Source organism: Bordetella petrii (genome assembly GCF_000067205.1).
Classification (GTDB): domain Bacteria; phylum Pseudomonadota; class Gammaproteobacteria; order Burkholderiales; family Burkholderiaceae_B; genus Bordetella_A; species Bordetella_A petrii.
The window spans coordinates 2,928,170-2,983,034 of record NC_010170.1; the positions used below are offsets into that span (position 1 = coordinate 2,928,170).

Consider the following 54,865-nt stretch of genomic DNA (forward strand, 5'->3'; position numbering starts at 1 on the left):
GGTCAGCTCCGGCGCCATCGACATGGGCATCGTGGAACTCGGCGTCTACACGGGCACCATTCCGGCCGCCGGCGCGTTCTCGGTACCGTTCCTGTTTCCGAGCGAAGCCGCCATCGCGAAAGCCACCGCGCCCGACAGCGCCGTGCGCCAGGCCATCGACGGCGCCATTCTGAAGACCGGCGCGCGTGTCATGTGGTGGCAGGCGTACGGCCTGGTACAGATGCTCAGCAAGAAAGCGCCGGTCAGGCTGCCCACCGATCTCAAGGGCAAGAAAGTGCGCGTCATCAGCAAACCCATAGGCGAGTTCGTGGCCGACCAGGGCGGCGCGCCAATCGTCATCGACGGCGCCGAACAGCTTATTGCCTACCAGCGCGGCACGGTCGATATCGGCATGTCGGGTACCACCGCCACCCAATCGCGCCACATATACGATGTAATGGACTACATCACCATGACCAATCACTCGGACGTGGAGTTCCTGGTGCTGATCAACGACCGGCGATTCCAGAAGCTCAAGCCTGAACAGCAAGCCCTGCTGCAGGAAGCCGCCCGCACGGTCGAAGCCGATTTGCGCAAGAAGACCGAGAAACTCAACGCCGAAGCCAAGGAGTTCCTGCGCACCAAGACCAAGATGAAGGTGGTGGACCTCACGCCCGCCGAGGCCAAGGCGTGGCACGACGCCGCGCAGCCCACCATCAAGAACTTCGCGCAGCAGAACGGGCCGCTGGCCAAGCAGGTGGTGGACGCCGCCCTCAAGGCCCAGTAAGGCCCTCACCTCATACCGCCCGGCCTGCCGGACACGCCGGGCGACACCCGCCTTACCGAGGAACGCATCATGCCTCTGCTTTCCCTGCTCGACCGGGTCTCGGATCTCGTAGGCCAATTGGCCGGCTGGATATTCTTCGCCATCGGCCTGGCGCTTACCTACGATGTGGCCGCCAGGTTCCTGTTCTTGTCGCCCACGTCCTGGGCTGGCGACGTATCGACCATTCTCCAGGTCTGGGCGGTCTACCTTGCCATGGCCCATGTGCTGCGCACGCGCAGCCTGATACGCATCACCGCTTTCGTACGCCTGGGCTCGCCCGCCATGCGCAAAGCCGCAGACGCATTTTCCGTGCTGTTCATCGGCGTATTTGCCGGCCTGATGGCCTGGTACAGCATGCACATAGTGGCCGAATCGATTGAACAGGGCCGGCGCGCCGCCACGATGATCGAGACGCCCACCTGGATACCCGAGATCGCGATCCCCATTGGTTTCATCCTGCTGCTGCTGCAATGCCTGGCCGAACTGGCGCGCGTGGCCGCGCGCCCCGCCCCCGTATTCGACGAAGAAGAGGTATAGCCAGTGGCCACCCTGACCATCATTGCGCTTTTGCTGGCCCTGCTGTTCGTCGGCGTGCCGGTCGCATTCGCCCTGGGCGGCCTGGGGCTGGGAATGCTGTGGCTCAAGGGGTTTCCCTTGACCATCGCGGCCCAGAACCTGACCAGCGGGCTCGACAACTTCATCCTGCTGTCCATTCCGCTGTTCCTGCTGATGTCGAACATCCTGCTCAGGGGCGGCGTCGGACGCGACCTGTTCGGCGCGTTCCAGGCCTGGGTCGGCCACTGGCCCGGCGGGCTGGCCACGGCCACGCTGATGTCCTGCGGCATGTTCTCGACCATCAATGGAAGCTCGGTGGCCACGGCGGCCACCATTGGCACGGTTGCCATTCCCGAGATGACGCAGCGCGGCTACAACCGCCCGTTCACTTATGGGCTGGTGGCGGCGGGCGGCACGCTGGGCATCCTGATCCCGCCTTCCATACCCCTGATCGTGTACGGCGTCATTACCGAGCAGTCGCTGGTGGCGCTGTTTCTGGCGGGCGTGGGTCCCGGCCTGCTGCTGCTGGCCGCCTTTACCATTTACTCGTCGCTGTACTGCCATTTCGGCAAGGGCTACACGCCGCTTGCGCGCCACAGCTGGCGCGAGCGCGGCGTAGCCACGTTGCGGGCGATGCCCACGCTGGCCATCGCCCTCGTGATTATCGTGGGCATTTATATCGGCATATTCACGCCCACCGAAGCCGCGGCCATCGGCTTTTTCTGCGCCCTGGTGCTCACCGGGCTGGTGTTGCGCACCTTGTCATTCGAAAAGCTGCGCCTGGCGGTAACGGACACGATGCGCACCTCGGTCACGATCCTGTTGATCGTGGTGGGTGCGAAGATTTTCGGCCATGCCGTCACGCTGTATCGCATTCCCCAGGAAGTCACCACATTCGCAACGACGCACTTTCACCAGCCGCTTTATTTCCTGCTGGCCATCACCTGCGTCCTGCTGGTCGTCGGCCTGTTCCTGGAAAGCCTGTCGATGCTGCTGATCATGGTGCCGGTACTGTATCCGTCGCTTGAATCGATGGGCATGGATCCGGTCTGGTTCGGAATCTATTTCGTGATTCTGATCGAGGTCGCGCTGATCACTCCGCCAGTTGGCATGAACCTGTTCGTGATCCAGGCGGTGACCAAAGCCCGCATCACCGAGGTCGTGCGCGGGGTGCTGCCCTTTGTGCTCATCATGCTGACCCTGGCGTTCCTGCTCTATGCATTCCCGTCCATCGTCTTGTGGCTGCCGCAGATGCTCTAGCCGCAAAGCTTCCTTGCCCGCAAACAAAAACGGGTGGCCGATGATGGCCACCCGTTTTTTGTTCAGGACTGGCGCCCCTTAGTGCTTGAACACCGGATCGCCGGGCGATCCGGACTCGGCCGGCTTGGCCACCAGCGCTTCCTTCACGGCCTCGTCCTCGGACAAGGGCTCGGGCAGGCGCTCCAACGCCAGCTCGAGTACCTTGTCGATCCAACGGACCGGCACGATCTCGAGGTGGTTCTTGACGTTGTCCGGAATCTCGGCCAGGTCTTTGACGTTTTCCTCGGGAATCAGCACCGTCTTGATGCCGCCGCGATGCGCGGCCAGCAGCTTTTCCTTCAGGCCGCCGATGGGCAGCACCTCGCCGCGCAGGGTGATCTCGCCCGTCATGGCGACGTCGGCGCGCACCGGAATACGCGACAGGGCCGACACCATGGCCGTGGTAATAGCGATACCCGCCGACGGGCCGTCCTTGGGCGTGGCGCCCTCGGGCACGTGCACGTGCATGTCGTGCTTTTCGAACACGCTGTCGGCGAAGCCCAGGCGACGGGCGCGCGAGCGCACCACCGTGCGTGCGGCCTCGACCGATTCTTTCATGACGTCGCCCAGCGAACCGGTACGCTGAATGGCGCCCTTACCCGGCATGTCGGCCACTTCAATCGTGAGCAGGTCGCCACCCACCTCGGTCCAGGCCAGACCGGTGACCTGGCCAACCTGGTTTTCTTTTTCGGCCATGCCGAAGGTGTAGCGCCGCACGCCCAGGTAGTCGCTGAGGTTGTCGGCGTTCACATGCACCGGCGCCGGGGCCTGCGCCGGCTTGCCTTCGGCCTTGGCCTTGTCGGCCTGCGCCAGCAATTCCTTGACCACCTTGCGGCAGATCTTGCCGACCTCGCGTTCGAGCGCCCGCACGCCCGCTTCGCGAGTGTAGTAGCGCACGATGTCGCGCAGCGCCGAGTCATCGACCGTCAGTTCGGACTCTTTCACGCCGTTGTTCTTCATCAGCTTGGGCAGCAGATGGTCGCGGCCGATATGGATTTTTTCGTCTTCGGTGTAGCCCGACAAGCGTATGACTTCCATGCGGTCCAGCAGCGCCGGCGGAATGTTCAGCGTGTTGCTGGTGGCCACGAACATGACGTCGGACAGGTCGAAGTCGACTTCGATGTAGTGGTCCTGGAAGGTGTGGTTCTGTTCGGGGTCAAGCACTTCCAGCAGCGCCGATGAAGGGTCGCCGCGGAAATCCATGCCCAGCTTGTCGATTTCGTCCAGCAGGAACAGCGGGTTGCGCACGGCCACCTTGCTCATGTTCTGCAGAATCTTGCCAGGCATCGAGCCGATGTAGGTGCGGCGATGGCCGCGGATCTCGGCCTCGTCGCGCACACCGCCCAGCGCCATGCGCACGAATTTGCGGTTCGTGGCGCGCGCGATGGACTGCCCGAGCGAGGTCTTGCCCACGCCCGGAGGCCCGACCAGGCACAGGATGGGCGCCTTGACCTTGTCGACGCGCTGTTGCACGGCCAGGTATTCAAGAATGCGTTCCTTGACCTTTTCCAGCCCGTAGTGATCGTCGTCGAGCACTTTCTCGGCATTGCCGATGGAATTGTTGATCTTGCTCTTTTTCTTCCAGGGAAGATTGATAAGCGTATCGATGTAGTTGCGCACCACGGTGGCTTCGGCGGACATGGGCGACATCAGCTTGAGCTTCTTGAGCTCGGCATCGGCCTTCTTGCGCGCCTCTTTGGGCATGTGCGCGGCGATGATTTTCTTTTCGAGCTCTTCGATGTCGGCGCCCTCTTCGCCTTCGCCCAGCTCTTTCTGGATGGCCTTGACCTGTTCGTTCAGGTAGTAGTCGCGCTGGCTTTTCTCCATCTGCTTCTTGACGCGGCCGCGAATGCGCTTCTCGACCTGCAGGATGTCGATTTCGGTTTCCAGCTGCGTCAGCAGGCCTTCCAGGCGCTCAGAGGTGCCCAGGATCTCGAGCATTTTCTGCTTCTGCTCGAGCTTGAGCGGCAAATGGGCGGCAATGGTGTCGGCCAGGCGGCCGGCGTCGTCGATACCCGCCAACGAGGTGAGGATCTCGGGCGGGATTTTCTTGTTGAGTTTGACGTACTGCTCGAACTGCGCAACGATGGCGCGGCGCAGCGCCTCGGTTTCGGACCCCTGGATGGCGTCCGGTTCAACCGGGGTGACCTGGCAGACGAAATGCGATTCAGCGTCGTCGATGCTGTCGATGCGGGCGCGCTGGGTGCCCTCGACCAGCACCTTCACGGTGCCGTCCGGCAGCTTCAGCATTTGCAGGATGCCCGCCACGCAACCGATTTCATACACGTCTTCGGGTGTGGGGTCGTCTTTGCCGGCGGATTTCTGCGCCACCAGCATGATGCTCTTGCCCGCTTCCATGGCCACTTCCAGCGCCTTGATCGAGCGCGGGCGGCCTACGAACAGCGGAATGACCATATGCGGGAACACCACCACGTCGCGCAGTGGCAGCAGCGGCAGATCAATGGGTTCGGAAGGCAGGGTCTGGCTGGCAGACATAAAGGATTCCTTGGTAAGACTCGGCGTATCGGCACCGGATACAGGGCGATGGGGCCCTTTTATCCGTATGGATTACGTCTGATATGGGAACGATAGCCGAAAAATCAAGCGGCCGACACGCAGACCGCCGGCAGAGGCAAAAAAACCCGTTACAGAACGGGTTTTTTGCTTTGTTTTCAGGCAGCTGCGCCGCGCACCTGGCTGCGCGCCGGTTTGTCGGGGGCGGCCGCCTCGTCGGCGTAGATGAGCAGCGGCTTGCCGTCGCTGTCGATGACGTTTTCATCCAGCACCACCCTGCTGACGTTGCCCTGGGAGGGCAGGTCGTACATGGTGTCGAGCAGCGCCGCCTCGATGATCGAGCGCAGGCCGCGCGCGCCGGTCTTGCGCTTGAGCGCCTTGCGGGCAATGGCCTTCAGGGCGCCTGGGCGCACGTCGAGTTCGGCGCCTTCCATGGCAAACAGCTTCTGGAACTGCTTGATCAGGGAATTTTTGGGCTCGGTCAGGATCTGGACCAGCGCGGCCTCGTCGAGTTCGTCGAGGGTGGCCACCACCGGCAGGCGGCCGACCAGTTCGGGGATGAGGCCGAATTTGATCAGGTCTTCGGGCTCGACTTCGCTGAACAGTTCGCCCACCCCGCGCTCGGACTTGGCCCGCACCGACGCCGAAAAACCGATGCCGGACTTTTCGGTGCGGTCGCGGATGACCTTTTCCAGCCCGTCGAAGGCGCCGCCCACGATGAACAGGATGTTGGTGGTGTCGACCTGGACGAAGTCCTGGTTGGGATGCTTGCGGCCGCCCTGCGGCGGCACCGAGGCCACCGTGCCCTCGATGAGCTTGAGCAGCGCCTGCTGCACGCCTTCGCCGGACACGTCGCGGGTAATGGACGGGTTGTCGGACTTGCGCGAGATCTTGTCGATTTCATCGATATAGATAATGGCGCGCTGGGCCTTTTCGACCTCGTAGTTGCAGTTCTGCAGCAGCTTCTGGATGATGTTCTCGACGTCTTCACCCACATAACCGGCTTCGGTCAGGGTGGTGGCGTCGGCCATCACGAACGGCACGTTGAGCATGCGCGCCAGCGTCTGGGCCAGCAGGGTCTTGCCCGAGCCGGTTGGCCCGATGAGCATGATGTTGCTCTTGGAGAGCTCGACCTCGTCGCCCTTGATTTCGCCGTGGCGAATGCGTTTGTAATGGTTGTACACGGCCACCGCCAGCATGCGCTTGGGCAGCGTCTGGCCGATGACGTATTGATCCAGGAACGTCTTGATTTCGGACGGCGTGGGCAGTTCGGACCTGATGGCCGCGCGCGCGGTCGCCTGCGCTTCTTCGCGGATGATGTCATTGCAGAGGTCGATGCACTCATCGCAGATGAACACCGAGGGTCCCGCGATCAGCTTGCGGACTTCGTGCTGGCTTTTATTGCAGAACGAGCAATGCAGCACTTTTGCGTCGGCCGATCCCTTTTTGTCAGGCATATGTGTTTCGTATCTCTGGTGAGAATGCGCCAGCCCTTTGGCCGGCCGGCGCACTCAACGCTTACTCGGACGTGACGGAACCGCACAGGCCCGGGGTGTTGCCGTTCGCCTACCCCTCGGAACGGGATGCGAGAACCTTGTCCACCAGACCATACGATACCGCATCTTCGGCCGACATGAAGTTGTCGCGCTCGGTGTCCACGGCGATGCGCTCGACGGGCTGGCCGGTGTTCTCGGCCAGGATGCGGTTCAGGCGTTCGCGCAGGTCGAGGATTTCCCGAGCCTGGATCTGGATATCGGAGGCCTGTCCCTGGGCACCGCCGGACGGCTGGTGAATCATGATGCGCGAGTTGGGCAGCGTGAAGCGCTTGCCCTTCTTGCCCGCGGCCAGCAGGAACGCTCCCATGCTGGCAGCCAGCCCCGTGCACAGGGTGGAGACGTCAGGCTTGACGAACTGCATGGTGTCGTAGATGGCCATCCCGGCGTACACCGACCCGCCCGGCGAGTTGATGTACAGCGAGATGTCCTTGTCAGGGTTTTCCGATTCCAGGAACAGCAGCTGCGCCACGATCAGGTTGGCCGTATTGTCGTTGACCGGGCCGACCAGGAAAATGAGCCGTTCGCGCAGCAGGCGCGAATAGATGTCGTAGGCGCGCTCGCCGCGCCCCGACTGCTCGATGACCATGGGGATGTAGCCCAGCCCCGTCGGCGTGACCGAGGCCCCGCCGTGCATTGACGCATAGAAATCGGTAAAACGCTGCATATATTTACGCCATCCCCATCAGCTGATCGAAAGGCACCTTTTCTTCGGTGACCTTGGCCTTGTCGAGCACGTGCTGCACCACGTTGTCTTCGAGCACGATGGCTTCGATTTCGGCGCGGCGCTGGCGGTCGGCGAGGTAGTAGCTGACCACCTGGGCGGGTTGCTCGTAGTTTTGCGCGAACTCTTCAATGCGGGCGCGCACCTGTTCGGGCTTGGCCTGCAGTTGCGCCTGCTTGACCAGTTCGGACACCAGCAGGCCCAGGCGCACGCGGCGCTCGGACTCGGTGGCGAAGGCTTCGGCCGGAATGGGCACCGATTCGGCGTTGGGCACGCCGCGCTGCTTGAGTTCTTCGCGGGCGGCTTGCACGCGGCTCTGCACGTCGCTGTCGACCAGCGCCTTGGGCACGTCAAACTTGCCGGCCTCGACCAGGGCGTCCATGACACTGGCCTTGGTGCGGCCTTGCGTGCGGGCCTTGGCTTCGCGCTCGATGTTGGTGCGGATGTCGGCCTTGAGCTTTTCGACATCGCCTTCAGCCTGGCCGAGCGACTTGGCGAACTCGGCGTTGACTTCGGGCAGCACGCCTTCGGCGACTTCCTTGACGGTAATGGTGAATTCGGCGGTCTTGCCGGCGACTTCCTTGCCTTGGTAGTCGTCGGGGAACTTGAGCGGGAACACCTTGGTTTCACCGGCCTTCAGGCCCTTGGCCGCGGCTTCGAACTCGGGCAGCATGCGGCCCTGGCCCAGCACGAACGGGAAGCTCTCGGCCTTGCCACCCTCGAACGGCACGCCGTCGATGGTGCCGGCGAAATCGAGGGTGACGCGGTCGCCATCCTGGGCGGCGCGGCCTTCGCGGGCTTCGAAGTTGGCGCGCTGCTTGCGCAGCACGTCGAGCGTTTGCTGCACTTCGGCGTCGGTGACGGCGGTTTCGTAGCGCGTGACGGACAGCGCGGACAGGTCGGGCACGGCCACTTCAGGATAGACCTCGAAGGTGGCGGTGAAGGCCAGCGTGTCGTCCGCGACGCCTTCGGTCTTGGGCTCGAGCGTGGGCGAGCCGGCCACGCGCAACTTGGCGCCGTCGACGGCCTGCTCAAAAGCGCGGCCGACCTGGCCGTTGATGACGTCGTAGCGGATGCCGGGACCATGGCTGCGTTCGAGCATGGCCAGCGGGGCCTTGCCGGGACGGAAGCCGGGCACCTTGGCCGTGCGGGCAACGCGCTTCAGTTGCGCCTGGACTTCCTTTTCGACGTCGGCCACGGAAACCGCCAGATCGACACGGCGTTCCAGACCAGAGAGGGTTTCAACCACAGGCTGCATCAAATTTTCCGAAAGTAAGTGAACGAACAAGTAAACAGCGCATTTTACCGGAAAGTTCAAGGCCCCTGCGCAAGCGGGGCGCCGGCCCTGGGGAAGTCCCCAAGGGCGGCGCCTCGCGGGTACCGCCGTGGGGTTTACTTGCCCGCGGCGATCCGGTCTTCAATGTGCTTGGCGCGCTTGGTCGAGGACGGATGGGAGCTCATCATGTCGCTCTTGCCGCCATCGAGCTTGGCCAGCTTCTCGAAGGCCGTGACCAGGCCCCGGGTATTCAGTTTTTTGGCCTGCAGCAGGTCGAACGAATAGTCGTCGGCGGCGCTTTCCTGCGATTGCGAGAATTGCGCGTTGATGAATTTTTCGGTCAGGTCGCCCAGTTGCGACGCGCTGAGCGCCGCCACCGCGTTGCCACCCGCCGCGCTGGCCGCGTCGCGCGCCGCCGAGACCGTGTAGGCGGTCTGCATGGCTTTCTTGGAGTGGCCCAGCGCCACATGGCCGATTTCGTGGCCGATGACGCCTTGCAGTTCGTCGTCGGTCATCATGTCCATGAGGCCGCTGTAGACCCGGATGCAGCCATTGGCCATGGCCCAGGCGTTGACGTCGGACGTGATGTAGACCTTGTAGCTGGCCGGCTGCCCGTTGACTTTGGTGCCCAGAGCCTTGGCGAGCTTCTGCAGGCGCGCATCGTACTTGCTGCCGGATTTGGCTACCTTTTCCTGCTTGTCGCTTGCGGCGCAAGCCTGGTCGGACAGCGTCTTGATCTCGGCATCGCTCAGGGTAGCCGCCTGGACGACCTTGCTGCCGGCGCCGACGAGCCCGCCGATGTCCAGGGCTTGCGACGCAGAATATGGGGCCAGAACCAGCGCGAGCGCGGCCACGCCGTAACGCATCTTCATTCGTATGATCTCCTGTGTACCGCTCGACGCGAGCGGGCGCGGCAATTCTAGCGATGCCCGCCGACTCGCCCCTGTTTTCTGTACACATGCTCGCAAATGCGAAATTCACTTACATATTTTGGACATGTTTGCGGCGCCCGGACGACAAAACGCCCCCGTCGGCGCATGGCCGGCGGGGGCGCATCCTGACTGCGGCGTTGCCGCGGCGTCAGGCCGAGACTTTGATGTTCTTGGCGCTGGGGCCCTTGGGCCCCTGCCCCACTTCGAACGTCACGCGCTGGTTTTCTTGCAGCGACTTGTAGCCTTCGCTGCTGATTTCCGAATAGTGCGCGAAAAGGTCTTTGCTGCCATCATCGGGTGTGATGAAACCGTAGCCTTTTTCGGCGTTGAACCATTTGACGATGCCTGTTGCCATGAACGTGTCCTTCACCTTCGAGTAGCGATTGCTCGCGGGACGCCAGATGATCAAGGATGGGATAGGCAACTGGGTACCAGTGACGGCGACAGGTGTGACGACCGCGTCGCTTGAAAATCTCGCTTGCCCAGTGTATGGGGGAACCTCGAAAGTCGTCAAACCTAAATCAAGCCGGGCGCCCGCGGCAGCGGCGAAACGGCAATAAAAAAAGCCCCCGAAGGGGCTTTTTCAAAGAACCGGGAGCCTTACAGCACCTGGATCTTCGTTGCTTGCGGACCCTTGGGGCCATTCGCCGTCACGAAGCTGACGCGCTGGTTTTCTTCCAGCGACTTGAAGCCATTGGCCTGGATTTCCGAGAAATGCGCGAACAAATCCTTGCCACCCGCTTCCGGGGTGATGAAGCCGTAGCCTTTTTCCGAGTTGAACCACTTAACAACGCCGGTTTCCATACTGTATTTCCTAGAGATAATGGGCAAATGCCCGGGGGTCACGAATCAATCAAGGAGGGGACAGTAGAACAATAACGCTGGCCGGAAAAGGCACTGCACTGAACGAAAATCGCAACGCTTGAGATCGTGTGCCGTCACTATCGTTAGGTTCCCCTCACAAGTCAACATAATCCTCAAAAATACGTGCCAATAATGCAACAAAGCGCAACGGCACACGGTTGATCCTGGAACTATTGGCGCGCCGTGGGGTCTTGCGCGCGCATGAGCTGTCAGGAATCGACTGGCAGGCCCAGCAGGTCCAGAGCCGCGTTATACGCGTCCTCGTGGGCGCACAGGAACACGGCCACGTCGCCGGGATTGAGGTTTTCCAGCACCTGGTCGACCTGCTCCTGGGCGGTTTCGACGGCGTCTACCGCCGCGACATGGATGTCGGCGCCGGCCTCGACCTTTTCGCGCGGCACGATGTCGCCGACGGCCTCGATGTCCGACACGCCGGTTACCACGTAAGCGTCGATGCGTTCGCCGTCCAGCGTGGTCTCCAGGGCAACTCCGCCAGCGATGGCGGCGATTTGGCGGCTGGTGATTTCCATGATCAGGGCATCCTTCAGGTGCGCGGGGACGCGACTATACCAGTCTTGGCCCGGCAGCGCAGGCACTGCTGGTATGGTGTGGGCTGGCGAGACAGAACCGGAGGACCATAGCCATGCAACGGGATTTTGATCTGGTGGTGACAATATTGGGCGAATTGCGCGATGCCGATACCGCCGCGCTGTCGCGGGCCGACATCGAGGCGGCGGTGCACGCCAGCATGCCGGATGCGCCGCCCGCGGCGTCGATCGCGCATCACCTTGACATCCTGGCCGACGCCGGGCTGATTGCGGCGGCGGCTGCGCCCGATGGCGACCTGGCGGGCGCGGCATGGCGCCTGACCTGGAAAGGCCACGATGCGCTCGACCAGCAGGATGACGACGAGGACGAAGAAGACGAAGACGACAACTGACCCCAGGAGGCGGATCAGGCCGGCCCGGCCGGCGAACGCCGCTGCAGCCGGCGGCGCCATACCTTGCGCGATACCAGGGTGGCCGCGGCGCCGATGACCAGCGAGAACATGAAGGCGGCCACCGCCAGCAGGGCCACGATGTCGCCCAGCCCGGCGCGGGCCGCCAACCAGGCGACCACGAACAGCACGGCCAGCGCCAGCGCGGCCACGCCGGCCAGGCTGCGGCCCACCGCGGCACAGCGCCCCAGCAGCGCTCCGCCCGCCAGGGCCAACGCGACGATGGCTGCCATGGCCCAGAACAGATTCTCGTAATGTTGCAAGGTGGCCGTCCCGTTTGTGCGCAGGGATGCCGTGCGGGTATGCCCTGCAGGCGCGCCGATGTGCGCCGGATGAAGCGCCGCCCCGCTCAGGCGGGGCGGCTATGTACTGGTGCGAAGGGCGGGACTCGAACCCGCACACCTGTTACGGCGTCAGGACCTAAACCTGGTGCGTCTACCAATTTCGCCACCTTCGCAAAGCCAAGCCCGATATTGTAGCTTGCTTGCTAAAATCGTGCGCCATGAACCCGCGTCTCGATGCCCTGCATCCCTATCCCTTCACAAAACTGCGCGCGCTGCTCGAATCGGCCGGCCCCGCGCCCGACGGCCTGGCGCCCATCGATCTGTCGATCGGCGAGCCCAAGCACGCCGCGCCCGCCTGCGTGGCGCAGGCGCTGTGCGACAAGCTCGCGGGCCTGTCCGTGTATCCGGCCACCAAGGGCGAGCCCGCGCTGCGCGCGGCCATTGCGCAGTGGCTGGCACGGCGCTACAGCATCCCCGCCCCCGATGCCGACACCCAGGTGCTGCCGGTGCTGGGCTCGCGCGAGGCGCTGTTCGCGTTCGCCCAGACCGTGGTCGACGCCAGCGCCAACCAACCCCTGGTGGTGTGCCCGAATCCGTTCTACCAGATCTACGAAGGCGCGGCGCTACTGGCCGGCGCCCAGCCCCATTACGTCAACGCCGATCCGGCCCGCAATTTCGGCTGCGACTGGCAGAGCGTGCCCGCCGGCGTCTGGCAGCGCACCCAGCTGGTGTTTGTGTGCTCGCCCGGCAACCCGGCCGGCAACGTGATGTCGCTCGACGACTGGCGGGCGCTGTTCGAGCTGTCTGACCGCCATGGCTTCGCCATTGCCTCTGACGAGTGCTATTCCGAAATCTATTTCGACGAAGGCAATGCGCCGCTCGGCGCGCTGCAGGCGGCCCGCCGCCTGGGGCGCGACGACTACAAGAACCTGGTGGTGTTTTCCAGCCTGTCCAAGCGCTCGAACGTGCCCGGGCTGCGCTCGGGCTTCGTGGCCGGCGACGCTGCCCTGATGGCCCGCTTCCTGCTGTACCGTACGTATCATGGCAGCGCCATGAGCCCCATCGTGTCGGCGGCCAGCATTGCCGCCTGGAACGACGAAACGCACGTGCGCGAGAACCGCGCCCTGTACCGCGAGAAATTCGCCGCGGTCGTGCCGCAATTGCAGCCGGTGCTCGATGTCGAGTACCCGCAGGCTTCGTTCTACCTGTGGGTGCCCGTGCCCGGCCCGGACACGGCATTTGCCCGCGACCTCTACGCCCGCACCGGCGTAACCGTCCTGCCCGGCAGCTTCCTGGCGCGCGAAGCGCATGGAACCAATCCCGGCCAGGGCCGCATCCGTATCGCGCTGGTGGCGCCGCTGGCGCAATGCGTCGAAGCCGCCGGCCGCATTGCCCAGTTTGCCCGCACTACGCTTTGATCAACCTTTTGAATAGCTGAGCCGTCATGACTCTCGATCTGCAGACCACCATTGAAAACGCCTGGGAAAACCGGACCAACCTGTCGCCCGTCGACGCCACCGCGGAAGTGCGCGAAGCGGTCGAACAAACCATCGCCGCGCTGGACCTGGGCCGCCTGCGCGTGGCCGAGAAGACTGAGGCTGGCTGGATCGTGCACCAGTGGATCAAAAAGGCGGTGCTGCTGTCGTTCCGGCTGCAAGACAATGCCATCATGGGCCAGGCTCCCATGCAGTTCTACGACAAGGTACCCCTCAAGTTCGCCGAATACGGCGACACCGCCTTCCAGCACGGCGGCTACCGCGTGGTGCCGCCGGCCGTGGCGCGCCGCGGCGCCTTCATCGCCCGCAACGTGGTGCTGATGCCGTCGTACGTGAACATCGGCGCCTATGTCGACGAAGGCACCATGGTCGACACCTGGGCCACCGTGGGCTCGTGCGCGCAAATCGGCAAGAACGTGCACCTGTCGGGCGGCGTGGGCATCGGCGGCGTGCTCGAGCCGCTGCAGGCCAACCCCACCATCATCGAAGACAACTGCTTCATCGGCGCGCGCTCGGAAGTCGTCGAAGGCGTGGTCGTGGAAGAAAACTCGGTGCTGGCGATGGGCGTGTTCCTGTCGCAAAGCACCAAGATCTACGATCGCGCCACCGGCAAGGTCACCTATGGCCGCGTGCCGTCGGGCTCGGTGGTGGTGCCCGGCTCGCTGCCGTCCGAAGACGGCTCGCACAGCCTGGTGTGCGCCGTGATCGTCAAGCGCGTCGACGCCCAGACCCGCGCCAAGACCAGCATCAACGACCTGCTGAGGGCCTGATGACTGCCGACAGCGCCGTACTCGCGCTCGTGCGCGAGCTGATCGCCCGCCCTTCCGTCACGCCCGACGACGTCGACTGCCAGCTGTTGCTGGCACAGCGCCTGGAGCACGCGGGCTTCCGCTGCGAAACCATCGCGCGCGGCGACGTCACCAACCTGTGGGCCCGGCGCGGCAACGCGGGGCCACTGGTGGTGTTCGCCGGCCACACCGATGTCGTGCCTCCCGGCCCGCGCGACAAATGGGACAGCGATCCGTTCGTGCCCACTGAACGCGACGGCTACCTGTATGGCCGCGGCGCGGCCGACATGAAAAGCTCGATCGCCGCGTTCGTGGTGGCGGCCGAGGAATTCACGGCGGCCCATCCTGGCCACGACGGCTCGATCGCCCTGCTGCTCACTTCCGACGAAGAAGGCCCGGCGGTCGATGGCACGGTCATCGTCTGCGATGAACTGCGCGCGCGCGGCGAGCAGCCCGACTACTGCATCGTGGGCGAGCCGACGTCCGGCGACGTACTGGGCGATACCTGCAAGAACGGCCGACGCGGCTCGCTGTCGGGCCGCCTTACCGTCAAGGGAATCCAGGGCCACGTCGCTTATCCGCACCTGGCGCGCAACCCGGTGCACCAACTGGCGCCCGCCCTGGCCGAAATGGCGGCCACCGAATGGGATCGCGGCAACGAGTACTTCCCGCCCACCACTTTCCAGGTGTCCAACCTGCGGGCCGGCACGGGCGCCACCAATGTGGTGCCGGGCGAAGCCGTGGTGCTGTTCAACTTCCGTTTCTCTACGGCCAGCACGCCCGAAGGCCTCAAGCAGCGCGTGCATGCGCTGCTCGACAAGCACGGCCTGGAATACGAGCTGGACTGGGAACTGGGCGGCGAGCCCTTCCTGACCCCGCGCGGCCCGCTGACCGATGCGCTGGTCGCTGCCATCCGCGCCGAAACCGGAGTGGCGGCCGAGCTGTCGACCACCGGCGGCACTTCCGACGGCCGCTTCATCGCCAAGATCTGCCCGCAGGTCATCGAGTTCGGCCCATGCAACGCCACCATCCACAAGGTGAACGAGCGCATCGAGCTGGCGTCGCTGGAGCCCCTGAAGAACATTTACCGGCGCACGCTGGAAAACCTGCTGCTGCCGCGCTGACCCTGCCATGCCTACATCTTCCCGCCCCGAACTGCAGACGCTGCGCGACCTGATCCGCTATGGCGTGTCGCGCCTGCGCGAGTCCGGCGTCGCGCTGGGCCACGGCAGCGACAACGCCTGGGACGAGGCCGTGTACCTGGTGCTGCACACGCTCCACCTGCCGCTGAACACGCTCGACCCCTTCCTGGATGCCCGCGTCCTGCCCGACGAGCGCGCGCGCGTGCTCGACCTGCTGGACCGGCGCGTGGCCGAGCGGCAGCCTGCCGCCTACCTGACCCGCGAAGCGTGGCTGTGCGGCCATCGCTTCTACGTCGATGAGCGCGTCATCGTGCCGCGCTCGCCCATCGCCGAACTGCTCGACCAGGGCCTGGCGCCCTGGGTCGAGCCCGAATCGGTGCGGGCGGTGCTGGACATGTGCACGGGCTCGGGCTGCCTCGCCATCCTGGCAGCCCTGGCATTTTCCGATGCCCGGGTGGATGCGGTCGATGTATCGCCCGATGCGCTGGAGGTGGCGCGGCGCAACGTGGCCGACTACGGCCTGCAGGACCGGCTGACGCTGCACCGCAGCGACCTGTTCGACCAACTGCCGGCGGCCGCCTACGATGTCATCGTCTGCAATCCCCCCTACGTGAACAGCGCCTCGATGGCCGCCCTGCCCGACGAATACCGCCACGAGCCCGCCCTGGCGCTGGCCGGCGGCGCCGACGGCATGGACCTGGTGCGACGCATCCTGGCAGCCGCGCCCCGCTACCTGGCGCCCCAGGGCGTGCTGGTGCTGGAAATCGGCCATGAGCGCCCACACTTCGAGGCGGCCTTCCCGCAATTGCAGCCCGTGTGGCTGGACACCGAGGCCGCCAGCGACCAGATCCTGCTGCTGGCCCGCGAGCAATTGGCCTAGAGCCGGTTCCGCCCCCGCTTTTTTTCAGTACCTACAGGCTTCTGGACCTTACCTTTCCGTGATACGTGCTTCTGGATTGACCCTGCGCCGCGGCACCAAGGTGCTGCTCGACGGCGCGGACTTCGTCGTGCATCCCGGCGAGCGCGTCGGCATCGTCGGCAAGAACGGCGCCGGCAAGTCGTCGCTGTTCGCGCTGCTGACCGGCGCGCTGGACCTCGACGCCGGCAATATCGACCTGCCGGCCGGCTGGCGCATTGCCAGCGTGCAGCAGGAACTGGCTGCCGACGCCCAACCCGCGCGCGAGTTCGTGATTGACGGCGACACCCACTTGCGGCACCTGCAGGCCCAGCGCGCGGCCCTGCGCGACGACCAGGGCACGCAGATCGCCGAAGCCGAATCGGCCCTGGTCGAGGCCGGCGCCTGGAGCGCCGCGTCGCGCGCCGAACAATTGCTGGCTGGCCTGGGCTTCAAGCCGCACGAGTGGATGCAGCCGGTGGCCAGCTTCTCGGGCGGCTGGCGCATGCGCCTGGCGCTGGCCCGCGCGCTGATGGCGCCGTCCGATCTGCTGCTGCTCGACGAGCCCACCAACCACCTCGACCTGGATGCGATGCTGTGGCTGGAAAAATGGCTGGCTGCCTATTCCGGCACGGTGCTGCTGATTTCGCATGACACCGAGTTCCTGGATGCCGTGGCGCGGGCGATCCTGCATTTCGACCATGGCAAGCTGGTGCGCTATCGCGGCGGCTACCAGGACTTCCTGACGCAGCGCGCCGAGCGCCTGCGCCAGACCAACCTGGCGCACGAGCGGCAGGCGCGCGAGGCGGCGCGCCTGCAGGGCTTCATCGATCGCTTCAAGGCCAAGGCCAGCAAGGCCAAGCAGGCGCAAAGCCGTGTGAAGGCCCTGGCGCGCATGGAGGCCCTGGCGCCGCTGCATGCGGAAGCCGGCATCGACATCCGCATCCCGTCGCCCGATCACATGCCCGACCCGCTGCTGGCGCTGGAGCACCTGTCGGCCGGCTACACCGACGCGGCAGGCCAGGCCGTGCCTATCTTGCGCGACGTGACGCTGATGGTGCGCGCCGGCAGCCGCATCGGCGTGCTGGGCGCCAACGGCGCCGGCAAGAGCACGTTGATCAAGACACTGGCCGAGGAGCTGCCGGTGCAGGCTGGGGAACGACGCGCGTCGCGCGGACTGGCCATTGGCTACTTCCACCAGCACCAGCTCGACATGCTGGACCTGGATGCGACGCCCCTGGCCCACTTGGCCAGGCTGGCGCCCGACACGCGCGAACAGGAGCTGCGTAACTACCTGGGCGGCTTCGGCTTTTCAGGCGATGCCGCCACCGGCTTGGTGGGGCCGATGTCGGGCGGAGAAAAAGCCCGCCTGGCGCTGGCGCTGATCGTGTGGCAAAAACCCAATCTGTTGCTGCTGGACGAACCCAGCAACCACCTTGACGTCGAAACGCGCGAAGCGCTGGCCGCGGCCCTGGCTGAATTTTCCGGCAGCATGCTGCTGGTGTCGCACGACCGACACCTGCTGCGCACCACCGTCGACAGTTTCTGGATCGTGGCCGACGGCGCCGTGCGTGAATTCGACGGCGACCTGGAAGACTACCGGGACTGGCTGGCGGCGCGCAACGCCGAAGAAAAGGCGGCCGACGCGGCCGCCCGGGAACCCGCTGGCGCGACCGAGACAGTGAACCGCAAGGCGCAGCGGCGGCTCGAAGCCGAACAGCGCCAGCGGCTGGCCACCCTGCGCAAACCGCTGGAAGCCGAACTGGCCAAGGTCGAGGCGGGCATGGAAAAAACCCGCGCCGCCCTGCAGAAGCTCGACGACATCATCGCCGATGCCGACCTGTATTCCGATGCGCGCCGCGCCGAACGCCAGCAGGTCATGGCCGAGCACGGCGAGCTCGGCAAACACATGCAGTTGCTGGAAGAACGCTGGCTGGAATTGCAGGAAGCGTTGGAAGACATTCAGTAGATTCCTATTCCCCGAACACCTCGACAATGTTCTGGCGCAGCCACTGGTTGGCGGCCTCGCGGTGATTGCGGGCATGCCAGAACACATTGATTACCGACTCGGGAATCTTCACCGGGCAGGCCGCGGCCACCAGGCCGAACGGCTCGCACACACAATCGGCGAACCGCAGCGGCACCACGGCGATCATGTCGGTGCTTTGCAGCACCGGCCCCACGGCCATGAAATGCGGGACCGTCAGCCGTATGCGGCGGGCCACCGCGGCGCGCTGCATGATCTCGTCCACCACGCCGTGACCCGTGCCTTCGGCCAGAATGGCCACGTGCTCGGCCGCGCGGAACTGGCGCAGCGACACGGCGCCGCCCGCCAGCGGATGTCCGCGCCGGAACAGGCATACGTAGGGCTGGCGGAACAGGCGGCGCTGGAAGAAGCCGCTCTTGAGCGCAGGCAGAAAGCCCATGGCCAGGTCGATGCGGCCGCGCTCCATTTCATCTTTCACGTCCAGTGAGGTGGTGCGGGCCGTGCGGATGGTGACGCCAGGGGCCAGTTGGCCCAGGCGGCGCATCAGGCGCGGCAGAAAATAGGTCTCGCCCACATCGCTGACACCGATGACAAAAGCGCGCCGGCTACTGGCCGGATCGAAGGCGGCGCGCGCATTGAGCGTATCGCGAATGGCGTCGAGCGCCCCTGCGAGCGGCTCGGCCAGAGCGTCGGCATAAGGCGTGGGCACCATGCCGCGCGACGTGCGCAGGAACAGTTCGTCGCCCAGCAGGCGGCGCAGCCGGTTCAGCGCGTTGCTGACGCCGGGCTGCGATACGCCCAGGCTGGCCGCGGCGCCCGACACACTGCCTTGCTTGAGCAATTCGTCGAACACGACCAGCAGGTTCAAGTCGACGTCTTTCAGGTTCATGCATGTCTCCCACTATTATTGATTATGGTGATTTTGCTTATTCAGCGAATTCTATTTATTAATTTGCCGGTGCGCACGATCATGGCCGCATAACACCACAAATGGAGAGAGACGCCATGCCTGCCCAAGCCGTGCCGCCCGCCGCCCTGCCCTGTAGCCGGAGCGCCCGATGAGCCCCGTCACGCCGCCCGAGGCCCGCATCGCCTGGCCGGACAACGGCTCCAGCCGGATTCCGTTCGGCGTGTACACCGATGCGTCGCTGCACGCACGCGAAATGCAGCGTTTTTTCTACCAGGGGCACTGGAACTATGTGGGCCTAGAGGCCGAGATTCCGCGGCCCGGTGATTTCAAGCGCACCTCCATTGGCGAACGGTCGGTGATTCTGGTGCGCGACGCCGATGGCGCGGTGCGCGTGCTGGAGAACCTGTGCGCTCACCGGGGCGTGCAATTCTGCCGCGAGCGGGCCGGGCATCGCAGCGAATTCGTGTGCCCCTACCATCAATGGAACTATGACCTGCAAGGCCGCCTGATCGGCGTGCCGCTACGACGCGGCGTCAAGCAGGACGGGCGCGTCAACGGCGGCATGCCGCCGGATTTCGACCCGGCCGAACACGGCCTGAACCAGCTGGCGGTGGCCTGCCGGCATGGTGTGGTGTTTGCGTCGTTCGACCACCAGGTCGAGCCGCTGGAGGATTTCCTGGGCGCCGACATCCTGCATTACTTCGACCGCGTGTTCGACGGGCGCGAGCTGGTGGTGCACGGCTACAGCCGCCAGCGCATCGCCGGCAACTGGAAGCTGATGCAGGAGAACATCAAAGACCCCTACCATCCCGGCCTGCTGCACACCTGGTTCGTCACGTTCGGCCTGTGGCGCGCCGACAACCGCTCGCAATTGAAAATGGACCCGCACTTTCGACACGCCGCGATGATTTCCACGCGCGGCCAGGGCGGCATGAAAGGGGCGGTAACGCAAGGCGTGGCCAGCTTCAAAGAACAAATGCAGCTCAACGACGACCGCTTTCTGGATATCGTGCCCGAGCCCTGGTGGAATGGCCCCACGGCGGTGCTGATGACGCTGTTTCCCAGCCTGATCATCCAGCAGCAGGTGAATTCGCTATCGACGCGCCACATCCAGCCGGTGGGGCACGACGCCTTCGATTTCGTCTGGACCCATTTCGGCTTTGCCGACGACACACCCGAAATGACGCGCCGCCGATTGCGCCAGGCCAATCTGTTCGGGCCGGCCGGCTTCGTGTCGGCCGACGACGGCGAAGTCATCGAACTGTCGCAGGCGGGGTTCAAACAGAAGCCGCAGCACCGCGCGCTGGCCGAACTGGGCGGGCGCACGGTGGAAAACACCGAACACATGGTGACCGAGACGCTGATACGCGGCATGTACGCGTACTGGCGGCGCGTCATGGAGGCCTGAAGGCATGGTGGATTTTCAGACTTACCAGGCGCTATTGCGCCTTTACACCGACTACGCGGCCGCGCTGGACGCCGGGCAATGGCAGCAATGGCCCGGGTTCTTCACCGACGAGTGCGTCTACCGCATCGTGCCGCGCGAAAACCACGAGCGCGGCTTTCCCCTGGCCACCCTGGCATTTGAAAGCAAGGCGATGCTGCTCGACCGGGTGTACGCCATCAGCGAGACCATTTTCCACGACCCGTACTACCAGCGCCATGTGATCGGCGCCCCCAGAATCCTGTCGGCCGACAATGAGCACATCGAAGCCGAGGCCAGCTACGCAGTGTTTCGCACCAAGCCCAGCCAACCCACCACGGTGTTCAATGTGGGGCGCTATCTGGACATCATCCGGCGCACGCCGCAGGGCCTGAAATTCGCGTCGCGGCAATGCATCTTCGACAGCGAACTGATCCCCAACTCATTGATTTATCCGCTCTAGGAGCCGCCCATGCCGGACGCGACCGCCCTGCCCACCGCCACCGCCTGTTGGACCGAAGCCGTACCGCACAGCGAACTGGCCCCCGACGATGTTACGCCCTGCGAAACCGCGGGCCGCGAGCTTGCCCTGTATGCCGTGGGCGATGCCGTTTACGCCACCGACAACCTCTGTACCCACGGCCTGGCGCGCCTGTGCGACGGGTTTCTGGAAGGCCATGAAATCGAATGCCCGCTGCATCAGGGGCGTTTCGACGTGCGCACCGGCAAGGCTCTGTGCGCGCCGCTGAAGCAGGATATACGCAGCTACCCGGTGAAGATCGAGAACGGCATGGTCTACGTGCTGCTGTAGACCTGCCGCGCTTCAGGAATAAGGGCGTTCGCGCTGCTGGCGCTGGTGATCGACCACCGTGTCGATGATGGCACGCAGAATCGTGGCCGCCAGGTCGGGGGGCACGCCGGCGTCGATGGCCAGGTGGCGGATGCGCTCGAGCTGCTGCGCGGCCCGTTCGGGGTCGGCCGGGTCCAGGCCGCTTGCCTGCTTCAATTCGCCGATCATGTCGGTGCAACGAAAGCGCACGCCGAGCAGCAGCATGATCTGCTGGTCGATTTCGTCGATTTCGGCGCGCAGCGCAGCCAGTTCGGATTGAGTTGCATCGCCAGCGCTCATGATGGTCATCCCTGGATGATATCCAGCTTGGCGATGCCCAGCGCCAGGGTCTTGGCGCCGACATCGCGGAACTGGATCTGCGCCTGGGCATCCTGGCCGGAGCCGCTCAGGCCGATGATGGTACCGTCGCCGAATCGGGCATGCCGCACGCCCTGCCCGATACGATACTGCCGGTCGCCCACCGTGACGCCGCTGGCAACGCCACGCGGCGCGCGGGGAGCAATGATGCCGGTCGGCCTGCGCCCGAAGGCGTCGCCACGGCCGCTCCAGGTGCCCGACTCGCCAAACCCCGCATGGGCATGGGCAACGCCGGCGCGCGGAGTGAGCCATTTCAGGTGCTGCTCGGGGATTTCGTCCAGGAACCGCGAACGCATGGCGTAGCGTGTCTGGCCATGCAGCATGCGGCTTTGCGCCAGGCTCAGGTAAAGCCGCTGGCGCGCCCGCGTGATCGCCACGTACATCAGGCGCCGCTCTTCTTCCAGGCCCGCCGGTTCAAGCAGACTGTTTTCGTGGGGGAACAGGCCCTCTTCGAGGCCCGTGATGAACACGGCGTCGAATTCCAAGCCCTTGGCCGCGTGCACGGTCATCAGTTGGACGGCGTCCTGGCCTGCCTGCGCCTGGTTGTCGCCTGCCTCGAGGGCGGCGTGGGCCAGGAAGGCGGCCAGCGGCGTCAGCCCGTCAGGCGGCACGTCGGCGCCCAGGTCGGGAACGCGTCCGGCGGGCAGGCCGTCGAAGTTCTCTTCCGAGGCGAACACTGCCGCGGCTGTGATCAGTTCGTTGAGGTTTTCCAGGCGCTCGGCGCCTTCACGCTCGGTTTTATAGTGGGCCACCAGTCCGCTGGCGTCGAGCATGTGCTCGACCAATTCGGGCAGCGGCAGATCGCGGGTGTCGTGGGCCATGCGGCCGATCAGCTGGGCGAACTGCGCGAGATTGGCGCCGCCCTTGCCCGCCACGCGCGCCACCGCGCCGAACAGGCTGGTGTCCTGCGCGCGCGCCGCGTCGGTAAGCTGCTCGAGCGTACGCGCGCCAATGCCACGCGTAGGGAAATTGACCACGCGCATCCAGGACGTATCGTCATCAGGATTGGCCATCAAGCGCAGGTACGCCAGCGCATGCTTGATTTCCTGGCGCTCGAAAAAGCGCAAGCCGCCATATACCTTGTACGGGATGCCGGCCGAGAACAGCGCATGCTCGAGCACGCGCGATTGAGCGTTGCTGCGATACAGCACGGCGATCTCGCGGCGCAGGCTGCCTTCGTTGATCAGCGAGCGTACTTCGTCGACCAGCCATTGCGCCTCGATGCCATCGGACGGCTGCTCGATGACGCGCACGGGCTCGCCTTCGCCCTGTTCGGTCCAGAGATTCTTGCCCAGGCGTCCGCTGTTATGGCCGATGAGCGCATTGGCCGAATCCAGGATATGGCCGTACGAGCGGTAGTTCTGTTCCAGCCGGATAACCGTGCCGCGCGCGTATTCGCGCTCGAAGTCGGCCATGTTGCCGACATTGGCGCCGCGAAACGCGTAAATGGACTGGTCGTCGTCGCCCACCGCGAAAATGGACGCGCCACCTCCTGCCAGCAGCCGCAGCCACTTGTACTGCAGGGTGTTGGTGTCCTGGAATTCGTCGACCAGAATGTGCCGGAAGCGCCGCTGGTAGTGTTCGCGCACGGGCGCGTTGCGCGACAGCAGTTCGTACGCGCGCAGCAGCAACTCGGCGAAATCGACCACGCCTTCGCGCTGGCACTGGGCCTCGTACAGCTGGTAGATTTCAATCAGGCGGCGGCGGTGGCTGTCGTGGGCTTCGACGTCGCCGGGGCGCAGGCCGTCTTCCTTGGCGCCGTTGATGAAGCGCTGCACATCGCGCGGCGGGTATTTTTCGTCGTCGATGCCGTTAGCCTTCAGCAGGCGCTTGATGGCGGCCAATTGATCGGTGGTGTCGAGAATCTGGAAGGTTTGCGGCAGGCCCGCGTCACGGTGGTGGGCGCGCAGCATGCGGTTGCACAGCCCGTGGAAAGTGCCGATCCAGAGCCCACGCGTGTCGATGGGCAGCATGGCCGACATGCGCGCCAACATCTCGCGCGCCGCCTTGTTGGTGAAGGTGACGGCCAACAGCCCAAATGGACTGGCCTGGCCGGTTTGAATCAGCCAGGCCATGCGAGTGGTGAGGACCCGGGTCTTGCCGCTGCCTGCCCCGGCCAGGACCAGGGCATGCTGCGGTTCGAGCGTTACAGCGGCGCGTTGTTCAGGGTTGAGCTGCTCTAGCATCATGCCGCGTAGCGGCTAAGGCGAAGGGCGAATTGCTCGAGCCCGGCGATGCCGCTTTGCTGGGCGCGCTGGCACCAGGCCTGCAGATCGTGCAACAGTTGCTCGCTGCTCGCGCTGGAGCTTTCCCACAGGCGGCCCAGTTCACGGCGCATTTGCACCAGCGTGGACAGCGACTGGTTCTGCGCGATGGCCTGGTCGACCTCGGCGCGCTGCTCGGGCTGCAGGACTTCTTCGTTGCGGTGCAGCCAGCGGCGCACGCGCTGCAGGCGCGACAGGGCCTCGCCCTGCGCGGGCTTGAGCTTGTCGAGTTCTTCGCGCACGGCCGACTTGACGATGTCGGCGTAGCGAGCCATGACTTCGTAGCGGTGCGTGATGACGCCCTGCAGGGTGCGCAGGTCGATGGCCTTGGCGCTGGATTCGAGCTTGAGCTTGGGCGCGACCTTTTTGATCTTGGCCAGGCCGAAGAACTTCAGCACGCTGATGTAGCACCAGCCGATGTCGAATTCGTACCACTTGGCCGAGAACTTGGCCGAGGTGCCATGGGCGTGGTGGTTGTTGTGCAGTTCTTCGCCGCCGATGACGATGCCCCACGGGAACACGTTGGTGCTGGTGTCGGGGCTGTTGTAGTTGCGGTAGCCCCAGTAGTGGCCGATGCCGTTGACCACGCCGGCCGCCCAGAACGGAATCCAGGCCATTTGCACGGCCCACACGGTAAGGCCGATGGCGCCGAACAGAGCAACGTCGATGGCCAACATGATCATCACGCCCATCAGGCTGTGCTTGGAATACAGGTTGCGCTCGAGCCAGTCGTCGGGGGTGCCGTGACCAAACTTGGCCATGGTTTCTTTATTGGCCGACTCGAGGCGGTACAGCTCGGCGCCGCGGAACAGCACTTTCCAGATGCCGAACAGCATGGGCGAATGAGGGTCGCCCTCTTTTTCGCACTTGGCGTGGTGCTTGCGGTGGATGGCAACCCATTCCTTCGTGACCATGCCGGTAGTCATCCAGAGCCAGAACCGGAAGAAATGCATGACCGCCGGGTGCAGATCCAGCCCGCGGTGCGCCTGGCTGCGGTGCAGGAAGACCGTGACCGACACGATGGTGACGTGCGTCAGCGCCAGCGTGTACAGGACGATCTGCCACCAGCTGGCTTGGGAGAAGCCGCCGGAGAGGAAGGAGAGGAATTGATCCATATAGCTTTTTGCGAGCCTCGCTTGAAGAATGGCAGGCAGTTTAGCCTACCTGGTTTGCTTATGACAGCCTGGTTTCAAAATAGTTTTCAATGACAAATCAAGGACTAAGCCCGCATATTGAAGCCTGCGCGCAGCCCTGAAAGCACCCGGAACAGCAGCCCGCGCAGCCCGCTACACGCTGTGTAAATGCGGGGGCCCACGCGGAAAAACCAAGGCGGATTATACATTTTGCTACATTTTGGCTGGCAAAATGTGGCTTTTGCCTGACCATTGTTCGCATAAATTGGTTCTCTTCATGATACTGCTGCCGCCCGGCAGGGCAATCTGGCCCCTTTTGTTCTCGTGTCTGTGCGTTACAAGCGCCGCGGCAGCCGATATATCGATATCGGCCACTGTCGGGCAGGACGTGCTGCTGGCCAGCTATTACGAAATTCGCCCGGCCGGATGCCTGGCGCTGCAGGCCCCGCGCGTGCGGATCACTGCCCAGCCGGCGCTGGGCCGGGTCACTGTCGTACATATCCAACAACAAGCCGTGCAGGCCGGCCGTTGCGCAACCGTGGCCGCACCGGTAGCCCAGGTGCGTTACCGGGCGAACCAGGCGGGCGCCGATACGCTGGCCTGGGAAGTGCGCTACCAGACGCGAGGGCCCGCCCCGGAACAGGTCAGCGCCGAACTGCGGGTGCTGCCGGCCCGCCCTGCCCGCTAGGACTGCGCGGAGACGGCACGGACGCATTCGGTGTCTGACACCCTGCGGGAGTCAGACACCTGGCAAGGTCATCTGCCAGCATGCGCGCCGAATGCCTGGCTCCGTCAGGCGCCAGGCGCCGCCGGGTGGGGTGGCGCATCGGCGCTGGCGGCTTCATCGGCGACCGCGGTATCGGCCTGCGCCGTGGCCGCGCCGGCCGCTGCATCGACCGCTGCTGCATCGACCGCTGCTGCATCAACCGCCGCGGCACCGACTGCCGCTGCATCAACCGCTGCGGCATCGACCGCCGCGGCACCGACTGCCGCGGCACCGACTGCCGCTGCATCGACCGCTGCGGCATCGACCGCTGCGGCATCGACCGCTGTGGCATCGGGCGCCGGCGGCTGTTTGGCGGCCGCTTTTTTACGCTCGAATACCGCCGCGAAGAAACCGTCGGTGCCATGCAGGTCGGGACGCAATTGCACATACGGCCCGTCCAGGTGCAGGTCTGGGCACCGGCTTGCGAGCAAGGCGGCGCCGTCGATCAACTCAAAATCGGGGTGCGCGGCCAGGAATTGCTCGGCCTGCGCGGCATTTTCTTCGGCCAGCAGGCTGCAGGTGGCATAAACCAGCCGCCCGCCGGGCGCCACGCAGCGCGCGGCGCTGTTCAGGATACGGGTCTGCAGCGCGCACAGCTCGGTCAGTGCTTCGGGATGCTGGCGCCATTTCAGGTCGGGGTTGCGGCGCAACGTACCGATGCCGCTGCACGGCGCGTCGACCAGCACGCGCTGGGCCTTGCCTGCCAGCCGCTTGACCCGCGTGTCGTTCTCGCTGTCGATAGCCACCGGAACCACGTTGGACAGCCCGCTGCGCGCGAAGCGCGGCTTGGCGCGGGCCAGACGGGCGGCCGACACGTCGAAGGCGTACAGCCGCCCGGTGGAGCGCATCAGCGCCCCCAGCAGCAAGGTCTTGCCGCCCGCGCCGGCGCAGAAGTCGATGATCATTTCGCCGCGCCGCGGCCCCACCAGCAGGGCCAGCAGCTGGCTGCCCTCGTCCTGCACCTCGAGGCTGCCGTTCTCGAACTGCGGCCAGCGGTTGACCGACGGCCGGCCTGCCAGTCGTATGCCCCATGGCGAATGCGGCGTGGGCTGAGGGTCGAAACGCGCGGCCGGGCTATTGACCAAGGCGGCCAGCGCGGCATCGCGCTCGGCCTTGAGCGGGTTGACGCGCAGGTCGAGGGGCGCGGGGCGGTTCAGCGCCGCCATGAGGGCGTCCGGGTCCTCCAGGCGACCCAGCCGCTCGTCCAGCCAGTCGGGCATGCTGGCGCGCACGGCGCGCGGCAGCGTTGCCGGGTCGATGCGGCCAACACGCTGCAGCCATTCGTCTTCGGCCGGGTCCAGGCCATCGCGCAGCGCTGCGGCGCCCAGGGTGGCGGCCAGGCCCAGAATGGCCAGGCGCCGCGACGCCGCGCCACTGCCGCTTTCCGACAATTGCCGATAGCGGCGCAGGTGGCGCAGCACATCGTAGACAGCCTCGGCGACTTCGGCCCGATCGCGTCCGCCCAACGCCGGATGGGCGCGCAGCCAGTGCGACAGGGCCGCATCGGCCGGGTACTGCCATTGCAGGATTTCGCCCAGCACGCGCTGGACCTGGTCGATGCGTATGACGGCGGGTGGCGTGCGCGGCTGCGTGGCCGCCTGGCCGGCCGGCGCGCGGCGGGAATCGCCGCGCGAATTGGCCCGCCGCGCGCCGGGCGCGCCGGCGCTGCGCGGCCGGGAAGTGGGATTCTTGCTCATGATGCTTCCAATCGACGCCGGGGCATGCGCCCCGGCTGGTCAGACTACCGGAGGTGCGGCGAGCGGCGTCAGGCCGCGCCGCCCCCCATGAAGAGGCGCTGTGGCTCACCCTCGACTTCGACACGCTGGTCCGGCGTCAGGCGCACCCGCCCTTCGGCCAGCCACCGCACCGCCGCGGGATAAGCCTGGTGTTCGACCTGCAGCACGCGCCGGGCCAGGGTTTCGGGCGTGTCGCCCGCCAATACCGGCACGCAGCCTTGCGCGATGATAGGCCCGTGATCGAGCACGGGGGTGACGAAATGCACGGTGCAGCCATGCAGGCGCACACCGGTGGCCAGCGCCTGGGCGTGCGTGTGCAGGCCCGGAAACATGGGCAGCAGCGACGGGTGGATGTTCACCAGCCGGCCGGCATAGTGGTTGACAAACGCGGGCGTCAGCACGCGCATGAAGCCGGCCAGCAGCACGTAGTCGGGCCGGTGCTGGTCGATGGCGGCAGCCAGCGCGGCGTCGAACGCCTCGCGGCTGGGGAAGTCTTTATGGTACAGCGCCCCGGTGGCGATGCCCTGCTCGCGCGCCCACTGCAGGCCTGCCGCGTCGGGCCGGCTGGCAATGACCGCGCTGACCTCCGCGGGCCACGCCTGCTCGCGGCAGGCCTGCACCAAAGCCTGCATGTTGCTGCCCCGCCCCGATATCAGGATGACCAGGCGGCGCGAAGAAGGTGAAGATTCGGGCAAGATGAGATATTCCAAAGGCGAGCCAACCCAAAATTGTAAACTCTCGGTCGTGAAAACCTCGCTGCACCTATACCGATCCGCGCCGCCGCCCGCGCAGCGCACCCCTTGCGCGCTCACTATCGGCAATTTCGATGGCGTGCACCGCGGCCACCAGGCCATCCTGGCCCGCGTGCGGCAAGCCGCGCGCGAGCGCGGCCTGCTGCCCACGGTCATGACCTTCGAGCCGCATCCGCGCGAATACTTCGCCGCCCTGAACCAGCGCCCCGAACTGGCTCCCACGCGCATTTCGGGCCTGCGTGACAAGCTCGAGGCGCTGGCCTGCCAGGGCATGGCGCAGGTGGTGATCGAGCGCTTCAATGCGCGCCTGGCCGAAATGTCGGCCAATGCCTTCATCGAAGACCTGCTGGTGGCCCGCCTGCAGACGCGCTGGCTGCTGGTGGGCGAAGACTTCCGGTTCGGCCGCAAGCGCAGCGGCGACATCGACCTGCTGCGCGAGGCCGGCATGATGCACGGTTTCGAGGTGCAGACCCTGGCCGACATCACCGACCGCCACGGCCACCGGGTGTCGAGCTCGGAAGTGCGCACCGCGCTGGCGGTGGGCGACCTGGCGCGGGCGCAAGACCTGCTGGGCCGCCCTTACCAGATCAGCGGGCATGTCATCCACGGCCAGAAGCTGGGCCGCACGCTCGGCTTTCCTACCCTGAACCTGCGCGTGGCGCCGCGCTGCGCCGCGCGTTCCGGCATCTACGTCGTGCGCGCCCACGGCCTGGGCGCGCAGCCTCGCCCGGCAGTGGCCAGCCTGGGCGTGCGGCCCACGGTCGAAGACCACGGGCGGGTACTGCTCGAGGCCCATCTGCTCGATGGCCCGGCCGACGCATACGGTAAACTCGTGCGAGTCGAGTTCCTGCACAAACTGCGGGACGAAGAAAAGTTCCCCGATCTCCCATCCCTGACTGCCGCCATCGCCGAAGACGCGCGAAACGCGCGCGCCTATTTTGCCGTTCATGGACTATAAAAAAACCCTCAACCTGCCCGACACCCCCTTCCCCATGCGGGGCGACCTCGCCAAGCGCGAACCCGCCTGGGTTGCCCAGTGGGAAGAAAACCACGTGTACCAGGCCATCCGCGCGGCCAGCCGCGGGCGGCCGCGCTTCGTGCTGCACGACGGGCCGCCGTATGCCAACGGCGACATCCATATCGGCCACGCGGTCAACAAGGTCCTGAAAGACATCATCGTCAAAAGCCGCAACATGGCCGGCTATGACGCGCACTATGTGCCGGGCTGGGACTGCCACGGCATGCCGATCGAGATCCAGATCGAGAAAAAATTCGGCAAACACCTGCCCGTGACCGAGGTGCAGGCCAAAGCGCGCGCCTACGCGCTCGAGCAGATCGACCGCCAGCGCAAAGACTTCAAGCGCCTGGGCGTGCTGGGCGAATGGGACCGCCCCTACCTGACCATGAACTTCAGCAATGAAGCCAATGAAATCCGGGCGTTGGGCGGCATTCTGCAAAAGGGCTATGTGTTCCGCGGCCTGAAGCCGGTGAACTGGTGTTTCGACTGTGGCTCGGCCCTGGCCGAGGCCGAAGTCGAATACGCCGACCGCGTCGACCCGGCGGTGGACGTGGCGTTCCCGTTCGCCGACAAGCCAGGCCTGGCCGCGGCCTTCGGCCTGGACTCGGTCGACGACGGCGCGGTGGTGATCTGGACCACCACGCCCTGGACGATTCCCGCCAACCAGGCGCTGAACATGCACCCCGAGCTGGAATACGCGCTGGTGCGCGCCACACCGGCGCCGGCCCATGGTCCGCTGCTGCTGCTGGCCCGCGAGCGCGTCGAGGCCTGCCTGAAGGCCTGGGGCCTGCAAGGCGAAGTCATCGCCACCGCACCCGGCGCGGCGCTGTCCGGCCTGCGTTTTCATCATCCGCTGGCGTCGGCCGACGCCGGCTATGCGCGCACCTCGCCGGTGTACCTTGGCGACTACGTGACGCTGGACGCCGGCACGGGCGTGGTGCACTCGGCGCCCGCCTATGGCATTGAAGACTTCGTGTCGTGCAAGGCGCACGGCCTGTCCGACGACGACATCCTGAATCCGGTGCTGGGCGATGGCAAGTACGCCGACAGCCTGCCGCTGTTCGGCGGGCTGTCGATCTGGGACGCCAACCCGCGCATCATCGAGGCCCTGAAGGCTGCCGGCTCACTGATGGACGTGCAGAAGCTGTCGCACAGCTATATGCACTGCTGGCGCCACAAGACGCCCATCATCTATCGCGCCACCAGCCAGTGGTTCGCCGGCATGGACGTCAAGCCGGCCGACGGCGGCCCCACACTGCGCGAAAGTGCGCTGGCCGGCATCGACGCCACGGCGTTCTACCCGTCGTGGGGCCGCGCCCGCCTGCATGCCATGATCGCCAACCGGCCCGACTGGACCCTGTCGCGGCAGCGCCAGTGGGGCGTGCCGATGGCCTTCTTCGTGCACAAAGAAACCGGCGCCCTGCATCCGCGCACGGCCGAGCTGCTCGAGCAGGTGGCCCAGCGCGTCGAACAGCACGGCATCGAGGCCTGGCAATCGCTCGACCCGCGCGAGTTGCTGGGCGACGAAGCCGACCAATACGAAAAGAACCGCGACACGCTCGACGTCTGGTTCGACTCGGGCACCACGCACGCCACCGTGCTGGGCGGTAAAGACCAGGCGCTGGGCGGCTCGCACGGCGCCGAACTGGCCTGGCCGGCCGACCTATACCTTGAAGGCTCCGACCAGCACCGCGGCTGGTTCCATTCGTCGCTGCTGACCGGCTGCATGCTGTATGGCCAGCCGCCCTACAAGGCGCTGCTGACGCACGGCTTCGTGGTCGATGGCCAGGGCCGCAAGATGAGCAAATCGGTGGGCAACGTGATCGCCCCGCAGAAGGTGTCCGACTCGCTGGGCGCGGAAATCCTGCGCCTGTGGGTGGCCTCCACCGACTACTCCGGCGAGCTGTCGATTTCCGACGAAATCCTCAAGCGCGTGGTCGAAGGATACCGGCGCATCCGCAACACGCTGCGCTTCCTGCTGGCCAACGTGGCCGACTTCGATGCGGTCAGCCAGGCGGTGCCCTACGGCGAACTGTTCGAGATCGACCGCTACGCGCTCACCATGACCGCGCAGATGCAGGCCGAAGTGCTGGCCCACTACGAGCGCTACGACTTCCACCCGGCCGTGTCGCGCCTGCAGACGTTCTGCTCGGAAGACCTGGGCGCCTTCTACCTCGACATTCTCAAAGACCGCCTGTACACCACGGCGGCCGGCAGCCTGGCGCGCCGCTCGGCCCAGACCGCCCTGCTCGACATCACCCAGGCGCTGCTCAAGCTGATGGCGCCGATCCTGTCGTTCACCGCCGAAGAAGCCTGGCAAGTACTGGCCCAGTCGGCCTTGCAGCACCAGGCCGACGTCTCGCGCACCACGATCTTCACCGAGGTCTACCACGCGCTGCCGCCCTTCGCCGACGCCGACGCCCTGGCCGCCAAGTGGGCGCGCCTGCGCGCCATCCGCGCCGAAGTGCAGCGCAAGCTGGAAGACGTGCGCACGGCAGGCGGCATCGGCTCGTCGCTGCAGGCCGAGGTCGACCTGTACGCCGGCGGCGACGACCGCGCGCTGCTGGCCAGCCTGGGCGACGACCTGCGCTTCGTACTGATCGTCTCGCGCGCCACGGTCCATGAGGCCCAGGGCGAATTGCGGGTCGAGATCACGCCGTCGGCGCACAAGAAGTGCGAGCGCTGCTGGCACTGGCGCCTGGATGTGGGCAGCGACGCCGACCATCCCGAAATTTGCGGCCGCTGCGTGACCAACCTGTTCGGCGCGGGCGAACCGCGCGACAAGGCCTGACCCATGCCCTCCGTTTCCGCCGGCAATGCTGTCACGGGCCGCGCGCCGGGTATCGGGCGCTGGCTGGCCCTGGCCGCGCTGCTGATCGTCCTGGACCAGGCCACCAAGCTGTATTTCAACGCCAGCTTCGCCTACGGCCAGCGCGTCAACGTCCTGCCGGTGTTCGACTTCACGCTCGTGTACAACCGCGGCGCCGCCTTCAGCTTCCTGGCCTCCGAAGCCGGCTGGCAGCGCTGGCTGTTTACGGCGTTGGGCATCGTGGCCTCGGTCGTCATCGTGTGGCTGCTGCGCCGCCATGCCGGCCAGGCGCGGTTCAGCCTGGCGCTGGCGCTGATCCTGGGCGGCGCGCTGGGCAACGTAATCGACCGCGTGGCATACGGCCACGTCGTCGATTTCCTGCTTTTCTACTGGAAAGACTGGCAGTATCCGGCATTCAACGTCGCCGACATCGGCATTACCTGCGGCGCCATCCTGCTGGTGCTGGACGAACTGCTGCGCGCCCGCCGCTCGCGCAGCGCTTAAAATTGCCATATTCCCTTCACCGCCTCGACTGACGGCGCCTCGTGCGCCGGCCCGCCATGCTCGATCTTGCCCGCAAACGCATTGTCCTCGGCCTGACTGGCGGTATCGCCTGCTACAAGATCGCCGAGCTGGTACGACGCCTGACCGAACAGGGCGCGGTGGTCGACGTCGTGATGACCCAGGCCGCCACGCACTTCATCACCCCGGTCACCATGCAGGCGCTGTCGGGCCGCCCGGTATACCTGGACGCCTGGGACGCGCGCATTGACAACAACATGGCGCACATCGAGCTCACCCGCGGCGCCGATGCCGTGCTGGTGGCGCCGGCCAGCGCCGATTTCATGGCCAAGCTGGCGCACGGGCTGGCCGACGACCTGCTCTCCACGCTGTGCCTGGCGCGCGCCTGCCCGCTGCTGGTGGCGCCGGCCATGAACCGCGAAATGTGGGCCAACCCCGCAACCCAGCGCAATGTGGCGCAGTTGCAGGCCGACGGCATCGCCGTGCTGGGTCCCGCGTCGGGCGAGCAGGCCTGTGGCGAAACCGGCGACGGCCGCATGCTGGAAGCGCATGAGCTGCTCACCGACCTGATCGCCTTCTTCCAGCCGAAGGTGCTGGCAGGCCGCCACGTGCTGCTGACCGCGGGCCCGACGTCCGAGCCGGTGGATCCGGTGCGCGTGCTGAGCAACCGCTCGTCGGGCAAGACCGGCTACGCGCTGGCGCGCGCGGCGCGCGAAGCCGGCGCCCGCGTCACGCTGATCACGGGCGCCACCGCCCTGCCCCTGCCGCGCGGCGTGACCGCCCTGCCCGTCACCACCGCCCGCCAGATGCACGACGCAGTCATGGCCAACGCCTACACCGCCGACGTCTTCATTGCCGTGGCCGCCGTAGCCGATTGGCGCGTAAAGAACATCAGCAGCCAGAAACTGAAGAAAACCTCCGAAGGCGGCGGCGCGCCAGTACTGGAATTCGAGCCGAATCCCGACATCCTGGCTGAAGTCGCCAAGCTGCAGGGCGGCCCATGGTGCGTGGGCTTCGCCGCCGAAACCGAAAAACTGGCCGAGCATGCCGAGGCCAAGCGGTTGCGCAAGGGCATTCCGCTGCTGGTGGGCAATCTCGCCCATAAAGTGATGGACGCGGACTCTACCGAGCTGGTGCTGTTCGACGCGCACGGCACGCACCCGTTGCCGCCCGGATCCAAGCTGGATGCGGCGCGCCGGCTCATCGCCGAAATCGCCGCGCGGCTGCCGCAAGACGGCTGAGGGTGCAGGTCAGAGGTGTCTGACACCCTGCGGGAGTCAGACACCTGAGCCGGCCCGATCCTGTCCAGCCGGCCCCCTATCCGGCCGCGGGGCTGAGGCGCGCGTCGGCCGGCCCGCCGCCCTTGATCAGCCTGGCCAGTAGCGCCACCACGGCCAGCGTCAGCGCGACGCGGCCCACCAGGATGATCCAGATGTCCGCGCCCAGCGTCAGCAGCAGGGCCGTATCTTCGATCAGCGAGTGCGACAGGGATATCCAGGCCAGCGCCAAGAAGCGCGTGCGCGCCGGCAACTGGTTCTTGTCGGCTTCCTCGATGATCAACGCCCCGCCATAGCTCAGGCCCAGCAGCACGCCCACGGTGGTGACCGGCGCCACACGCGCATCAAGCCCCGATACGCGCAGCAACGGCATCAGCATGGCGGTGATGGCGCGTGTAAGGCCAGTACGCTCGAAAATGTCCAGCAAGACCAGCAAGGCCACGATGACCCCGTACGTGAACAGCAGCGACATGGCGGTGCCCCGCAGCCAGTCGAGCACGCCGCTGCCCTGGGCGTCGGCGGCCAATGCCGAACTCTGCAGCCAGCCCAGCGATACCGGCTGTTGCAGCCATCCGCCCCAGCGGCAGGCCCAGGCCACGGCGGCCGCGTACAGCACCGCCGCGCCCAGCCGCAAGGCAGCGGTTGCCCAGAAGCTGGCGCCGGCCCGGCGCACGATGGCCTGCTCGACCGGCAGCCCATGGGCAAACAGCACCATGGCGCACAAGGCGCTGAGCTGGGCCACGTTCAGGTCGAGCTGCGGGGCCAACCCGATCAGGGCACCGATGGCGCCATAAACCCCCACGCACACGCCCGCGACCCAGATCATGCCGGCCTCGGGCGGCAGGTCCAGCAACGCCATGGCCGGGGCGATGGTGTGCCCGATTGCGTCGATCCAGCCCAGCCACTGCCCAGCCTGCACCAGCGCCATGACGGGCAACATGATCTTGATCAGGACCCAGAACAGCCGGCGGCTGCGGCGCAACAGGTTCAGCAGGTACGGCATGAGACTATCCAGCAGCGAAAAGAGGAAAGAAAAAGTGAAAAACAAAGAACCGCCAGGATAGGTCAGGCACCACAAAATAGGCATGCATATTGTTGTGTAAAACGAATTTTTATTGTGCTAAGTTGATAATTTCGCACACAAAAATTTCGTCATGGAACTGGATAGCCTGGACCACCGCATACTGGCCCAGTTGCAGCGCGATGCCGACCTGTCCAATACGGCCCTGGCCGGCCGCATCGGCTTGTCGCCATCAGCCTGCCTGCGGCGCGTCGAACGGCTGAAGAAAAGCGGCGTCATCCGCCGCATCGTGGCCGTGGTAGACCCTGCCCAGGTCGCGCACGGGCTGTCGGCCGTCGTCACGATAGAGTTTGCCCGCCACGGGGCCGCGCACCGCCAGGAATTCATGGCGCGCGTACGCAGCGAACCCGCGATCACGCAATGCTATGTGGTCACCGGCGACGTCAGCTGCGTGGTGATCGCGCACGTGCGCGACATGGACGACTACCTGGCGCTGGCCGAACGGCTGTTCGAACACGACGACAACGTGCAGGCGTTCTACACCCACATTGTCATGCAGACCATCAAGCACGAACCCGGCATCCGGCTGTAGCGCGCTACGGCGTGGGGCCGGGCACGACGGCGTGCGCGGCCCAATCGGCCAGGGGCAAGGGCGCGCCGCTGTCGAAGATGCGCGCCAGCAGCAATCGCATTTGTGGCCAGCCGCCACGCCCGCTGGGCCACCGGCGCGGCGTGATGGCCTGCCAGGCGCCGTCGCTGCCGCGCTCGGCCATGACGAACCGGAACGTGTAATAGCCTGCCACCCCCATGCGCAGATCGGTGACGACCAGCGCGTCGCCCAGCGCGTCGTAGCGCAGCCAGTCGTTGGTGAACCAGCGCAGCCGTTCGTGCAACGCGACACCGTCCAGAATGGCGCGCAGCGGCAGGTGCAGCGGCAAGGCCAGCATTTCGGGCGGGCCGCGATCGAGCCAGCCGCTGACGGCCTCGTAGTACTGGCCCTGGCCGTCCTTGGCGATCACGCGCCACAGCAGCGTATTGAACGGCATCGGCGTGGCCAGCAGCGCCAAGGGCTGCACTCCTTGCGCGCGCAGGGCCTGCGTCACCTGTCGTTCGGCGTGCCAACGGCCCGCCAGCGACACGCCCAGATAGACGGTGCTGAACACCAACGCCGCGGCCAGCGCCCGGCGGGCTCGCCGCGTGCAGCCGAACAGCGCCGCGCCCAGCACCGCGGCCGCCAGCGGCAAGGTGTAGACGGGGTCGATGATGAATACCGCCGACCAGCTTTCAGGAATGCGCGCCAATGGCCAGAACAACTGCGTGCCGTAGACAGTGAAGGCGTCCAGTATCGGGTGAGTCACCAGCACGAGAAACAGCGTCAGAAACAGCCGCGCGCCGCTGTAGGGTGCCTTGGGCCACTTCTTGCGCACCAGCCCGGCCAGGACCGCCGCGAGCGCGGTCAGCACGAATATCGAATGGGAAAAGCCGCGATGGTAGGTCATCAGCGACACCGGATCCGGATAGTGCATCAGCACGTCCAGGTCGGGCAGCGTGGCCAGCAAGCCGCCATACAGCAGGGCTTTGCGGCCTTGCGCGCGACCCAGCAAGGTTCCCTGGATGCCGGCGCCCAGCACCGCTTGTGTCAGCGAATCCATGTGGTCGGAGATATGTGCGCGATGAATGGGGAAGGCGCCGCGGCATCCTGCACGGCGGCGGCAGGCGTTAAGATACCGCATCGGCCGTCCGGCCGCCTTTCACAGGACTTCACCATGGCCCTCGATGGCGAACCCAAAGACGGTGATTTTGTACGCTACATCGAAATGCTGAACCGCCAGGCGGGCGGCTCGCCCGGGCAGGTGCCGCCGCGCCAGCGGCGCGTGTCCGGCCGCGGCCGGCGTGGCGCAGCGCAGCCAGCCGAAGCGTCGGACACCTTCACGCCGAGCAGCACGCCGACCGGATCCGCCGAGGCGCCGGCCACGTTGGCGGCGCGCACCGGCCAGCGCCGCATCGCGCTGGGCCTGACCATTGCCGGCATGTTTGCCCTGTGGCACGCCATCAGCAGGCTGGTCGCGGCCCTGGACCGCGACACCATCGACATCGACGATCTGATCCCGGTGGTATTCCTGGCCGTGTGCGCATTCATGCTGTTCAAGGGCGGCAGCCGATTGCGCGCCGCGCAGAACCGCAGCCCGATGCCCAAGCTGCCACCGCTGTCCACCCTGCCCGGCGGCAAGAAACGCCAGGCCTGACCCGGCGGGGCCTGCCCCGCTTGGTGCTAACATCTTCGGCCCATGGCGGCCACGCCAACAGACTTTGCGGAGCGAACGTGAGCAACACCCCGGTCGGACTGACAGAAGCCCAGGCGGCAACCATGCTGAAACTGCAGGACCGCCTCAACAGCATCATCAACCCCCAATGGATCACCGCCGGCTCGCGCTTTCTGCGCGCCGCCTTCGTCGAATCCGCAGAAGCGCTCGAGCACCATGGCTGGAAATGGTGGAAGAAGCAGACCATCGACCTGCCGCAAGTGCAGATGGAGCTGGTCGACATCCTGCATTTCTACCTGTCGCACACGCTGGTGTCGGCCGGCGGCTCGGCGGGCGACGCGGCGCTGCTGCTGGTGGCCGACCTGGCCTCGCCCGACGCCATCGCGCTCGACGGCCGCACTTACCACCTGAACGACCTCGACGTGCCGCAACTGCTCGAACTGATCGGCGGCCTGGCCGTCTGCGGCCGCGCCAGCTACAAGACGCTTGAATGCACGATGGCGCGCTGCGAATTGTCGTGGAACGACGCCTTCACGCAGTATGTGTCGAAGAATGTGCTCAACATCTTCCGCCAGGAAAACGGCTACAAGGCCGGCACCTATGTGAAACTGTGGCACGGCGAAGAAGATAACGTCGTGCTGGCGCGCCTGATGTCCGACCTGGACCCGGCCCGTCCCGATTTCGCCGAAGCCCTGCACGCCGGCCTGAAGCAGGCCTACGCGCAAGTGCGCTGACCAGCGGCTCGCCACTGCCTGGCCGCAAGGCGCCAGGTGAGAGCCGCCCGGCCCTACACTGCTTCGATCACCGATTGCAGGAATTGCTGGGTACGCTCCTCGCGCGGCTTGGAGAACAGCACGCTCGATTCCGCGTCCTCGACGACGTTGCCCTGGTCGAAAAACAGGGTGCGGTCTGAGCTGCGCTCGGCAAAACTCATCTGGTGAGTCACGATGATCATGGTCATCGTGCGCTTGGCCGCCAGGTCGCGCAGAATCTGCAGGATGCCGCCCACCAGTTCGGGATCGAGCGCCGAGGTCACTTCGTCGAACAGCATGATTTCGGGATGCATAGCCAGGGCGCGAGCAATGCCCACGCGCTGCTTCTGCCCGCCCGACAGCTGCGCCGGATACGTGTCCAGCTTGTCGCCCAGGCCCACCAGCTCCAGGTACTCGCGCGCGCGCTGCGCGGCTTCGTCACGGGGCACGCCGCCCACGTAAACGGGCGCTTCCATCACGTTGCCCAGCGCGGTCTTGTGCGGGAACAAATTAAAGTGCTGGAACACCATGCCGATCTTGCCGCGCACACGCCGCACGTGCGCCGAATTGGGCCCCATGGCGCGGCCCTGCGCATCAACCCACATCGATTCGCCGTCGATCAGGATCTCGCCACTGGTCGGACGGTCCAGCGTCATCAAGAGGCGCAACAGGGTCGACTTGCCCGATCCCGACGGGCCAATGATGGACACCGTTTGCCCTGCCGGGATGTCGAGATCGATGCCGCGCAACACCTCGAGTTCGCCGTAGCGTTTGCATAAATTGTTCAAGCGTATGCTTGCGCTCATCGCGAGCCTCCGAATTTTTTCAGCCATGCTTCCAGACGGCGCACGCCCCAGGCCGCAATCAGGCTCAGCAGCAGGAACAGCAGGCCCACCAGGGTCAGCGGCTCGGTATAGCGGAAGGTGGCCGATCCAATGATCTTGCTCTGCTGCAGCAGCTCGACCACGGTAATGGCCGACAGCAGCGGCGTGTCTTTGAACATTGCCACCAGGTAATTGCCCAGCGCCGGCACCACAGGCGGAATGGCTTGCGGCAGCACCACGCCCACGGCGGTGCGCCAGGGCGACATATTCAGCGCCGTGGCGGCTTCGAGTTGGCCGCGCGGCACCGACTCGATGCCGGCGCGATAGACTTCGGCGCAATAGGCCGCATAGTGCACGCCCAGCGCCAGAATGCCGGTGGCCAGCGGCGACATGCGCGCGCCGCTTTGCGGCAGCACGTAGAACAGGAAATACATCTGCACCAGCAGTGGCGTGCTGCGCACGAACTCGATCAGCACGGCCACCGGCGCGGATACCCAGCGCATGGGCGCGCGCCGCAGCATGGCCAGCACCAGGCCCAGCACCACCGCCAGCAGCATGCCCAGCACCGTCGCCTGCACCGTGATCACCAGCGCGGAGCCCAGCGCCGGCAGGATTTCCCAGGCGAAGGCCCAGTCGAAAATTGGATTCATCGGACCCTGAACCTCCGCTCGAGCAGGCGGATGCCCGCCGTGATGACCAGCGCCACGGCGAAATACAGCAGCAGCAGCAAGATGAACACCTCAGTGGTGCGCAGGGTTTCGGCGCGCAGCATCTGGCCGCGGAAAGTCAGGTCGGTGATGGTAATCAGCGATACCAGGGCCGTGTTCTTCAGCAGCTCGATGAGCAGGTTGCCGGCCGGCGGCAGCATGGCGGGAAACGCCTGCGGCAGTACGATGCGCCGCATGATCCGGCCTGGGGTCATGTTCAGCGCCACCGCGGCTTCACGCTGCCCCGGCGCCACCGCCAGTATGGCGCCGCGCACCACTTCGGCGCCATACGCGCCTGCATTGGCGGCCAGCACCACGATGCCCACCGTGACCGCCGGCAGCTTCAGACCGAACAGCGGCAGCACGTAATAGAACCAGAACAGTTGCACCAGCGCCGACGTGCCGCGGAACACCTCCACATAAGCCAGCGCAGGCCAGCGGACCCACCGGTGCGGCGACAAGCGCGCCAGCCCGGCAGCCAGCGCCAGCGGCACCGCCAGCAAGGCCGCCCCGGCCGTAATGCGCAGCGTCATCGACAAGCCGCCGAGCAGCGGCGGCAGCAATGTCGCGAACCCCTCCAATGAGATAGCCACGCGTTATTGGCCGTTGGCCGCGCACAGCTTGGCTGCGGTCACGTCGCCGGGCAGTTCGGTCTTGGTGAAGCCAAACGGCTCGACCACCTTGGCGTGCTCTTCGGTGCCGATGAATTTGGCCAGTTCGGCGTTGAACGCATCGACAAAATCCTGGTCGTCCGTGCGGAAGGCGAACGCGCCGTAGCCGCGCACGCTCTTGCCGTCGATGACCGGATCAGTGAAAGGCTCGGCTTTTTCCAGGTCGCCGGCGGCGGTTTTTTTCATCAGGTCGTTGACCGTCATCGCGGTGGCGGCGTAGGCGTCGGCCCGGCCAGCCTGGATGCCCGACAGGGCGCTGACCACGTCGGGAAACACCACTACGCGGTCGACCGGAATATCCATCTTGCTGGCGTACTCGCCTTCAATCGCGCCTACCACCACACCCAGCCGGGCGTCGTCTTTCTTCGCGATGTCTTCGTAGCTGTGCAGGTCCTTGGGATTGCCCTTCTGCACCAGGAATGCCTCGCCCACGCCGTACGTGGGATTCGAGAACGCCACTTGCTGGCAGCGTTCGGGCGTGACGTACATGCCCGCGGCGATGATGTCGAAGCGCTTGGCCTGCAAGCCGGGAATCAGCGAACCGAACTCTGTCAACACCCCTTCCACTTCGTTGATGCCCATGCGCTTGAGAACAATGCGGGCGATTTCCACGGCTTCGCCGGTAATCTGGTTCTTGCTGCTATCCATATAGGCATACGGAGCCTCGTTGGCGTAGCCGATGCGGACCTTGCCGGCGGCCTTGGCGGCGGCGAGCGTGCTTTGCGCGGCGGGCGGGTTGCTGGCCGCGGGCTGCTGGGCGGCCTGGTCATTGGATCCGGAATCGTTGCATGCCGCCATCAGCCCGAGACTCAGCGCCGCTACGGCCCATTTCGTCGTGTTCAGAATGCGTGTCATGCGCTACTCCCTATCAAAATATTTATGCACAGAATCAATTCACGCGAAATAGTACGCTAATTAATCATTTCAACACAAAGTATATAGCGACAAAAAAGCAGGCCGATGGCCTGCTTCGCGTGCCCGCGCATGGCGGTTACCGGGTGCAGGCCTCGATCAGCGGCCCGCGCTCGGTGTAACCGCCCTGTTACTCGGCGTAGGAGAAGCGCCCGTTGCGAATCACGCCCATGACCCGCGCGCGTTCGTCGAACCCCTGGTGATCGGTCTTGGAAATGTTCAGCACGCCATTGGGCACCACCAGGTCGCGGGTATTTTCGATGGCGTCTCGCAGCGCCGCGCGGAATTCCGGCGTGCCCGGCTTGGCGCCGGTCTGGAGCGCGCGCCCCACCGCAGAATCGAGCAGCATCCAGGCCCCGTAGGCATCGCCGGCGAATTGGGTAAGCGAGTGCGGGCCATGCTCGGCCTCGTACTTGTCGGCAAAGGCCACTGCCACCTTCTTGACCGGATTGTCGTCGGGCAGCTCGCGCGCTACCACTCCCGGCCCCGTGGGGAACAGCGTGCCTTCGACATCTTTGCCACCCACCTGCAGGAATTCGAGCGTGCCAATGCCGTGCGTCTGGTAGATGGGCCCCTTGTAGCCCCGCTCGACCAGGGTTTTCTGCGGCAAGGCGGCCGGTGTGCCCGACCCGGCGATCAGCACCGCGTCGGGTTTGGCGGCCATGGCCTTAAGCACCTGCCCCATGACCGACGCGTCGTTGCGCTGGAAGCGTTCGTGGGCCACCAGCTTGATGTCATTGCCGGCGGCCTTGCTGAACTCATTCCACCAGCTGTCGCCATACGAATCGGCGAAGCCGATGAAGGCAACGGTCTTGATGCCCTTGCGGCGCATATCCTGCACCAGCGCGGTGGCCATCAGCGAATCGTTCTGCGGCATCTTGAAGGCCCAGCGGCGCTTGGGATCGTCGGGCGGCTCGACAATGACGGCCGAGGCGGCCAGCGCCACCATGGGCGTGCCGCTTTCGGCCAGCACGTCCAGGCCGGCCAGCGCCGCGGCGGTAATGTTGGGGCCGACGATGGCGTCGACCTTGTCTTCGGAGGTGAGCTTGCGCAGATTCTTGACGGCGCGGCTGACGTCGGTGCCATCGTCCAGCACGACATAGCGCGCCGGCTGGCCGCCGAGCGTGGCGGGCCACAGGCGCAGGGCGTTGTTGGTCTGGATGCCGATGGCGGCAGCCGGGCCGGTGGTCGAGACATCGACCCCGATCACGACTTCGGCGCGGGCCGACCAGGACAGCATCGGCAGGATGGTGGCGGCGATGGCAGCCAGGCGTAGCAGCGGATTGGACATGGCAGTGATCCGGCAGAGTGAAGGAAGAAAGCGCGCCACGGCGGCGCAAGGCGCTATTTTGCCCCAGGCGCGGCCGGCTTGGGCTGCCCGTGGGCCTCGTACACCATGGCCGCGAGGGTCAGGTCTTCGAGCGCGCTGCCCACCGCCTTGAACACCGTGACCTCGCTGTCGTCGCGGCGGCCCGGCGCGCGGCCGGTAATCAGGCCGGTCAGCGTGCCCCGGATGTCCTGCGGCGCCAGCACGCCAGCCTGGAATGCCGCCAGCAAGTCGCCGGCCTTGGTGGGTGCCTCGTCGGTATCCACATAGACCTCGGCGCCGGCAAAACACGCGGGATCGGTTTCTTTCATATCGGGCCTGAAGCTGCCGATGAGGTCCAGGTGGGTGCCGGGCCGCAGCCAGTCGCCGCGCACCAGAGGCTCGGTGGATAACGTGGCGCAACTGACGATATCGGCCTGCCGCACGGCGGACTCCAGCGAATCGACCGCCTGCGCGTCGAAGCCCTGCCGTGCCAGCGATTCGGCCAGCGACTGCGCGCCTGCCGGCCGCACGTTCCAGACCAGCACGCGCTCGATGGGCCGCACGGCGCGCATGGCGGGCGCCAGCAGCCCCGCGATGCGCCCCGAGCCGACGATCAGCAGCACCCGCGCATCCTGGCGCGCCAGGTACGACGCGCCCAGCGCCGCCGCGCCCGCCGTGCGAAACACCGTAACTACATCGCCGTCGACCTGCGCCAGCGGCACCCCGGTGCGCGCGCTGTACAGTGTGTAGACGGCGTGCAGGCCCGGCAACCCCTGGCGCGTGTTCTGCGGAAAGATATTGATGACTTTCACGCCGAAATAGCCGTGCTCGTTCCAGGCCGGCATGATCAGCGAGGTGCCCTGCGCCCCGCCGGATTCGATAATATGCACGTGCCGCGGCGGCACACTGGCGCCGTCGCGAAATGCCGCGCGCAGCGCCTCGATGACGGCGGGAAAAGCCAGGACGCGGCGGGTCTGTTCAGTATCGATGAAAAGCATGCGGGCCTCCGGTAAGGCCCCATTATCGCTGGCCGCGCACATAACAAAATGCCAGCCGCGAGACTGGCATTTTGCCTGGCTGCAGAAAGGCCAGCTCAGCGGCGCCGGTGATCGTGGTAGGCCGAAATGGTGGGATGAACCTGGCGAGCCTCGTCCATGCCATGCAGTATTTCGCCTACCGACTCCAGGAAACCGGTGACACGCTGATGAAAACGGCGCCATGCGCTCGGCGCCCCGCCGGCCGGTTTGCCCGGTTTCGCGGCTCTGCGGGTGGAATCTTCCATGACCTGCTCCTTGAGAAGAATGAAAGGGAACCACGCCAATTCATCTTAGACCTGAAATTGCTGCCCCACAACATAATTTGATTGATCAACAAATTCGTTGCCAAATAGGTACAGTTCTCGCGGAGGGGCTACCGGATATGCCCTAGCCCGTTCCATCAGGCACAATATTTTTGCATTGCAGCATATGGATTCACACCACTGCCCCACCAGACGGCGCAGGGAGTAGCCGCCCGGCCCGTCATGGGGCGGGATCAGCCCTGGTCGAGCAGATCCAGGTCGACCGGCAGCGCCCGGTTCAGCGCGGCGGCCACTTTGACGCGCAGGTCGTTGCTGTGGGCGCGGCGAATTTCCCGCTTGACGTCGAGCAGTTGCTGCGGATGCATCGAGAATTCGGTCAGGCCCAGGCCCAGCAACAACCGCGTCAGGCGCGCATCGCCTGCCATTTCGCCGCATACGGCCACGGGCTTGCCGACCCGCGCGCCGGCATTGATGGTGTTGGCCACCAGGCGCAGCACGGCGGGATGCAGCGGGTCGTACAGGCTGGCCACGTCGTGATCGCCGCGGTCGATGGCCAGGGTGTACTGGATGAGGTCGTTGGTGCCAATGGACAGGAAATCCAGCGCCTGGGCGAAAGGTTCGATGGCGATGGCGATGGCCGGCACTTCGACCATGGCCCCCACTTCGAGGCGCTCGGCATAAGCATGGCCGCTGGCGTCGAGTTCGCGGCGCGCCGACTCGATGGCGGCCAGCGCGGCCGTGACCTCGTGCATGTGCGTCACCATGGGCAGCAACAAGCGCACGTGGCCATGCGCGGAGGCTCGCAGAATGGCGCGCAACTGGGTGGCGAACATTTCGGGATGGGCCAGGCAATAGCGGATGGCGCGCAGCCCCAGCGCCGGATTGGTGGCCACCGTGGCCTCGTCGTCGAGCGTCTTGTCGGCGCCGATGTCCAGCGTGCGTATCGTGACGGGACGGCCGCCCATGACCCGCACCACGGACGCATAGGCCTGGTACTGCTCTTCTTCGTCGGGCAGCGACTGCCGCCCCATGAACAGGAATTCGCTGCGGAACAGCCCGATGCCCTGCGCCCCCGCGGCCAGCGCGGCGGCGGCTTCGTCGGGCAGCTCGATGTTGGCATTGAGCACGATGTCGATGCCATCCAGCGTAACGGCGCGCTCGTCGCGCAGCAGCGCCAGCTCGGCGCGCTCGGCCATGTACGCCACGTGGCGGTCGCGGTATTCCTGCAGCATGACCGGCCCGGGATTGACCAGCACCACCCCGGCCGCCCCGTCGACCACCAGGGTGTCGCCGTCGCGCACCAGCTCGCGCACGTTGCCCAGCGCCACCACCGCGGGCACGCCCATACTGCGCGCCACGATGGCGGTGTGCGAGGTGGGCCCGCCCAGGTCGGTAACGAAGGCGGCGAAGCGCCCGCCGCGCAGGCGCAGCATGTCGGCCGGCGAGATGTCGTGCGCCACGACCACCAGCGGGTCGTCGCCGTCGAGCGCGCCGGCATCGGGCAGCATGGCCGTGCTGCCCGACAACACCTGCAGCACGCGCTCGATGACTTGGCGGACATCGGCCCCGCGTTCGCGCAGGTATTCGTCTTCCATGGCGTCGAACTGCTCGCCCAGGATCTGCCCCTGCGCGGCCAGCGCCCATTCGGCGTTGTAGTGGCGCTCGGCGATCAGGGCCCGGGTCTGCTCGGCCAGCAAGGGGTCGGCCAGCAACAGGCGATGCACGTTCAGCATGGCGCCGAGTTCGCGCGGCGCATCGGCCGGCAGGCTGTCGGCCATTTGCAGCAGGTCGTCCTGGGCGCGGGCCAGCGCCTGGGTCAGGCGCTCGCTTTCGGCCGCGACGTCTTCGGGGGCAATGCGATAGTGCGCGACTTCGAGCGAAGCGGCGCCCATGACGACCGCGCGGCCGATGGCGTATCCGCGCGCCACCCCCTTGCCATGCAGCGCCACCACGGGGCCGGGCCCCGTCGGCGCGGGATTGGAAGGCGTGCTATTCGTGCTCACCGAATTTGCTGTCGAACAGGTTCTGGATTTCGGAAAGCGCCTGGTCGGCATCGCCGCCCGAGGCTTCCAGCCGGACGGTGACGCCCTGCCCGGCGGCCAGCATCATCACTCCCATGATGCTCTTGGCGTTGACGCGTTGCGCGCCGCGCGAGATGAAGATTTCGCTGCCGAACTTGCTGGCCAGCTGGGTCAGCTTGGCGGCCGCGCGCGCGTGCAGGCCCAGCTTGTTGGAAATGACGATGTCAGAAATAGGCATAGAAATTAGGTAAACACAGCCCGGCATGGCCATTCCCGCCGCGGCATCCGCATGTCGCCGTGGGGTCCGTGCCATGCACCGACATAATAGGGCAAAAAACGGCTGTTCAGTCTACCCGCAAACAGCCTTGCACGCCGCCTGCCAGCGCCTTCTCGCGCGTTTCGGCCAGACTGCGGTCACGCGAGGTCAGGGCCCGCAGCAGCATCGAGGTATTCAGGCCGGCGACCAGGGCGCATTGTGTGCCTTGCGCCTGGGCATCGGCCACCGCCCGCTTGGCGATGTTGGCGGGCGTGGCGCCGATGAGATCGGTCAGCACCAGCACGCCCGCCCCCGAATCGGCCGCGAGAATATCGCGCAGCACGGCGGGCGCGCGGTCGTCGGGCGTTTCGTCGGGCTGGATATCGTGCACGGCCATCTGGCCGGCCCCGTCGCCCAGCACGTGTTCGGCGAATTCGCGCATGGCGTCGCCCAGCGGCGCGTGCACGACGATGACGATGCCGGTCATGCTCTTACGCCGCCGCGCGTTCCAGCGCCTGGGCGAACATGCCCGCCACGTCGAAGCCGGTTTGCTCGGCGATTTCCACGAAACAGGTGGGGCTGGTGACGTTGACCTCGGTAACGTAATCGCCGATTACGTCCAGCCCCACCAGCAGCAGGCCGCGTGCGGCCAGCCTGGGCGCGACGATGGCGGCGATTTCACGGTCGCGTTCGGACAGCGGCTGCGCCACCCCCCGCCCGCCCGCGGCCAGGTTGCCGCGAGTTTCGCCAGCCAGGGGAATGCGCGCCAACGAATACGGCACGGCCTCGCCGCCGATCAGCAGGATGCGCTTGTCGCCCTGGACGATCTCGGGGATGTAGCGCTGCGCCATGATGGTGCGCGTGCCGTCTTCGGTAAGCGTTTCCAGGATGGCATTGAGGTTGGGCTCGGCCGCTTGCAGGCGGAAAATGCCCGTGCCGCCCATGCCGTCGAGCGGCTTGACGATGACGTCCTGGTGGTGGGCATGGAACGCCTTGATGCGCGCCATGTCGCGGGTAACGAGCGTAGGCGCGGCGAGCTCTGCGAATTCGGTGATCGCCAGCTTTTCCGGATGGTTGCGAATGGCCGCGGCGTCGTTGAATACCCTGGCCCCTTGCGCCTGGGCGTATTCGAGCATGTGCGTCGAATAGACGTATTCCATGTCGAAAGGCGGGTCTTTGCGCATCAGCACCGCGCCGAAGCGCGACAGCGGAACATCTTGCGCCGCGCCGGTGTCGCGCCACCAGTGGTGGCCGTGGAGATCGGCGTCGGCCACCAGTTCGATGCCGGTGGCGCGGGCCTGCACGACCCCCGCGTCGATGAACAGGTCGCCCTGCATGGCCACGCTGAGGGTGTGGCCGCGCGCAACCAGCGCGCGCATCATGGCGACGGAGCTGTCTTTGTAGGCCTTCAGGCGCGGCAGGGGGTCGATTACGAATAAGACATGCATAGTATGGACATCCCGGTCGCACGCCGTGCCCGGGCAGCGGCGCGCCAAACCGACATCGTAGCGTAAATGGGCACCCCGCGCCGGCGTGGCCGGCGTGGCTGGCCGGCTCGCAGCGCGGCCAGCCAGGCACGGGCTGGAGGGTCAGCCGGCGGAGTCGGCCTTGCCCGGCGTGCTCTTCTTGCGGGGGGCCAGCACCATGACCATCTGGCGGCCTTCCAGCTTGGGCATGGCTTCGACCTGGGCCAGTTCGGTCAGGTCATCGCGCACGCGTTCGAGCACGCGCATGCCAAGTTCCTGGTGGGCCATTTCCCGGCCCCGGAACCGCAGCGTGACCTTGGCCTTGTCGCCTTCTTCCAGGAAGCGGCGCAGGTTGCGCAACTTGACCTGGTAGTCGCCTTCGTCGGTGGCCGGGCGGAATTTGACTTCCTTGACCTGGATGACCTTCTGCTTGGCGCGGGCTTCGGCTTGCCGTTTCTGTTCCTGGTATTTGAACTTGCCGTAGTCCATCAGGCGGCAGACTGGGGGATCGGCATTGGGCGCGATCTCGACCAGATCCACATCGGCTTGTTCGGAAAGACGGAACGCGTCGGCCAGCTTGACGATGCCCAGCTGTTCTCCGTCCAGACCTATCAGGCGCACCTCGGGAACGCGGATTTCACCGTTGATGCGATTGGCTTTTTCAGTGGCGATGTTGACGACTCCTAAAAGATTTAATTGGCACTGCTTTCGGGTTGAACGACATCCCGTCGGGCGGCGACGTCTTCGGCCAGGCGGGCGGCGAAGTCTTCGAGCGCAATGACGCCGAGATCGAGACCGCCCAGGCCGCGAACGGCAACCGTTCCATTTTGCTTTTCCTTGTCACCCACGACAAGGATGTACGGTACCTTTTGCAGGCTGTGCTCGCGGATTTTACGAGTGATTTTTTCACCACGCAAATCAGACTGTACCCTAAAGCCTTGTTTTTTCAGGGTTTGTGTTATTTGCGCAGCATAATCGGCCGACGGCTCGGAAATGCAGCACACCACGGCCTGCACCGGCGCCAGCCACGGGGGCATCGCACCGGCGTGGTTTTCGATCAGCATGCCGATAAAACGCTCGAGCGAACCCAGGATGGCCCGGTGCAGCATGACCGGCGCGCGGCGCTGGTCCTGGGCATCGACGTACTCGGCGCCCAGCCGCACCGGCATGGAAAAATCGACCTGCACGGTACCGCACTGCCAATGGCGGCCAATGGCGTCTTTCAGGGTGTATTCGATCTTGGGGCCATAGAAAGCGCCCTCGCCCGGCGAGATCTCGAATTCGCAGCCGGTGCGCCGCAGGCTTTCCATGAGCGCCGTTTCGGCCTTGTCCCAGATGTCGTCGCTGCCGATGCGCTTTTCAGGCCGCGTGGCGACCTTGTACAGCACTTCGTGAAAGCCGAAATCACGGTACACCTTCTGCAGCAGCGCGGTGAAATCGGCGCATTCGTCCTGCAGCTGGTCTTCGGTACAGAAAATGTGGCCATCGTCTTGCGTGAAGCCACGCACGCGCATCATGCCGTGCAGCGAACCGGAAGGTTCGTTGCGATGGCACTGGCCGAACTCGCCATAGCGCAGCGGCAGCTCGCGGTACGAGTGCAGCCCGGCGTTGAAAATCTGCACGTGACCCGGGCAGTTCATGGGCTTGAGCCCGTAAACGCGGTTCTCGGACTCGGTCGTGAACATGTTTTCACGGTAATTGTCCCAATGGCCGGTTTTCTTCCAGAGCGACAGGTCGAGGATCTGCGGCGCCTTGACTTCCTGGTAGCCGTTGTCGTTGTAGACCGCGCGCATGTACTGCTCGACCTGCTGCCACAGCGCCCAGCCCTTGGGATGCCAGAAGATCAGGCCGGGGGCTTCGTCCTGGAAATGGAACAGGTCGAGGTCGCGGCCGATCTTGCGATGGTCGCGGCGCTCGGCTTCTTCGAGCATGTGCAGGTAGGCGTCCTGGTCGTCTTTGGTAGCCCACGCCGTGCCGTAGATGCGCTGGAGCATCTCGTTGTTGCTGTCGCCGCGCCAGTAGGCGCCGGCCACCTTCATCAGCTTGAAAACTTTGAGCTTGCCCGTGGAAGGCACGTGCGGCCCGCGGCAAAGGTCGACGAAGTTGCCTTCGCGGTACAGGCTGAGCGTTTCGTTGGCGGGAATCGACGCGATGATCTCGGCCTTGTAGTCTTCGCCGATGCTCTTGAAGTAGGCCACGGCGTCGTCACGCGTCCATTCTTCGCGCGTGACGGTTTCGTCTTTGCGCGCGAGTTCGGTCATTTTCTTTTCGATGGCCGCCAGGTCTTCGGGCGTGAAGGGCCGCTTGTACGAGAAGTCGTAATAGAAGCCGTTATCGATGACCGGCCCAATAGTGACCTGCGCGTCGGGAAAAAGCTCTTTCACGGCATAGGCCAGCAAGTGCGCCGTGGAATGGCGGATCATGTCGAGGCCGTCGGCATCTTTGGCGGTAACGATGGCCAACTGCGCGTCGTGCTCAAGGCGGTAGCTGGTGTCGACCAGCCGGGGCTCGCCACCGGGTTCGGTCACGCGGCCGCCCAGGGCGGCCTTGGCCAGTCCGGTGCCGATGGACTGCGCGACTTCGGCGACCGTGACCGGCCCCGGAAACTGACGCTGCGAACCATCTGGCAAAGTGATCTGTACCATCGAAAATTCCTGGGGAAGAAACGACAAACGCGGCTGTCCGCCGCGTTCCGTCTGATTGCTTGCTTGGGGACTGCCGCCTGACATGGCGGAACCCGACGCACGGTAAAACTAACGCGACATGGGGCGGAAGTTTCCGGTCGTAGTTCGTGTCGGGCAGGGCATCATGCTGAGAACCGTGTGGGTACGGCACGCACCAACGCGCGCCGATCGTCAAAGATTGTAGCATCCCCGGCGCCCGCCGTCCCGGGGCCTGGAGCCGCCACATCAGCAATTGCGTCAGCTGACATCTGAAATGTCAGACAACAGATTCGTCCTATTTGGCCGACACTTTCGCCAGACGCCGCCCTGCCTGGGTACCCTCCGATGACCGCGCAAACTCCATCGCCGCCCCGCCGCCCCGCCACCATGCCACCATTTACGGCCTCCCGCTCTGCTGATCCGGCCGCCCTGCCTCCAGGCCCGGCGCGTCGCTACCTGCTGCTTTCAGGCTCCACCGACCGCCTGCGCATCGCCATCCTGGACGACCATCCGGTCATCACGCTGGGGGTGGCCGCCTACCTGCGATCGCAACCCGACTTCGACATCGTGCACGCGGAAACCACCTCTGAAGCGCTGGTCCGCAGCCTGAAGCACCAGCCGTGCGACGTCGCGGTGGTCGACTTCTACCTGCCTCGCCAACCCTGGGACGGCATGGATTTCATCCGCCGCCTGCGGCGCCAGCACCCGCACATGGCCATCATCACGTTCTCGGCCGGCGCTCCCGCGGAAACCGAATACGCGGCATTCCGGGCCGGCGCCCATGGCTACCTGCCCAAGTCCGCCTCGATGCCAGTGCTGGTCGAGGTGATCCGAGCCGCCCACAGCCGCGGCAGACCCGGCGATTTCATCAGCTACAAGAACGGCACCTTGCACACTGCGGCGCCGCGCCATCCCGACACCCGCCTGACCACGGCCGAAATCGAAGTGCTGCGCCAGATCGCCCAGGGCCTGTCGGTAACGCAACTCGCCGCCCGTCTGCTGCGCAGCAAAAAGACCATTAGCACTCACAAGCGGCGCGCCATGAAAAAACTCGGGCTAGCCGACGACCTGGCGCTGGCGCTGTACCTGAACGAAAAATTCGACCACAAGGCGGGCCCCTGATACGCATGCTCCACATCGACGCCCTGCTGCCACTGTATCCCGACAGCGCCGCCCGGCGCGCCCTGCTCGAACAGGCATTGGCGCAAATCCGCAGCGACCTGTCCGACATCCGGCACGCCATTCTCGCCGGCTGTCTTGCTACCGCCCGGCAGCATGCGCACCGCGCCAAGGGCACGGCCTGCTTCCTGGGCAGCGGTGACACGCTGCCCGCCTTCGATCTGCTGTCCCAGGCCCTGCGAGCCGCAGACCAGCCCCGCATCCGCCAGGCATACGTTCCGGTGGAAAGCGCCCTGCGCGAACTCGAGTCCGCCCTGCGAGCACGTCTGCGCGCCCACCGCGAACAGGGCAATACCCCCTGCCCCGGCGCCTGATTCAGGCATCCAGGTGCGCCCGCATCTGGGACTCGAACCACTCCAGGAATGCGATCAGGCGCCGCGAACGCGGGCGCCGGTGCGGATAAAGCAGCGTTACCGGCATGGGCGGCGCAGGGCTATCCGGCATTACCTCTACCAGCGCGCCGGCAGCCAGCAGATGCTGGACGTCGAAGCGCGGTATCTGGATCAAGCCCAATCCCGCAAGGCAGCAGGCAATGTAATTCTCGACATTATCCACGAGCACACGGCTGGGCAGCTCTATGACGCGCACATTGCCGTCGCGCTGCTGGTATTCCCATGCCGCCTGCCGGCCAAGGCCCGCCGGCGCATAGCCGACCACCCAGTGGCCGCTGGACAGGTCGCCGGGTTGGCGCGGTTCGCCGAACTCGCGCAAATACGCCGGGCTGGCGCAATTGGCCATACTGACATGCCCCAGCGGCCTCGCCACCAGGCTGCTGTCATGTAGCGTACCGACCCGAACCACACAGTCGACGCCTTCGCGTATCAGGTCGATGGCGCGATCCGTGCAGCCCAGGCTGATCTGCAGCCGAGGATGGCGGCGCAGCAGGCCGGGCAGCATCGGTGCGATCAGGCGGCGGGCTATGCGGCTGGGCGCATCAATATTGAGCCGCCCAGAGACCTGCCGCTGGCCAGCCTGAAACAGCTGATCGATGTCTTCGACCTCGGCCAGCAGCAGACGAACGCGGTCCAGCAATTGCATGCCATCCGAGGTAACGCGCACCTGGCGCGTCGTGCGATGTAACAACCGAGCACCCACCTGGGCCTCGAGTTGCTGGACCGCCGCCGACACCGAAGCGCGCGGCATCCCCAGCGCGTTGGCCGCCTTGATGAAGCTGCCCATCTCAGCCACCTGCGCGAAAACGCGGTATTGCTCGAACCTGTCCATGCCGCGAGTCGGTCAGCCGCGGCGCAGTGGCGGCCTGGCACCCGCCAGAGTCAGAAACCGGGTATGCATGCGCCTCCTATTTGGTGGTGTAGCCGCCGTTGATCAGGATGGTCTGGCCGGTCATCCACCAGGTGTCGCTCACCAGGTGACGGATGAACGGCACGACGTCTTCAATGTGAGTCAGGCCGGTAGGCGAGAAGGCCGACAGCGCGGCGGCGGTCTTGTGATAAGCCACGGCCTCGGGGCTTTCGGCCGGATAGAAGAACGGCGTATCCATGGGACCAGGGCCGACCGCGTTGACAGAAATGCCGCGTGCGCCGAACTCCTTGGCGGCCGCGCGGGTGTAATGCTCGACCGGCGCCTTGCTGCCGGCATAGGCCGCGTAGAACGGCGTGAAGGCGCCCAGCAGCGAGGTCACCAGGGTCACGATCTTGCCGTTATCGTTGACGTGCCGTCCGGCTTCTTTCAGGAAGAAGAATGCCGCCTTGCTGTTGATGGCAGCCATCTCGTCGTACTCGGCCTCGGTGATTTCCGTGAACGGCTTCTTGAGCACCTTGCCAACCGTGTTGATGGCGATATCGGGCCGCCCGACCGCCGCGATGGCGTCGGCAAACAGCTTTTCCACCGCGCCTGCGGTGGTGAGGTCGCCCTGCAAGGCCACGCCTTGCGCGCCGCTGGTCTGCACCGCGGCCACCGTGGCCTCGGCCGCCTCGCGGGACGACGCGCTGTTGTAATGGATGACTACGGCGCGCGCGCCCTGCCCGGCCAGGTCGCGGGCGATCAGGCCGCCCAGGTTTTTGGCGCCGCCCGCAATGAGCGCCACCTTGCCGTTGATGGAATGATCAGCCATGGGAAAAGCTCCTTCGTGCATCGATGGGAGTCTCAGCTTAGAAGGAACGGCGCCGGATGATAAACCGGCGCTGCCTGGATAGATTATCCAGGAAAACCGCCTAATGGTATCAGGCGCGTCACTCGCGCCTGGCCGCGCACGCGATCCCGCCGCCGCGCCTGCTGGCCATGACGCACCATGAAAAGCCCTCCGGAGAGGACAGAAATCTGATCCCAACCGGTTAGGCAGCCAGGATCGGCTTTCGTACCTTCCCTTCTTTTTCTCCGTTGATTCCTTCCGTAGCGCGCAAGATGAACGTCGACACTATTTGCGAGCCAATTTTGAGCGTGCGCGCTCTGAGCTCAAGGCGAAAAGAACCACAACGGTAACGGCATAGATCGGTACACTGCGCATGCTGCGAAACATCATCTCCGTCAGGCTGAACGTGGCATAGCCCAGGGTAAACAACAACCCCAGCTTGGCACCCATGTGAGTCACCGGATCGCTGCTTCCCAAGCGGCGAAAGAAAATCGCGGCAGGAATGAAATACAGCGCGAGGATACTCAACAGCCCCGGCAGACCATACATGGCCAGCGCTCCCAGGAAATCGTTGTGAGGTTCGCCGAACTTGGTTGCAACGAGTTTCGTCACTACACCTTGATCGTGAAGGCGAGCCAGCTCCGCCCGAAAATTCGGCGCGCCGACGCCCGTCAGGGGCTTTTCTTTGAACATCAACCAGGACGCTTGCCACAGCTGCAAGCGTATGCCGACTGAAGTATCGCGGTCCTGATGCTCGTAGCGAGTTAGGTCGTGCCGTACCTCAGCAAAACGGCTTTCTTTTGCATGCCAAGCAAATACAGCACCCGCCACGACAAACGCGCTAAGCCCAGCCACAAATGCTGTCTTCGCACGCAATGACCAGTGGCGATTCGCCAGCAAGAGGACAACACCAAATACGACCAGTAGCGCCCAACAGCTCCGTGTCTGCGATAGCCATGCTGCCCACAGACTCAATGGCACGACGAATATTTTCAGGACCGCTTCCAGTCGGGAAAAACGCGATAGGCGCCCAGGCAACGTAAGGCAGGAAGCCAGTCCGAAGAAAAGCGTCAAGTCGGCGAATGCCACGGCGTTGTACCGCCCACCATACTCGGACACCGCCCCGCGCCCGAGGTCCGGGGACAGCATGATGACAAAAAGCATTACCGAGCCAGCATAGGCGCCTGCTAAGAGGCTCCATTGAACTTGCTGCAACCATCGCCGTGGCACCCGCAGGAGCAACCAAGCCACCGGAATAGCTAGCGCAAAGCGAAGCAGTTTCTCTAATTCTGATGAGCTCCATATGCCCAGCACAGCGCTGTTCACCAACATGACAGCCAGCGGCGTGGCAAGCGCCACTGACATCCAGGACAGCTCACCGAACTCGAAAGGCTCCCAGTGTTTGACTGCGTTCGCGCACATGGCAACCAGTGCGATCAGTGAGCTCGTGTAGATGATGATGGGCCCACCGACGGCGCTAGTCAGCGCCAAGGCAGGGAC

Annotated in this window: 55 protein-coding genes and 1 tRNA gene (2 of these 56 cut by a window edge); 22 read left to right on the forward strand and 34 right to left on the reverse strand. The window is 65.4% G+C overall.

The genetic code is table 11. From position 1 onward, the window contains the following. The 3 genes from BPET_RS14110 to BPET_RS14120 all read left to right on the forward strand — a co-directional run. Window positions 1-766, forward strand: the 3' portion of a protein-coding gene (locus tag BPET_RS14110; protein ID WP_012249694.1) for a TRAP transporter substrate-binding protein. 230 nt of this gene lie to the left of the window's left edge; only the last 766 of its 996 coding nucleotides appear in the window; its start codon lies off the left edge, out of view; its stop codon occupies window positions 764-766. 69 nt (window positions 767-835) lie between these two features. Then, a complete protein-coding gene (locus BPET_RS14115; protein ID WP_012249695.1) occupies window positions 836-1,342 on the forward strand; it encodes a TRAP transporter small permease subunit in 507 nt (168 codons plus the stop codon). Between the two features lie 3 nt (window positions 1,343-1,345). After that, window positions 1,346-2,620, forward strand: a complete 1,275-nt coding sequence (locus BPET_RS14120; protein ID WP_012249696.1) for a TRAP transporter large permease — start codon at window positions 1,346-1,348, stop codon at window positions 2,618-2,620. Window positions 2,621-2,698: 78 nt separating this feature from the next. Here the strand turns inward: BPET_RS14120 and lon are convergent, their stop codons facing one another. The 8 genes from lon to BPET_RS14160 form a co-directional block, all read right to left on the reverse strand. Further along, entirely contained in the window at window positions 2,699-5,155 is a 2,457-nt protein-coding gene (gene lon, locus BPET_RS14125) for an endopeptidase La (RefSeq protein ID WP_012249697.1), read from the reverse strand. 176 nt (window positions 5,156-5,331) lie between these two features. Then, window positions 5,332-6,630, reverse strand: a complete 1,299-nt coding sequence (gene clpX, locus BPET_RS14130) for an ATP-dependent Clp protease ATP-binding subunit ClpX (protein ID WP_012249698.1) — start codon at window positions 6,628-6,630, stop codon at window positions 5,332-5,334. A 109-nt stretch (window positions 6,631-6,739) separates the two neighbouring features. After that, window positions 6,740-7,393: an ATP-dependent Clp endopeptidase proteolytic subunit ClpP gene (gene clpP, locus BPET_RS14135; RefSeq protein WP_012249699.1), complete on the reverse strand. Its 654-nt coding sequence runs from the start codon at window positions 7,391-7,393 to the stop codon at window positions 6,740-6,742. Between the two features lie 4 nt (window positions 7,394-7,397). Then, on the reverse strand, window positions 7,398-8,708 hold the full coding sequence (tig, locus tag BPET_RS14140; RefSeq protein ID WP_012249700.1) for a trigger factor: 1,311 nt from the start codon (window positions 8,706-8,708) through the stop codon (window positions 7,398-7,400). Window positions 8,709-8,842: 134 nt separating this feature from the next. Then, complete coding sequence (loiP, locus tag BPET_RS14145; protein ID WP_012249701.1) at window positions 8,843-9,598, reverse strand: metalloprotease LoiP; 756 nt, start codon at window positions 9,596-9,598, stop codon at window positions 8,843-8,845. A 208-nt stretch (window positions 9,599-9,806) separates the two neighbouring features. After that, the gene (locus tag BPET_RS14150; protein ID WP_012249702.1) at window positions 9,807-10,013 is read right to left on the reverse strand and encodes a cold-shock protein; all 207 of its coding nucleotides are present in this window, start codon (window positions 10,011-10,013) and stop codon (window positions 9,807-9,809) included. A gap of 245 nt (window positions 10,014-10,258) precedes the next feature. After that, a complete protein-coding gene (locus tag BPET_RS14155; RefSeq protein ID WP_012249703.1) occupies window positions 10,259-10,462 on the reverse strand; it encodes a cold-shock protein in 204 nt (67 codons plus the stop codon). 269 nt (window positions 10,463-10,731) lie between these two features. After that, the gene (locus tag BPET_RS14160) at window positions 10,732-11,052 is read right to left on the reverse strand and encodes a hypothetical protein (protein WP_041862917.1); all 321 of its coding nucleotides are present in this window, start codon (window positions 11,050-11,052) and stop codon (window positions 10,732-10,734) included. Between the two features lie 113 nt (window positions 11,053-11,165). On the opposite strand from BPET_RS14160, the gene BPET_RS14165 reads away from it, so the two are divergent. Next, window positions 11,166-11,462 (forward strand): DUF2513 domain-containing protein, encoded by a 297-nt coding sequence (locus BPET_RS14165; protein WP_041862919.1) that lies wholly within the window; start codon window positions 11,166-11,168, stop codon window positions 11,460-11,462. Window positions 11,463-11,476: 14 nt separating this feature from the next. On the opposite strand, the gene BPET_RS14170 is transcribed toward BPET_RS14165, so the two are convergent. Continuing rightward, window positions 11,477-11,752, reverse strand: a complete 276-nt coding sequence (locus tag BPET_RS14170; protein WP_012249705.1) for a hypothetical protein — start codon at window positions 11,750-11,752, stop codon at window positions 11,477-11,479. A 137-nt stretch (window positions 11,753-11,889) separates the two neighbouring features. Continuing rightward, a tRNA-Leu gene (locus BPET_RS14175) sits at window positions 11,890-11,976 on the reverse strand. A gap of 45 nt (window positions 11,977-12,021) precedes the next feature. Here BPET_RS14175 and dapC point away from each other — a divergent pair. The 5 genes from dapC to BPET_RS14200 are packed head-to-tail and all read left to right on the forward strand — an operon-like array spanning window position 12,022 to window position 18,093. Then, complete coding sequence (gene dapC / locus BPET_RS14180) at window positions 12,022-13,221, forward strand: succinyldiaminopimelate transaminase (protein WP_012249706.1); 1,200 nt, start codon at window positions 12,022-12,024, stop codon at window positions 13,219-13,221. Window positions 13,222-13,247: 26 nt separating this feature from the next. Next, entirely contained in the window at window positions 13,248-14,069 is an 822-nt protein-coding gene (gene dapD / locus BPET_RS14185; RefSeq protein ID WP_012249707.1) for a 2,3,4,5-tetrahydropyridine-2,6-dicarboxylate N-succinyltransferase, read from the forward strand. Then, window positions 14,069-15,211: a succinyl-diaminopimelate desuccinylase gene (dapE, locus tag BPET_RS14190; protein ID WP_012249708.1), complete on the forward strand. Its 1,143-nt coding sequence runs from the start codon at window positions 14,069-14,071 to the stop codon at window positions 15,209-15,211. Before dapD ends, dapE begins: the two co-directional genes overlap by 1 nt. Window positions 15,212-15,218: 7 nt before the next feature. Further along, window positions 15,219-16,109, forward strand: a complete 891-nt coding sequence (prmB, locus tag BPET_RS14195; RefSeq protein ID WP_012249709.1) for a 50S ribosomal protein L3 N(5)-glutamine methyltransferase — start codon at window positions 15,219-15,221, stop codon at window positions 16,107-16,109. A gap of 58 nt (window positions 16,110-16,167) precedes the next feature. Further along, a complete protein-coding gene (locus BPET_RS14200) occupies window positions 16,168-18,093 on the forward strand; it encodes an ABC-F family ATP-binding cassette domain-containing protein (protein WP_081483006.1) in 1,926 nt (641 codons plus the stop codon). Between the two features lie 4 nt (window positions 18,094-18,097). Here BPET_RS14200 and BPET_RS14205 read toward each other — a convergent pair whose 3' ends face one another. Next, on the reverse strand, window positions 18,098-19,000 hold the full coding sequence (locus BPET_RS14205) for a LysR family transcriptional regulator (protein WP_012249711.1): 903 nt from the start codon (window positions 18,998-19,000) through the stop codon (window positions 18,098-18,100). A 169-nt stretch (window positions 19,001-19,169) separates the two neighbouring features. Between BPET_RS14205 and BPET_RS14210 the strand changes: the two genes are divergently transcribed. The 3 genes from BPET_RS14210 to BPET_RS14220 are packed head-to-tail and all read left to right on the forward strand — an operon-like array spanning window position 19,170 to window position 21,255. Then, complete coding sequence (locus tag BPET_RS14210; RefSeq protein ID WP_012249712.1) at window positions 19,170-20,429, forward strand: aromatic ring-hydroxylating dioxygenase subunit alpha; 1,260 nt, start codon at window positions 19,170-19,172, stop codon at window positions 20,427-20,429. Between the two features lie 4 nt (window positions 20,430-20,433). After that, entirely contained in the window at window positions 20,434-20,907 is a 474-nt protein-coding gene (locus tag BPET_RS14215; RefSeq protein WP_012249713.1) for an aromatic-ring-hydroxylating dioxygenase subunit beta, read from the forward strand. Window positions 20,908-20,916: 9 nt separating this feature from the next. Continuing rightward, window positions 20,917-21,255, forward strand: a complete 339-nt coding sequence (locus BPET_RS14220) for a non-heme iron oxygenase ferredoxin subunit (protein ID WP_012249714.1) — start codon at window positions 20,917-20,919, stop codon at window positions 21,253-21,255. A gap of 12 nt (window positions 21,256-21,267) precedes the next feature. Here BPET_RS14220 and BPET_RS14225 read toward each other — a convergent pair whose 3' ends face one another. From BPET_RS14225 to BPET_RS14235, 3 genes are read right to left on the reverse strand one after another with little or no spacing between them, the layout of a single operon-like run. Next, window positions 21,268-21,582 carry a chorismate mutase gene (locus BPET_RS14225; protein WP_041862923.1) on the reverse strand — a complete coding sequence of 105 codons (315 nt, stop codon included), beginning with the start codon at window positions 21,580-21,582 and terminating at the stop codon, window positions 21,268-21,270. After that, window positions 21,579-23,840, reverse strand: coding sequence for a UvrD-helicase domain-containing protein (locus tag BPET_RS14230; RefSeq protein ID WP_041862925.1), 2,262 nt, complete (start codon window positions 23,838-23,840; stop codon window positions 21,579-21,581). Before BPET_RS14230 ends, BPET_RS14225 begins: the two co-directional genes overlap by 4 nt. After that, on the reverse strand, window positions 23,837-25,030 hold the full coding sequence (locus BPET_RS14235; RefSeq protein WP_012249717.1) for a DesA family fatty acid desaturase: 1,194 nt from the start codon (window positions 25,028-25,030) through the stop codon (window positions 23,837-23,839). Before BPET_RS14235 ends, BPET_RS14230 begins: the two co-directional genes overlap by 4 nt. A 295-nt stretch (window positions 25,031-25,325) precedes the next feature. Here BPET_RS14235 and BPET_RS14240 point away from each other — a divergent pair, with 295 nt between their 5' ends. Further along, on the forward strand, window positions 25,326-25,736 hold the full coding sequence (locus BPET_RS14240) for a hypothetical protein (protein ID WP_231852599.1): 411 nt from the start codon (window positions 25,326-25,328) through the stop codon (window positions 25,734-25,736). Window positions 25,737-25,840: 104 nt separating this feature from the next. Here BPET_RS14240 and BPET_RS14245 read toward each other — a convergent pair whose 3' ends face one another. Continuing rightward, window positions 25,841-27,511, reverse strand: a complete 1,671-nt coding sequence (locus BPET_RS14245) for an RsmB/NOP family class I SAM-dependent RNA methyltransferase (protein WP_012249719.1) — start codon at window positions 27,509-27,511, stop codon at window positions 25,841-25,843. A 68-nt stretch (window positions 27,512-27,579) separates the two neighbouring features. Next, window positions 27,580-28,182 (reverse strand): phosphoribosylglycinamide formyltransferase, encoded by a 603-nt coding sequence (purN, locus tag BPET_RS14250; protein ID WP_407921187.1) that lies wholly within the window; start codon window positions 28,180-28,182, stop codon window positions 27,580-27,582. A gap of 112 nt (window positions 28,183-28,294) precedes the next feature. Here purN and BPET_RS14255 point away from each other — a divergent pair, with 112 nt between their 5' ends. From BPET_RS14255 to coaBC, 4 genes are read left to right on the forward strand one after another with little or no spacing between them, the layout of a single operon-like run. Further along, the gene (locus BPET_RS14255; RefSeq protein ID WP_012249720.1) at window positions 28,295-29,260 is read left to right on the forward strand and encodes a bifunctional riboflavin kinase/FAD synthetase; all 966 of its coding nucleotides are present in this window, start codon (window positions 28,295-28,297) and stop codon (window positions 29,258-29,260) included. Next, complete coding sequence (gene ileS, locus BPET_RS14260; RefSeq protein ID WP_012249722.1) at window positions 29,250-32,111, forward strand: isoleucine--tRNA ligase; 2,862 nt, start codon at window positions 29,250-29,252, stop codon at window positions 32,109-32,111. The genes BPET_RS14255 and ileS overlap by 11 nt, the downstream gene beginning before the upstream one ends. 3 nt (window positions 32,112-32,114) lie before the next feature. Continuing rightward, window positions 32,115-32,633: a signal peptidase II gene (gene lspA, locus BPET_RS14265; protein ID WP_012249723.1), complete on the forward strand. Its 519-nt coding sequence runs from the start codon at window positions 32,115-32,117 to the stop codon at window positions 32,631-32,633. 56 nt (window positions 32,634-32,689) lie between these two features. Then, window positions 32,690-33,892 (forward strand): bifunctional phosphopantothenoylcysteine decarboxylase/phosphopantothenate--cysteine ligase CoaBC, encoded by a 1,203-nt coding sequence (gene coaBC, locus BPET_RS14270; RefSeq protein WP_012249724.1) that lies wholly within the window; start codon window positions 32,690-32,692, stop codon window positions 33,890-33,892. Between the two features lie 76 nt (window positions 33,893-33,968). Here coaBC and BPET_RS14275 read toward each other — a convergent pair whose 3' ends face one another. Next, window positions 33,969-34,931: a hypothetical protein gene (locus BPET_RS14275; protein WP_050978243.1), complete on the reverse strand. Its 963-nt coding sequence runs from the start codon at window positions 34,929-34,931 to the stop codon at window positions 33,969-33,971. 151 nt (window positions 34,932-35,082) lie between these two features. Here BPET_RS14275 and BPET_RS14280 point away from each other — a divergent pair, with 151 nt between their 5' ends. Beyond that, a complete protein-coding gene (locus BPET_RS14280; RefSeq protein ID WP_012249726.1) occupies window positions 35,083-35,541 on the forward strand; it encodes an Lrp/AsnC family transcriptional regulator in 459 nt (152 codons plus the stop codon). Window positions 35,542-35,545: 4 nt separating this feature from the next. On the opposite strand, the gene BPET_RS14285 is transcribed toward BPET_RS14280, so the two are convergent. Next, the gene (locus tag BPET_RS14285) at window positions 35,546-36,601 is read right to left on the reverse strand and encodes a metal-dependent hydrolase (protein ID WP_041862927.1); all 1,056 of its coding nucleotides are present in this window, start codon (window positions 36,599-36,601) and stop codon (window positions 35,546-35,548) included. Between the two features lie 114 nt (window positions 36,602-36,715). On the opposite strand from BPET_RS14285, the gene BPET_RS14290 reads away from it, so the two are divergent. Next, a complete protein-coding gene (locus BPET_RS14290) occupies window positions 36,716-37,195 on the forward strand; it encodes a hypothetical protein (RefSeq protein ID WP_050978244.1) in 480 nt (159 codons plus the stop codon). A gap of 122 nt (window positions 37,196-37,317) precedes the next feature. Further along, a complete protein-coding gene (locus BPET_RS14295) occupies window positions 37,318-37,947 on the forward strand; it encodes a dUTP diphosphatase (protein WP_173376872.1) in 630 nt (209 codons plus the stop codon). Window positions 37,948-38,000: 53 nt separating this feature from the next. On the opposite strand, the gene ehuA is transcribed toward BPET_RS14295, so the two are convergent. The 13 genes from ehuA to thrS form a co-directional block, all read right to left on the reverse strand. Next, window positions 38,001-38,771 carry an ectoine/hydroxyectoine ABC transporter ATP-binding protein EhuA gene (gene ehuA, locus BPET_RS14300; RefSeq protein ID WP_012249730.1) on the reverse strand — a complete coding sequence of 257 codons (771 nt, stop codon included), beginning with the start codon at window positions 38,769-38,771 and terminating at the stop codon, window positions 38,001-38,003. After that, window positions 38,768-39,439 (reverse strand): ectoine/hydroxyectoine ABC transporter permease subunit EhuD, encoded by a 672-nt coding sequence (gene ehuD / locus BPET_RS14305; protein ID WP_012249731.1) that lies wholly within the window; start codon window positions 39,437-39,439, stop codon window positions 38,768-38,770. The genes ehuA and ehuD overlap by 4 nt, the downstream gene beginning before the upstream one ends. Continuing rightward, window positions 39,436-40,029 (reverse strand): ectoine/hydroxyectoine ABC transporter permease subunit EhuC, encoded by a 594-nt coding sequence (ehuC, locus tag BPET_RS14310; protein WP_012249732.1) that lies wholly within the window; start codon window positions 40,027-40,029, stop codon window positions 39,436-39,438. The genes ehuD and ehuC overlap by 4 nt, the downstream gene beginning before the upstream one ends. Before the next feature lie 63 nt (window positions 40,030-40,092). Continuing rightward, window positions 40,093-41,022, reverse strand: a complete 930-nt coding sequence (ehuB, locus tag BPET_RS14315) for an ectoine/hydroxyectoine ABC transporter substrate-binding protein EhuB (protein WP_012249733.1) — start codon at window positions 41,020-41,022, stop codon at window positions 40,093-40,095. A 187-nt stretch (window positions 41,023-41,209) separates the two neighbouring features. After that, window positions 41,210-42,370, reverse strand: a complete 1,161-nt coding sequence (locus BPET_RS14320; protein WP_012249734.1) for an ABC transporter substrate-binding protein — start codon at window positions 42,368-42,370, stop codon at window positions 41,210-41,212. A 53-nt stretch (window positions 42,371-42,423) separates the two neighbouring features. After that, window positions 42,424-43,386: a bifunctional Delta(1)-pyrroline-2-carboxylate/Delta(1)-piperideine-2-carboxylate reductase gene (gene lhpI / locus BPET_RS14325; protein ID WP_012249735.1), complete on the reverse strand. Its 963-nt coding sequence runs from the start codon at window positions 43,384-43,386 to the stop codon at window positions 42,424-42,426. Between the two features lie 95 nt (window positions 43,387-43,481). After that, window positions 43,482-43,670, reverse strand: a complete 189-nt coding sequence (locus BPET_RS26640) for an XRE family transcriptional regulator (protein WP_151208966.1) — start codon at window positions 43,668-43,670, stop codon at window positions 43,482-43,484. A 251-nt stretch (window positions 43,671-43,921) separates the two neighbouring features. Further along, window positions 43,922-45,616, reverse strand: a complete 1,695-nt coding sequence (gene ptsP, locus BPET_RS14335; protein ID WP_012249737.1) for a phosphoenolpyruvate--protein phosphotransferase — start codon at window positions 45,614-45,616, stop codon at window positions 43,922-43,924. A gap of 61 nt (window positions 45,617-45,677) precedes the next feature. Next, complete coding sequence (locus tag BPET_RS14340; protein ID WP_012249738.1) at window positions 45,678-45,947, reverse strand: HPr family phosphocarrier protein; 270 nt, start codon at window positions 45,945-45,947, stop codon at window positions 45,678-45,680. 106 nt (window positions 45,948-46,053) lie between these two features. Further along, a complete protein-coding gene (locus BPET_RS14345; protein WP_012249739.1) occupies window positions 46,054-46,452 on the reverse strand; it encodes a PTS sugar transporter subunit IIA in 399 nt (132 codons plus the stop codon). Between the two features lie 4 nt (window positions 46,453-46,456). Then, window positions 46,457-47,413 carry a glutathione synthase gene (gshB, locus tag BPET_RS14350; RefSeq protein WP_012249740.1) on the reverse strand — a complete coding sequence of 319 codons (957 nt, stop codon included), beginning with the start codon at window positions 47,411-47,413 and terminating at the stop codon, window positions 46,457-46,459. A gap of 141 nt (window positions 47,414-47,554) precedes the next feature. After that, entirely contained in the window at window positions 47,555-48,103 is a 549-nt protein-coding gene (gene infC / locus BPET_RS14355) for a translation initiation factor IF-3 (protein ID WP_041862932.1), read from the reverse strand. 20 nt (window positions 48,104-48,123) lie between these two features. Next, complete coding sequence (thrS, locus tag BPET_RS14360; RefSeq protein WP_012249742.1) at window positions 48,124-50,076, reverse strand: threonine--tRNA ligase; 1,953 nt, start codon at window positions 50,074-50,076, stop codon at window positions 48,124-48,126. 405 nt (window positions 50,077-50,481) lie between these two features. Between thrS and BPET_RS14365 the strand changes: the two genes are divergently transcribed. Together BPET_RS14365 and BPET_RS14370 are read left to right on the forward strand one after the other, a co-directional pair. Then, on the forward strand, window positions 50,482-51,216 hold the full coding sequence (locus BPET_RS14365) for a response regulator transcription factor (protein ID WP_041862934.1): 735 nt from the start codon (window positions 50,482-50,484) through the stop codon (window positions 51,214-51,216). A 5-nt stretch (window positions 51,217-51,221) separates the two neighbouring features. Next, window positions 51,222-51,587, forward strand: coding sequence for a hypothetical protein (locus tag BPET_RS14370; protein ID WP_012249744.1), 366 nt, complete (start codon window positions 51,222-51,224; stop codon window positions 51,585-51,587). A 1-nt stretch (window position 51,588) separates the two neighbouring features. Here BPET_RS14370 and BPET_RS14375 read toward each other — a convergent pair whose 3' ends face one another. The 3 genes from BPET_RS14375 to BPET_RS14385 all read right to left on the reverse strand — a co-directional run. Beyond that, window positions 51,589-52,497, reverse strand: coding sequence for a LysR family transcriptional regulator (locus BPET_RS14375; RefSeq protein WP_012249745.1), 909 nt, complete (start codon window positions 52,495-52,497; stop codon window positions 51,589-51,591). A 76-nt stretch (window positions 52,498-52,573) separates the two neighbouring features. Further along, window positions 52,574-53,347: an SDR family oxidoreductase gene (locus BPET_RS14380; RefSeq protein ID WP_012249746.1), complete on the reverse strand. Its 774-nt coding sequence runs from the start codon at window positions 53,345-53,347 to the stop codon at window positions 52,574-52,576. 303 nt (window positions 53,348-53,650) lie between these two features. Continuing rightward, a protein-coding gene (locus BPET_RS14385; protein WP_012249747.1) for an O-antigen ligase family protein crosses the window boundary here: on the reverse strand, window positions 53,651-54,865 show its 3' portion. The gene runs 45 nt beyond the window's last position; the window shows 1,215 of its 1,260 coding nt (coding positions 46-1,260); the start codon falls outside the window, past its right edge — the gene reads right to left on this strand; its stop codon occupies window positions 53,651-53,653.

What these genes read in the sequence shown, in the direction of transcription:
- ileS (WP_012249722.1), top strand. Translation starts at nt 29,250, where the DNA reads ATGGACTATAAAAAAACCCTCAACCTGCCCGACACCCCCTTCCCCATG.
- BPET_RS14345 (WP_012249739.1), bottom strand. Translation starts at nt 46,452, where the DNA reads ATGACCGGCATCGTCATCGTCGTGCACGCGCCGCTGGGCGACGCCATG.
- BPET_RS14290 (WP_050978244.1), top strand. Translation starts at nt 36,716, where the DNA reads ATGGCCCTCGATGGCGAACCCAAAGACGGTGATTTTGTACGCTACATC.
- coaBC (WP_012249724.1), top strand. Translation starts at nt 32,690, where the DNA reads ATGCTCGATCTTGCCCGCAAACGCATTGTCCTCGGCCTGACTGGCGGT.
- thrS (WP_012249742.1), bottom strand. Translation starts at nt 50,076, where the DNA reads ATGGTACAGATCACTTTGCCAGATGGTTCGCAGCGTCAGTTTCCGGGG.
- BPET_RS14215 (WP_012249713.1), top strand. Translation starts at nt 20,434, where the DNA reads ATGGTGGATTTTCAGACTTACCAGGCGCTATTGCGCCTTTACACCGAC.
- ehuC (WP_012249732.1), bottom strand. Translation starts at nt 40,029, where the DNA reads ATGACGCTGCGCATTACGGCCGGGGCGGCCTTGCTGGCGGTGCCGCTG.
- BPET_RS14320 (WP_012249734.1), bottom strand. Translation starts at nt 42,370, where the DNA reads ATGTCCAATCCGCTGCTACGCCTGGCTGCCATCGCCGCCACCATCCTG.
- ehuB (WP_012249733.1), bottom strand. Translation starts at nt 41,022, where the DNA reads ATGACACGCATTCTGAACACGACGAAATGGGCCGTAGCGGCGCTGAGT.
- BPET_RS14375 (WP_012249745.1), bottom strand. Translation starts at nt 52,497, where the DNA reads ATGGACAGGTTCGAGCAATACCGCGTTTTCGCGCAGGTGGCTGAGATG.
- BPET_RS26640 (WP_151208966.1), bottom strand. Translation starts at nt 43,670, where the DNA reads ATGGAAGATTCCACCCGCAGAGCCGCGAAACCGGGCAAACCGGCCGGC.
- tig (WP_012249700.1), bottom strand. Translation starts at nt 8,708, where the DNA reads ATGCAGCCTGTGGTTGAAACCCTCTCTGGTCTGGAACGCCGTGTCGAT.
- BPET_RS14115 (WP_012249695.1), top strand. Translation starts at nt 836, where the DNA reads ATGCCTCTGCTTTCCCTGCTCGACCGGGTCTCGGATCTCGTAGGCCAA.
- BPET_RS14205 (WP_012249711.1), bottom strand. Translation starts at nt 19,000, where the DNA reads ATGAACCTGAAAGACGTCGACTTGAACCTGCTGGTCGTGTTCGACGAA.
- dapC (WP_012249706.1), top strand. Translation starts at nt 12,022, where the DNA reads ATGAACCCGCGTCTCGATGCCCTGCATCCCTATCCCTTCACAAAACTG.
- BPET_RS14340 (WP_012249738.1), bottom strand. Translation starts at nt 45,947, where the DNA reads ATGCCTATTTCTGACATCGTCATTTCCAACAAGCTGGGCCTGCACGCG.
- dapE (WP_012249708.1), top strand. Translation starts at nt 14,069, where the DNA reads ATGACTGCCGACAGCGCCGTACTCGCGCTCGTGCGCGAGCTGATCGCC.
- BPET_RS14380 (WP_012249746.1), bottom strand. Translation starts at nt 53,347, where the DNA reads ATGGCTGATCATTCCATCAACGGCAAGGTGGCGCTCATTGCGGGCGGC.
- BPET_RS14160 (WP_041862917.1), bottom strand. Translation starts at nt 11,052, where the DNA reads ATGGAAATCACCAGCCGCCAAATCGCCGCCATCGCTGGCGGAGTTGCC.
- purN (WP_407921187.1), bottom strand. Translation starts at nt 28,182, where the DNA reads ATGCAGGCTTTGGTGCAGGCCTGCCGCGAGCAGGCGTGGCCCGCGGAG.
- BPET_RS14295 (WP_173376872.1), top strand. Translation starts at nt 37,318, where the DNA reads ATGCTGAAACTGCAGGACCGCCTCAACAGCATCATCAACCCCCAATGG.
- dapD (WP_012249707.1), top strand. Translation starts at nt 13,248, where the DNA reads ATGACTCTCGATCTGCAGACCACCATTGAAAACGCCTGGGAAAACCGG.
- BPET_RS14225 (WP_041862923.1), bottom strand. Translation starts at nt 21,582, where the DNA reads ATGACCATCATGAGCGCTGGCGATGCAACTCAATCCGAACTGGCTGCG.
- BPET_RS14370 (WP_012249744.1), top strand. Translation starts at nt 51,222, where the DNA reads ATGCTCCACATCGACGCCCTGCTGCCACTGTATCCCGACAGCGCCGCC.
- BPET_RS14170 (WP_012249705.1), bottom strand. Translation starts at nt 11,752, where the DNA reads ATGGCAGCCATCGTCGCGTTGGCCCTGGCGGGCGGAGCGCTGCTGGGG.
- BPET_RS14240 (WP_231852599.1), top strand. Translation starts at nt 25,326, where the DNA reads ATGATACTGCTGCCGCCCGGCAGGGCAATCTGGCCCCTTTTGTTCTCG.
- BPET_RS14155 (WP_012249703.1), bottom strand. Translation starts at nt 10,462, where the DNA reads ATGGAAACCGGCGTTGTTAAGTGGTTCAACTCGGAAAAAGGCTACGGC.
- BPET_RS14165 (WP_041862919.1), top strand. Translation starts at nt 11,166, where the DNA reads ATGCAACGGGATTTTGATCTGGTGGTGACAATATTGGGCGAATTGCGC.
- lspA (WP_012249723.1), top strand. Translation starts at nt 32,115, where the DNA reads ATGCCCTCCGTTTCCGCCGGCAATGCTGTCACGGGCCGCGCGCCGGGT.
- ehuA (WP_012249730.1), bottom strand. Translation starts at nt 38,771, where the DNA reads ATGAGCGCAAGCATACGCTTGAACAATTTATGCAAACGCTACGGCGAA.
- BPET_RS14365 (WP_041862934.1), top strand. Translation starts at nt 50,482, where the DNA reads ATGCCACCATTTACGGCCTCCCGCTCTGCTGATCCGGCCGCCCTGCCT.
- clpP (WP_012249699.1), bottom strand. Translation starts at nt 7,393, where the DNA reads ATGCAGCGTTTTACCGATTTCTATGCGTCAATGCACGGCGGGGCCTCG.
- BPET_RS14230 (WP_041862925.1), bottom strand. Translation starts at nt 23,840, where the DNA reads ATGATGCTAGAGCAGCTCAACCCTGAACAACGCGCCGCTGTAACGCTC.
- BPET_RS14235 (WP_012249717.1), bottom strand. Translation starts at nt 25,030, where the DNA reads ATGGATCAATTCCTCTCCTTCCTCTCCGGCGGCTTCTCCCAAGCCAGC.
- BPET_RS14220 (WP_012249714.1), top strand. Translation starts at nt 20,917, where the DNA reads ATGCCGGACGCGACCGCCCTGCCCACCGCCACCGCCTGTTGGACCGAA.
- BPET_RS14245 (WP_012249719.1), bottom strand. Translation starts at nt 27,511, where the DNA reads ATGAGCAAGAATCCCACTTCCCGGCCGCGCAGCGCCGGCGCGCCCGGC.
- gshB (WP_012249740.1), bottom strand. Translation starts at nt 47,413, where the DNA reads ATGCATGTCTTATTCGTAATCGACCCCCTGCCGCGCCTGAAGGCCTAC.
- BPET_RS14275 (WP_050978243.1), bottom strand. Translation starts at nt 34,931, where the DNA reads ATGCCGTACCTGCTGAACCTGTTGCGCCGCAGCCGCCGGCTGTTCTGG.
- lhpI (WP_012249735.1), bottom strand. Translation starts at nt 43,386, where the DNA reads ATGCTTTTCATCGATACTGAACAGACCCGCCGCGTCCTGGCTTTTCCC.
- BPET_RS14210 (WP_012249712.1), top strand. Translation starts at nt 19,170, where the DNA reads ATGAGCCCCGTCACGCCGCCCGAGGCCCGCATCGCCTGGCCGGACAAC.
- BPET_RS14280 (WP_012249726.1), top strand. Translation starts at nt 35,083, where the DNA reads ATGGAACTGGATAGCCTGGACCACCGCATACTGGCCCAGTTGCAGCGC.
- BPET_RS14150 (WP_012249702.1), bottom strand. Translation starts at nt 10,013, where the DNA reads ATGGCAACAGGCATCGTCAAATGGTTCAACGCCGAAAAAGGCTACGGT.
- ehuD (WP_012249731.1), bottom strand. Translation starts at nt 39,439, where the DNA reads ATGAATCCAATTTTCGACTGGGCCTTCGCCTGGGAAATCCTGCCGGCG.
- clpX (WP_012249698.1), bottom strand. Translation starts at nt 6,630, where the DNA reads ATGCCTGACAAAAAGGGATCGGCCGACGCAAAAGTGCTGCATTGCTCG.
- BPET_RS14285 (WP_041862927.1), bottom strand. Translation starts at nt 36,601, where the DNA reads ATGGATTCGCTGACACAAGCGGTGCTGGGCGCCGGCATCCAGGGAACC.
- lon (WP_012249697.1), bottom strand. Translation starts at nt 5,155, where the DNA reads ATGTCTGCCAGCCAGACCCTGCCTTCCGAACCCATTGATCTGCCGCTG.
- loiP (WP_012249701.1), bottom strand. Translation starts at nt 9,598, where the DNA reads ATGAAGATGCGTTACGGCGTGGCCGCGCTCGCGCTGGTTCTGGCCCCA.
- prmB (WP_012249709.1), top strand. Translation starts at nt 15,219, where the DNA reads ATGCCTACATCTTCCCGCCCCGAACTGCAGACGCTGCGCGACCTGATC.